Origin of the sequence: Mycobacterium sp. 1465703.0 (assembly GCF_001672975.1) — a bacterium.
GTDB lineage: Bacteria > Actinomycetota > Actinomycetes > Mycobacteriales > Mycobacteriaceae > Mycobacterium.
The window spans coordinates 1-48,117 of the sequence record NZ_LZKU01000227.1; the positions used below are offsets into that span (position 1 = coordinate 1).

44 protein-coding genes and 1 pseudogene are annotated in these 48,117 nt (G+C 65.6%); 29 read left to right on the top strand and 16 right to left on the bottom strand.

The window, feature by feature from the left end; genetic code table 11:
- Positions 1 to 299 (bottom strand): annotated as a pseudogene (locus A5625_RS21285) (hypothetical protein); the annotation flags it as partial.
- A gap of 72 nt (positions 300 to 371) precedes the next feature.
- On the opposite strand from A5625_RS21285, the gene A5625_RS21290 reads away from it, so the two are divergent.
- The 14 genes from A5625_RS21290 to A5625_RS21355 all read left to right on the top strand — a co-directional run bounded on the left by A5625_RS21290 (position 372) and on the right by A5625_RS21355 (position 17,069).
- Positions 372 to 1,208 (top strand): class I SAM-dependent methyltransferase, encoded by an 837-nt coding sequence (locus A5625_RS21290; RefSeq protein ID WP_066998560.1) that lies wholly within the window; start codon positions 372 to 374, stop codon positions 1,206 to 1,208.
- Positions 1,209 to 1,823: 615 nt separating this feature from the next.
- On the top strand, positions 1,824 to 2,615 hold the full coding sequence (locus A5625_RS21295; RefSeq protein ID WP_082984496.1) for a Crp/Fnr family transcriptional regulator: 792 nt from the start codon (positions 1,824 to 1,826) through the stop codon (positions 2,613 to 2,615).
- Positions 2,608 to 3,630, top strand: coding sequence for a nitronate monooxygenase family protein (locus tag A5625_RS21300; RefSeq protein ID WP_255398017.1), 1,023 nt, complete (start codon positions 2,608 to 2,610; stop codon positions 3,628 to 3,630). The genes A5625_RS21295 and A5625_RS21300 overlap by 8 nt, the downstream gene beginning before the upstream one ends.
- Before the next feature lie 31 nt (positions 3,631 to 3,661).
- Complete coding sequence (locus tag A5625_RS21305; RefSeq protein WP_066998566.1) at positions 3,662 to 4,381, top strand: SDR family NAD(P)-dependent oxidoreductase; 720 nt, start codon at positions 3,662 to 3,664, stop codon at positions 4,379 to 4,381.
- A gap of 101 nt (positions 4,382 to 4,482) precedes the next feature.
- Positions 4,483 to 6,045, top strand: a complete 1,563-nt coding sequence (locus tag A5625_RS21310; protein WP_082984497.1) for a GMC family oxidoreductase — start codon at positions 4,483 to 4,485, stop codon at positions 6,043 to 6,045.
- A 92-nt stretch (positions 6,046 to 6,137) separates the two neighbouring features.
- Positions 6,138 to 7,487, top strand: coding sequence for an NAD(P)/FAD-dependent oxidoreductase (locus tag A5625_RS21315; protein ID WP_197516177.1), 1,350 nt, complete (start codon positions 6,138 to 6,140; stop codon positions 7,485 to 7,487).
- Positions 7,488 to 7,755: 268 nt separating this feature from the next.
- Positions 7,756 to 9,072 carry an aromatic ring-hydroxylating dioxygenase subunit alpha gene (locus A5625_RS21320; RefSeq protein ID WP_066998569.1) on the top strand — a complete coding sequence of 439 codons (1,317 nt, stop codon included), beginning with the start codon at positions 7,756 to 7,758 and terminating at the stop codon, positions 9,070 to 9,072.
- Entirely contained in the window at positions 9,069 to 9,566 is a 498-nt protein-coding gene (locus tag A5625_RS21325) for an aromatic-ring-hydroxylating dioxygenase subunit beta (protein WP_066998572.1), read from the top strand. Before A5625_RS21320 ends, A5625_RS21325 begins: the two co-directional genes overlap by 4 nt.
- Before the next feature lie 9 nt (positions 9,567 to 9,575).
- Positions 9,576 to 9,935, top strand: coding sequence for a non-heme iron oxygenase ferredoxin subunit (locus A5625_RS21330; protein ID WP_066998575.1), 360 nt, complete (start codon positions 9,576 to 9,578; stop codon positions 9,933 to 9,935).
- Positions 9,936 to 9,964: 29 nt separating this feature from the next.
- Positions 9,965 to 10,597, top strand: coding sequence for a ComF family protein (locus A5625_RS21335; RefSeq protein ID WP_066998578.1), 633 nt, complete (start codon positions 9,965 to 9,967; stop codon positions 10,595 to 10,597).
- A gap of 333 nt (positions 10,598 to 10,930) precedes the next feature.
- On the top strand, positions 10,931 to 11,596 hold the full coding sequence (gene hpf / locus A5625_RS21340; protein ID WP_066998581.1) for a ribosome hibernation-promoting factor, HPF/YfiA family: 666 nt from the start codon (positions 10,931 to 10,933) through the stop codon (positions 11,594 to 11,596).
- Between the two features lie 93 nt (positions 11,597 to 11,689).
- Positions 11,690 to 14,518 (top strand): preprotein translocase subunit SecA, encoded by a 2,829-nt coding sequence (gene secA / locus A5625_RS21345; RefSeq protein ID WP_066998584.1) that lies wholly within the window; start codon positions 11,690 to 11,692, stop codon positions 14,516 to 14,518.
- A gap of 120 nt (positions 14,519 to 14,638) precedes the next feature.
- A complete protein-coding gene (locus A5625_RS21350; RefSeq protein ID WP_066998587.1) occupies positions 14,639 to 16,189 on the top strand; it encodes an HD domain-containing phosphohydrolase in 1,551 nt (516 codons plus the stop codon).
- A gap of 70 nt (positions 16,190 to 16,259) precedes the next feature.
- Positions 16,260 to 17,069: an adenylate/guanylate cyclase domain-containing protein gene (locus A5625_RS21355; protein ID WP_066998659.1), complete on the top strand. Its 810-nt coding sequence runs from the start codon at positions 16,260 to 16,262 to the stop codon at positions 17,067 to 17,069.
- A 92-nt stretch (positions 17,070 to 17,161) separates the two neighbouring features.
- Here A5625_RS21355 and A5625_RS21360 read toward each other — a convergent pair whose 3' ends face one another.
- The gene (locus tag A5625_RS21360; protein WP_232003778.1) at positions 17,162 to 18,820 is read right to left on the bottom strand and encodes an ATP-binding cassette domain-containing protein; all 1,659 of its coding nucleotides are present in this window, start codon (positions 18,818 to 18,820) and stop codon (positions 17,162 to 17,164) included.
- 217 nt (positions 18,821 to 19,037) lie between these two features.
- Here A5625_RS21360 and mddA point away from each other — a divergent pair, with 217 nt between their 5' ends.
- Positions 19,038 to 19,802 carry a methanethiol S-methyltransferase gene (gene mddA, locus A5625_RS21365; protein ID WP_066998593.1) on the top strand — a complete coding sequence of 255 codons (765 nt, stop codon included), beginning with the start codon at positions 19,038 to 19,040 and terminating at the stop codon, positions 19,800 to 19,802.
- Here mddA and A5625_RS21370 read toward each other — a convergent pair.
- A complete protein-coding gene (locus tag A5625_RS21370) occupies positions 19,799 to 20,029 on the bottom strand; it encodes a hypothetical protein (RefSeq protein ID WP_066998596.1) in 231 nt (76 codons plus the stop codon). The two genes, mddA and A5625_RS21370, sit on opposite strands and share 4 nt — an antisense overlap.
- 40 nt (positions 20,030 to 20,069) lie before the next feature.
- Here A5625_RS21370 and A5625_RS21375 point away from each other — a divergent pair, with 40 nt between their 5' ends.
- Together A5625_RS21375 and A5625_RS21380 are read left to right on the top strand one after the other, a co-directional pair.
- Complete coding sequence (locus A5625_RS21375) at positions 20,070 to 20,552, top strand: cation:proton antiporter regulatory subunit (RefSeq protein WP_066998599.1); 483 nt, start codon at positions 20,070 to 20,072, stop codon at positions 20,550 to 20,552.
- 4 nt (positions 20,553 to 20,556) lie between these two features.
- A complete protein-coding gene (locus tag A5625_RS21380) occupies positions 20,557 to 21,708 on the top strand; it encodes a cation:proton antiporter (protein WP_066998602.1) in 1,152 nt (383 codons plus the stop codon).
- Positions 21,709 to 21,721: 13 nt separating this feature from the next.
- On the opposite strand, the gene A5625_RS21385 is transcribed toward A5625_RS21380, so the two are convergent.
- A complete protein-coding gene (locus A5625_RS21385; RefSeq protein ID WP_066998605.1) occupies positions 21,722 to 22,291 on the bottom strand; it encodes an Rv3235 family protein in 570 nt (189 codons plus the stop codon).
- Between the two features lie 198 nt (positions 22,292 to 22,489).
- On the opposite strand from A5625_RS21385, the gene A5625_RS21390 reads away from it, so the two are divergent.
- The 5 genes from A5625_RS21390 (at position 22,490) to A5625_RS21410 (ending at position 28,068) form a co-directional block, all read left to right on the top strand.
- Positions 22,490 to 23,911: a wax ester/triacylglycerol synthase family O-acyltransferase gene (locus A5625_RS21390; RefSeq protein ID WP_066998608.1), complete on the top strand. Its 1,422-nt coding sequence runs from the start codon at positions 22,490 to 22,492 to the stop codon at positions 23,909 to 23,911.
- Positions 23,912 to 23,952: 41 nt separating this feature from the next.
- Positions 23,953 to 24,813 carry a polyphosphate kinase 2 gene (ppk2, locus tag A5625_RS21395; protein ID WP_066998611.1) on the top strand — a complete coding sequence of 287 codons (861 nt, stop codon included), beginning with the start codon at positions 23,953 to 23,955 and terminating at the stop codon, positions 24,811 to 24,813.
- A 61-nt stretch (positions 24,814 to 24,874) separates the two neighbouring features.
- Positions 24,875 to 25,399 (top strand): hypothetical protein, encoded by a 525-nt coding sequence (locus A5625_RS21400; RefSeq protein ID WP_066998613.1) that lies wholly within the window; start codon positions 24,875 to 24,877, stop codon positions 25,397 to 25,399.
- Positions 25,400 to 25,535: 136 nt separating this feature from the next.
- Positions 25,536 to 26,687: a ferredoxin reductase gene (locus tag A5625_RS21405; RefSeq protein ID WP_066998662.1), complete on the top strand. Its 1,152-nt coding sequence runs from the start codon at positions 25,536 to 25,538 to the stop codon at positions 26,685 to 26,687.
- Positions 26,688 to 26,784: 97 nt separating this feature from the next.
- A complete protein-coding gene (locus A5625_RS21410; RefSeq protein ID WP_066998665.1) occupies positions 26,785 to 28,068 on the top strand; it encodes a fatty acid desaturase in 1,284 nt (427 codons plus the stop codon).
- Here A5625_RS21410 and A5625_RS21415 read toward each other — a convergent pair.
- Positions 28,065 to 28,826 (bottom strand): ANTAR domain-containing protein, encoded by a 762-nt coding sequence (locus A5625_RS21415; protein ID WP_232003775.1) that lies wholly within the window; start codon positions 28,824 to 28,826, stop codon positions 28,065 to 28,067. The two genes, A5625_RS21410 and A5625_RS21415, sit on opposite strands and share 4 nt — an antisense overlap.
- Before the next feature lie 308 nt (positions 28,827 to 29,134).
- Positions 29,135 to 29,680 (bottom strand): TetR/AcrR family transcriptional regulator, encoded by a 546-nt coding sequence (locus tag A5625_RS21420; protein ID WP_066998671.1) that lies wholly within the window; start codon positions 29,678 to 29,680, stop codon positions 29,135 to 29,137.
- A 187-nt stretch (positions 29,681 to 29,867) separates the two neighbouring features.
- On the opposite strand from A5625_RS21420, the gene A5625_RS21425 reads away from it, so the two are divergent.
- A complete protein-coding gene (locus tag A5625_RS21425; protein WP_066998616.1) occupies positions 29,868 to 31,088 on the top strand; it encodes a cytochrome P450 in 1,221 nt (406 codons plus the stop codon).
- Positions 31,089 to 31,097: 9 nt separating this feature from the next.
- On the opposite strand, the gene A5625_RS21430 is transcribed toward A5625_RS21425, so the two are convergent.
- Together A5625_RS21430 and A5625_RS21435 are read right to left on the bottom strand one after the other, a co-directional pair.
- Complete coding sequence (locus A5625_RS21430; protein WP_066998619.1) at positions 31,098 to 31,607, bottom strand: DUF302 domain-containing protein; 510 nt, start codon at positions 31,605 to 31,607, stop codon at positions 31,098 to 31,100.
- A gap of 11 nt (positions 31,608 to 31,618) precedes the next feature.
- Complete coding sequence (locus tag A5625_RS21435; RefSeq protein ID WP_066998622.1) at positions 31,619 to 32,794, bottom strand: thiolase family protein; 1,176 nt, start codon at positions 32,792 to 32,794, stop codon at positions 31,619 to 31,621.
- 88 nt (positions 32,795 to 32,882) lie between these two features.
- Between A5625_RS21435 and A5625_RS21440 the strand changes: the two genes are divergently transcribed.
- Positions 32,883 to 33,359 carry a helix-turn-helix domain-containing protein gene (locus A5625_RS21440; RefSeq protein WP_066998625.1) on the top strand — a complete coding sequence of 159 codons (477 nt, stop codon included), beginning with the start codon at positions 32,883 to 32,885 and terminating at the stop codon, positions 33,357 to 33,359.
- Here A5625_RS21440 and rsgA read toward each other — a convergent pair.
- The gene (gene rsgA / locus A5625_RS21445; protein ID WP_066998628.1) at positions 33,343 to 34,338 is read right to left on the bottom strand and encodes a ribosome small subunit-dependent GTPase A; all 996 of its coding nucleotides are present in this window, start codon (positions 34,336 to 34,338) and stop codon (positions 33,343 to 33,345) included. The two genes, A5625_RS21440 and rsgA, sit on opposite strands and share 17 nt — an antisense overlap.
- Positions 34,335 to 35,630, bottom strand: coding sequence for a 3-phosphoshikimate 1-carboxyvinyltransferase (gene aroA / locus A5625_RS21450; RefSeq protein WP_197516178.1), 1,296 nt, complete (start codon positions 35,628 to 35,630; stop codon positions 34,335 to 34,337). Before aroA ends, rsgA begins: the two co-directional genes overlap by 4 nt.
- Before the next feature lie 44 nt (positions 35,631 to 35,674).
- Between aroA and A5625_RS21455 the strand changes: the two genes are divergently transcribed.
- A complete protein-coding gene (locus tag A5625_RS21455; RefSeq protein ID WP_066998633.1) occupies positions 35,675 to 36,445 on the top strand; it encodes an SOS response-associated peptidase in 771 nt (256 codons plus the stop codon).
- A 337-nt stretch (positions 36,446 to 36,782) separates the two neighbouring features.
- Entirely contained in the window at positions 36,783 to 37,103 is a 321-nt protein-coding gene (locus A5625_RS21460) for a hypothetical protein (RefSeq protein WP_066998635.1), read from the top strand.
- A 172-nt stretch (positions 37,104 to 37,275) separates the two neighbouring features.
- On the opposite strand, the gene A5625_RS21465 is transcribed toward A5625_RS21460, so the two are convergent.
- Both A5625_RS21465 and A5625_RS21470 read right to left on the bottom strand, forming a co-directional pair.
- Complete coding sequence (locus A5625_RS21465; protein ID WP_066998637.1) at positions 37,276 to 37,914, bottom strand: TetR/AcrR family transcriptional regulator; 639 nt, start codon at positions 37,912 to 37,914, stop codon at positions 37,276 to 37,278.
- A 4-nt stretch (positions 37,915 to 37,918) separates the two neighbouring features.
- Complete coding sequence (locus A5625_RS21470; RefSeq protein WP_066998639.1) at positions 37,919 to 38,689, bottom strand: SDR family NAD(P)-dependent oxidoreductase; 771 nt, start codon at positions 38,687 to 38,689, stop codon at positions 37,919 to 37,921.
- Positions 38,690 to 38,798: 109 nt separating this feature from the next.
- Here A5625_RS21470 and A5625_RS21475 point away from each other — a divergent pair, with 109 nt between their 5' ends.
- Together A5625_RS21475 and A5625_RS21480 are read left to right on the top strand one after the other, a co-directional pair.
- Positions 38,799 to 39,548: an SDR family NAD(P)-dependent oxidoreductase gene (locus A5625_RS21475; protein ID WP_066998641.1), complete on the top strand. Its 750-nt coding sequence runs from the start codon at positions 38,799 to 38,801 to the stop codon at positions 39,546 to 39,548.
- Between the two features lie 95 nt (positions 39,549 to 39,643).
- Positions 39,644 to 40,663: a zinc-binding dehydrogenase gene (locus A5625_RS21480; protein WP_066998643.1), complete on the top strand. Its 1,020-nt coding sequence runs from the start codon at positions 39,644 to 39,646 to the stop codon at positions 40,661 to 40,663.
- Positions 40,664 to 40,773: 110 nt separating this feature from the next.
- Here A5625_RS21480 and A5625_RS21485 read toward each other — a convergent pair whose 3' ends face one another.
- The 3 genes from A5625_RS21485 to A5625_RS30575 form a co-directional block, all read right to left on the bottom strand.
- On the bottom strand, positions 40,774 to 42,321 hold the full coding sequence (locus A5625_RS21485; protein ID WP_232003776.1) for an APC family permease: 1,548 nt from the start codon (positions 42,319 to 42,321) through the stop codon (positions 40,774 to 40,776).
- Between the two features lie 123 nt (positions 42,322 to 42,444).
- Positions 42,445 to 43,848 carry a PPE family protein gene (locus A5625_RS30570; RefSeq protein ID WP_066998645.1) on the bottom strand — a complete coding sequence of 468 codons (1,404 nt, stop codon included), beginning with the start codon at positions 43,846 to 43,848 and terminating at the stop codon, positions 42,445 to 42,447.
- Complete coding sequence (locus tag A5625_RS30575) at positions 43,845 to 45,227, bottom strand: PPE family protein (protein ID WP_066998647.1); 1,383 nt, start codon at positions 45,225 to 45,227, stop codon at positions 43,845 to 43,847. The genes A5625_RS30570 and A5625_RS30575 overlap by 4 nt, the downstream gene beginning before the upstream one ends.
- 855 nt (positions 45,228 to 46,082) lie before the next feature.
- Here A5625_RS30575 and A5625_RS21500 point away from each other — a divergent pair.
- Positions 46,083 to 46,805, top strand: coding sequence for a TetR/AcrR family transcriptional regulator (locus A5625_RS21500; RefSeq protein WP_232003777.1), 723 nt, complete (start codon positions 46,083 to 46,085; stop codon positions 46,803 to 46,805).
- On the opposite strand, the gene A5625_RS21505 is transcribed toward A5625_RS21500, so the two are convergent.
- Positions 46,802 to 48,117, bottom strand: a 1,316-nt coding sequence (locus tag A5625_RS21505) for an amidase family protein (RefSeq protein WP_255398018.1), incomplete at its 5' end; no start/stop codon positions are given. The two genes, A5625_RS21500 and A5625_RS21505, sit on opposite strands and share 4 nt — an antisense overlap.

Below are 48,117 nucleotides of genomic sequence, written 5' to 3' on the forward strand. Positions count from 1 at the left end.
GTCATGGGTGTTGTACCGACGTGAACGCGGAAGCCCTGCTGTAGGGAGCGCACGCTCACGTAGGTGCGTGCGGCCAGGGAAGACACCGTCATGGGAAGGTGCGCCTCCTCTTCGATGATGTCGATCGCTGCGCGAATAGTGCGGCCAGGAACCTGAGCGCGATCCGTCCCGACGACGGCGTCGCGGTGTGAATGGTCGGCGGGGACCAGGAACCCACGCACCAGGCTGTCGACGAAGGGCATCCCGACCATCGGGCGATTGAGCAAGCTGTCGGGCCGGAAAAGCTGTTCCTTGAACACCTAGCGCAATCCGGCCAGAGCGGTGCGTACGGCGGCTAGGCGCCGTGCCGGCGCGTCCTTAGCGTCGAACTCATGAGTATCGACCGAATCGCACCGCCGAGTGGCAGCACATATGTCCTTGGTCATTCCAACACTGAGATCGAGCGTCTGTTGCTGCAAGGCCGGCTGCATAACGACTTCACCGAACACGCACTGTGTCTGGCGGGCCTGCGACCGGGGATGCGGGTGCTCGATGTCGGATGCGGTCCCGGGGATGTGTCGTTCCTCGCGGCGCGGCTAGTGGGGCCGACCGGAACGGTGGTCGGCGTGGATTCGGCCGCCGGGATCGTCGAGTTCGCCCGCACAATCGCCGCAGACCGCGGGGTAAATAATGTCCGCTTCCAGACAACCTCTATCGCCGATATCGCGTTGGATGAACCCGTCGACGCCGTGATCGGCCGGCTGATTCTGATGCACCTGCCCGACCCCGTCGAAGCACTGCGCCAGCTTGCCGCAACGATACGTCCCGGTGGCTTCATAGCATTCTGCGAATCGGATAGTACTGCAGTGCGCACCATCCCGGATCTTCCGTTATGGCAGGCCGTGAAAGACGCCGCTGTCAAAGCCTTCGCAGGTGCCGGGCTCGACCCGAACTTCGGAACCACACTGCGCACGCTGTTTTGCCAAGCGGGCCTGAATGCCCCGCGACTTACGCTCGGGGCGCCGATCGGCGCTGCCGTCGACGACGACATCATGGCTCTGGTGGTCGAGACGTGGCGCTCGCTTTTGCCGGTGGCCGAACGGATGGGCGTGCTCTCGCCCGAGTTGGCCGATCTTGACAACCTGGCACGCCGGCTGCGCGAGGAAGCCGCTGCCGCTGACGCGACGGCCGTCATGCCCGCGATGATCTGCGCCTCGTCCCGGGTCTAGTACCCGCCATCACCGGGCTAACGGCCCGGATGCCGAGCCGCTCCCACGCGCGGCATTCGCCGAATGGCCTCGACTCGGTCGGCGATCATTCGGGCGGTGGCATCGGCCGTAGCCAGCCCGCCCATCACATACGCGCTGCGTGCAAGTACACAGCGCGGGCCCCGCGGTCAAACACTCGGCCGGTGCGTAGACGCGCGCCGCCACATTCCGTCGACTCAGGACCGTAATACTACTGACGTTCAACGGGATCCGCGAGTCGCATTCCGGTATGTGGCCGACCATGAGCCGTTCGACTGTGCGCGCCGACGCGAGGTCGGATAGGTCTAATTTGGTAATCCTGCCGTCCTCGCCGCGAGTTCAGGATCAAGAACGTCATCCATGGGTCCGGCTTCAAAGCCGAAGCGGAAGAACCGTTTACGACGCTATCGCCCGCCACGGGGCTAACGTGTTTCTCCATCGCAATCTGGCCACCAAGCTGCGTGCGACGGCTAGTCGGTTCATTGGAACCCCGCCTAGCGTGAACGGTGTTACGCGCCTTGCAGTTGCCCTCCAGGTGCATCCGGGTATATGGCGCCAAAGGGTTGTGCTGCACGACTTGCAAAGGGGGAGTGAGCGATGGAGAAAGCGTTGCAAACCACTACTTTCGACACACGCGATGATGCGAACCCGGAACCGCAAGCCGCGCAGGTCCCGAGCAGCGCCGCTGTTTACCGGGCACTGATCGCATGCGGAATCTTCAGCAGGACGAACCCAGACGCAGTATTCACCTTCTCCAAGCAACTCGCGCCCGAACGGTTTTCGCCCAGCCGCGTCATAGACCTGCATGACAACTCCGATGGTCGTATATACGTCATCGTTTCAGGGAAGGTCAAAATCTCGCTACGGCGTCCCGATGGTTGCGAACTTGTCGTGGCAGTGCGTGGTCCCGCAGAGATATTCGGTGCTGTAAGACTTTTCGACCCGGGCTCGAAACAAGTGCGCGCAACCACGCTCACCGAGGTCGTGGCGGTGCCGATCGAGCGCAATCAACTCCTGGACTGGATGGCCCAGCATCCAGAAATCAGATATCAGGTGTTGCGCCTGTTCGCCCGATGGGCGAAGGCGAGGGCGGACGCTTTGGTTGAGTTTGCTTTCGCCGACGTTGAGGCCCGTCTAGCGAGCCGGCTCCTGTGCTTGATGAAGCGGTTTGGGCGACGGGACGGCGACGGAGTGCGGATCGTGCATGACCTCACACTGAACGACTTTTCTCTCATGGTGGGCGTTGCGCCCGAGGGGATCTGCACGACGTTGCTCAATCTCGAGGCTCGCGGCTTAATTCGCGTGGAACACAACAGCATTCTCATTCCTGATGTCCAAGCTCTTGCGTCCGTGAGGGCGATGGATGCGTGGGAGGTTTGTTGTGCGTAGCCGATTTCGCTTGGCCGATCTCGCCGTTCGGGTGCTGGGCGCTCCTATGGCGGGCGGACCATCGACCCCCTCGTTGGCCGCGGCGGTGACCAACGCCGGAGGCCTCGGCTTTCTCGCCGCGGGCATGTTGTCGGCCGAAGACCTGGCCGAGTCCATCCGTGCCGCGAGAAAGCTGACGTCGGGCGCCATCGGTGTGAACCTTTTTGTGCCCCAACAAGCCGTGGTGACCGCGGCACAGCTCCGCGTCTTCGGGGCGACTCTGGAGGTGGACGCCGAGCGATACGGGGTAGTGGTTGGCGAACCCTGTTATGACGACGACGAGTGGGCCGCCAAGCTCGACGTCGTGTGCGAGCTTCGACCTGAGGTGGTGTCGTTCACTTTTGGCTCACCAACCGCGCAGCAGTGTCACCGCCTCGGCGATGTCGGCATCACGGTCATCGCCACCGTAACCACGATCCGGGAAGCCATGCTCGCGCTCAGCTGCGGGGTGGATGGCCTGGTTGCCCAGGGGCCCGACGCCGGCGGGCATCGGTCGACGTTTGATGCGCTCGCCGCGCCTTCCGACGATCCGCTCGAAGATCTGGTGGCGGGCCTGGTCACCTGTTTTGACTGTCCCGTGGTGGCGGCCGGTGGGCTCGCGCATCCTGCCGATGTGAACCGCCTGCGCGATGTTGGCGCCGCCGCCGTACAGGTCGGTACGGCGTTGTTGTTGGCGGATGAAGCCGGAACCAATCCGGTCCATCGTGCGGCTCTGCGTGACCCCCAGTTCACCCAGACCGTGATCACGCGTGCATTCACCGGGCGCTACGCCCGCGCATTGCGAAACCGATTCATCGACGACCACGACGCCGAGTCGATATCGGGGTTCCCGCAGGTGGCCATGATGACCGCACCTATTCAGGCGGCCGCGGTAAAGCTGGGCGATCCGCACGGCGTCGGTATGTGGGCGGGCACCGGGTTTCCTGCCGTTCAGGCCGCCCCCGCCGGCGACATCGTTCGCGAGCTGGCGGGCTGACCCGCCAACCCATCACGGAAGGCAGCAGGCAATGGATTTCAGCGACTCGAAGGTTGCGATCATCACCGGTGCGTCACGGGGGATCGGCGCGGGTTTGGTCGAGGCGTACCGAAAGCACGGTTACCGGGTTATCGCAAACTCCCGCATGATTACCGAATCGTCACATCCCGAAATCGTGACCGTCGCAGGTGATATCGCCGATCCCGCCATAGCCGAGCGTGTCGTTGTCGAGGCGGTGGCACGGTTTGGCCGCATCGACACCCTGATCAACAATGCCGGTGTCTTCATTTCCAAGCCGTTCAACAAGTACAGTCTCGACGACTACGCGCGGGTGACTTCGGTGAATATCGCTGGCTTCGTGCAGGTTACGCAACGAGTGATCGACATAATGCTCACGCAGAAAATTGCGGGCCACGTCCTTAACATCACCACTGCCCTGGTCGAGCAACCGCACTCAGCCATTCCCTCGGCGTTGACCGCGCTCACCAAGGGGGGCATCGCCGCCGTCACCAGGTCGCTGGCCATCGAATACGCCCGTACGGGTATACGGTTCAACGCGATATCTCCGGGGGTTATCGATACGCCGCTGCACACCGGTGTGGATCCTCACGCGACCTATGCAGCAATGCATCCCCAGAACCGGATAGGGGCCGTCGCCGACATCGTCCACGGCGCGCTCTACCTGGAGACCGCGTCGTTCGTCACCGGCGAAATCTTGCACATCGATGGCGGTCAGAGCGCCGGGCATTGAAAAACAGCGACAAATTAGAGAGGTGACGACCAGTGCCGACTGATCATTCTATTAGCGTCGATCATCGACTGGCCCAACGCATTCGAGAGAACCAGAACCGGTTGGCGGCCGACTTGAAGCAGTCCTACGACTTCATCGTTTGCGGCGCCGGATCGTCCGGCTGCGTGGTCGCCCGGCGGTTGGCCGAGGACCCCGCCGTCAGCGTGTTGCTGCTAGAGGCCGGGGGCACCGATGACATCCCGTCTGTCACCGAATCGACGCTGTGGCATACGAATCTGGGCAGCGCCACGGATTGGGCGTTCCAGGCCGAGCCGAATCCACACATCAACGGCCGTAAGCTGATGCTGTCGATGGGCAAAGTTCTGGGCGGCGGCTCGAGTGTCAACCTGATGGCCTGGGCGCGAGGGCATCGGACGGATTGGGACTTTTTTGCCGCGGAGTCCGGGAACAACGCGTGGAGCTACGAGTCCGTGCTGGGCATCTATCGTCGCATCGAAGACTGGCACGGAGTCCCCGATAGCGAATACCGGGGCACGGGCGGTCCAGTTTTCGTGCAGCCGAAGCAGGATCCTCATCCGGCGGGTCCCGCGGTGCTGGAAGCCGCGAGCTGCCTCGGCATTGCCCGGTTCGACAATCCGAACGGAAAGATGATGGAGGGCAATGGTGGTGCGGCGATCATGGACCTGCGCGCCCGTTGCGGCAAGCGCCAGTCCATTTTCCGGTGTTACACGTATCCCTACATGGACCGGCCCAACCTGACTGTGCTGACGGGCGCGTTGGTGCGACGAGTGATCATCGAACTCGGCCGCGCCGTCGGAGTCGAGGTCGAGTATGGGGACCAAGTCCGGCACTTTAGTGCCGGAGCCGAGGTTGTGCTGTCACTGGGCGCGATCCATACCCCGAAGACGCTGATGGTTTCCGGAGTGGGTGCCCATAGGATGTTGCGGCGCTTGGGGATTCCGGTAGTCCAGGACTCACCAGGCGTCGGACGCAACTTGCACGACCATCTCGGCTTCCCATGCATCTGGGAAGCGCCCGACGACGAGCCGCTGCAGAATTCCGGCGACACCATGCTGCTCTGGCCGAGTCACAGCGGGCGTACAGAGCCCGATTTCTTTGCCTGCCAAGGGTCGATCGTGTTCGCGAGTCCGGAAAACATCGCCCGGTTCGGGCTGCCCAGCAGTGGTTGGATGCTGCTCGGTGCACTGGCACAACCGAAAAGCCGTGGTGTGGTCGAACTGACCAGCGCGGATCCCGACCAACCCGTCAGGGTCGTCCACAACGGTCTGTCGCATCCCGATGACCTGCGGCTGGCCCGCAAATTAGTCGAGGACATGCGTGAAGTCGGCAATTCCCCGCCGCTGCGTCCGTTCGTCAAACGCGAAGTGATGCCCGGGCCGCTGAGGGGCAGCGATCTGGTTTCCTATCTACGCGACGCCGCGGTCACGTTCTGGCATCTGGTCGGCACGGCGAAGATGGGCCGCGATCCGTCGGCCGTCGTCGACGGCAGCCTGAAGGTCTACGGCGTCGAAAACCTGCGGGTAGCCGACGGATCCATCATGCCGAGGATCACCAGTGCAAACACGATGGCGCCCTGCGTCGTCATCGGGGAGCGCGCCGCAGAAGAGATGAAGGCCGAGTACCGTCTGGCGGCCTCGGCGTGACCGCGGTCGAGGGCGGCGGATGTTCTAGTGGTTGGGACATCCATGCCAGAGCCGGTCGGCGCGCCGTAGTCATCGGTGCCAGCATCAGTGGCTTGCTCGCCGCCAGGGTGCTGGCAGATCATTACGAGACCGTCACCGTGGTGGACCGAGATGTGCTCCGGCAGGGCCTCCGCAACCGGCGCGGTGTTCCCCAAGGTTCGCATAGTCACCTGATGCTGTCGCGGTGCTCCCGGATCATGGGGGAGTTGTTCCCCGGATTTCTCAACGACCTTCTCACCGACGGCGTGCCCGCCTGGGCCGATGGAGACCTTTCGAAGCTCGACGTATCGTTTGCCGGTCGAGCAATGGTGCGGACCGGCAAGCTGCGAGACCCGGCCGCGAACGCGCAGTACTACCCCAGCCGGCCGTTTTTGGAATTCTGTGTACGGCAACGGGTATGGGCCCTCCCCAACGTGACCATACTCGACGGTTTCGACGCAGCCGATGTGATTTCACCGGATGGGGGCCACCGGGTTGTCGGCGTCCGTCTGACAAACCGAGACGGAAGAGGGGAGATGACGCTGACGGCAGACCTGGTGGTCGATGCGGCCGGACGGGCCTCGCGGGCGCCGGTCTTTTTGGAGAAGCTCGGTTACGGCCGGCCGCCGGTCGACGAGGTGGTCGTGCGGACGACCTACGCCAGTCAGGTGCTGAGAATCCCACACGGCACGCTCGACAAGAAAGTGATCAGCCGGGCGCCGGGTCCGGGGCAGCCGGTCGGCTTTGTTCTGCTGGGCAATGAGGACAACACGTGGATGCTGACCCTCATCGGGATAGCAGGACACGAGCCGCCGGCCGGGCGCCCTGAAATCCTGCGGTTTCTTGAACAGATCGCGCCGGCCGACGTGGTTGACGCAGTCCGGGCGGCCCAGCCGGTAGGGGAGACAACCCACTACCGGGTGCCGTCCAGCCGGTGGCGGCGGTACGACAAGATGCGGCGACTTCCCGACGGGTTTGTCGTTGTCGGGGATGCAATCTGCAGCTTCAATCCCATATACGGCCAAGGCATGACGGTGGCCGCGCTGGACGCTATCGTGCTGGGCGAGTGTCTGCAGAGGGGACGTCGACGACTGCCACGGCGGTTCTTCCGCGCGTCGGCGAAAAACATTGCACCGGCATGGCGCATGGCGGTCGGTGCCGACCTGGCACTACCAGAGGTAGCGGGATCACGTTCGGCTTTGACGCGAAGCGCCAACGCATATATGGAACGTGTGATGATTGCCGCTCACACAGACCCAGCTGTGGCAGAACAGTTTTTGAGGGTCATCGGGATGATCGACCCACCGGCTCGGCTGCTGCGCCCGGCCATGATGCTCCGGATCGCCAGAGCAACAAGTCGCCACGACCGACATCGAGGGCCGGTGGCCACGCAGACTGTCCAGTCATCTGCGCGAAACGGCTAGACCGACCGGAGTCAGCCGCATAGCGTTACCGGCGAATATCTCAACGGAGGCCGATAGCATATGACACGGACTCTAAACGTCGAGTTGACCGACGACGACTCTCGGCCTGATGCGGCGCCACGCGACACGTACGCCTCCGAAGCGATGGCAGTCGTCGCCCCATCGAATCCAGTTACACGGTAATGCGCGTAGAGATTTATGTAGCCAGATACCTTGTGCGGCTAATCATTACCAGGCGGCCGCACGCTGAACGGTACGGAGTGCATCAATGACAGTACCCGAACAGCTGGTGATCGATGACCGCGAATGGGGCATCTTTCGGGTTCATCGCTGCGCCTTTACGTCTCCGGAAGTCCTTCAGCTCGAGCGGGAGCGGATATTCGACCGCTGTTGGCTCTATGTGGGACATGAGTCAGAAGTGCCGAATCCGAACGACTTTCAAACGCGCCGGGTCGGGGACAGATCGGTGATCTACAGTCGCGACCGCCGGGGTCGGATACAGGTCATGCTCAACACCTGCCGCCACCGCGGCGCGGAAGTGTGTCGCGAAAAGCGGGGCAATCGCAAGGTTTTCACCTGCTTCTACCACGGCTGGGCCTATGACGACACCGGCGCACTGGTCAGCGTGCCCGGTGAAGACGCCTACAGCGGTGGTTTCCGCAGAGCGGAACATGGACTGTGCCGGCCCCGCTGCGAAACCTACCGTGGATTCACTTTCTTGACCTACAGCCCCGATACCCCCGACCTGGAAACCTATCTCGCCGACGCGCGGTACCTGTTCGATCTGGTGGCCGACCAGTCACCGCTCGGCATGCGGATCGTCGCCGGGACCCACGAGTATTCGATGAATGCGAACTGGAAGCTGTTGATGGAAAACAGTTGCGACGGCTACCACGCGTTCAGCGTCCACCAGACGTATTTCGAAATGATGCTCAACCTCGGAGTCACCCCGGGCCTGGCAGCCGAACAGGGCAACGGCAGGGCGGTGTCATTGGGCAATGGCCACGCGGTGGCCGAAAGCCCCGAACTGGGCATGCCGCTGATGTCCGAGGAGATCCTGACGGCCATCTCCCGGCGACGCGAAGATGTCGTGCTGCGGCTGGGCGAAGCGCACACGAGACGCATGCTCAATACCAGCCGCAACCTGATCGCGTTCCCCAACCTGGCTCTCATCGACCTGAACTTCGGCATCCAGGTCCGCACCATGTTTCCCGTTGCCCCCGACCGAACCGAGATCACCGGTTGGCAGCTGATGCCCGCCGATATGCCCGAGGACCTGAAGTCCTATCGACTGGACAACGCGATGAGCTTCTGGGGACCCGCAGGACTGGCCACTCCGGACGACATAGCAGGTCTCGAGCTATGCCAGCGAGGGTATTCGGCGATGAAAGAGGTGCAGTGGTCGGATATTTCGCGCGGCATGAACGCCGCCGAACCCACCGTTCTCGACGAGTTGCAGATGCGGGCTTTTTGGCGGCAGTGGAACACGGCGCTTACCGGCAGACCGGCCCTTCCCGAAGGGCCTCGCTATGACATCTCCTACCTCGGCCCCAAGGAGCACACAGCGTCCGGCGGCGTGGGATGACCGCCGCGGCCGTTGCTCCGGTCACCCGCGCGGACGTCGAAGAATTCCTGTACCTCGAAGCTGCGCTGCTCGACGAGTGGCGCTTGGAGGACTGGCTGGATCTGTTCACCCCGGGTTGCGTCTATGAGGTACCCGCGTGCGACCGGCCAGACGAGGCGATCGAGGGAAGCTTCGCGCTGATACGCGACCGGCGCCCGCTGCTCGAAGAAAGGGTGCGGCGACTGAACAAGCCGACCGCCCACGCGGAGTATCCCCATTCCAGGACGCGACGGCTGATCAGCAACGTGCGCATCCTGGCCCGCACCGACCGTCGGCTGAACGTCGCGGCCAACTTCGCGGTCTTTCGGATACACCACGGCGTGGAGGTCACTTACGTGGGGCGCTATGACTACGTGCTGGCCGTTACCGCCAAAGGCCTTCGGATCCACCGGCGAAAGGCCACGCTGGATCACGATGTCCTCGATCCCCACGGCAAGATCAGCATCATCCTGTAAGCGCGACCGATGCTCGTATTCGCCTGCAACGCCGACGAACTCGAAGACGGCGATTCCCGGCCGGTGGCCACCGCGCCGCACGTCGCGGTATTTCGCGTCGACGGTGAGTACTACGCGACCCAAGATGCCTGCAGCCACGAGCATTGGTCCTTGGGTGAGAATGGCGAACTGGAAGGTTACGAAGTGGTGTGCCCGCTGCACATGGCACGCTTTGACGTCCGCGACGGCCGCCCACTGTGTCTGCCCGCTCGGGCACCGCTGACGACCTACCCCGTGGTCGTGCGCGACGGCCAGGTGATGATCGAGATCCCGGACGACGCGGAAAGCGCCACGGACGAGCACTCCGCCGAACTGTCGGCGGCCGAGTAGCTGTCACACCCGAGCGCCACACTAGCGCCGTGCTCGACCTGTTCCTCCCGGCCGAATGCGGCGGCTGCGGGGCGCCGTCGACCCGCTGGTGCGACGCGTGCGCCGGCGAGTTGTCGGTGCCCGCCGATCAGCCGCACGTGGTGAACCCGCGCATCGACACTGGAGTCCCGGTGTTCGCGCTCGGCCGCTACGCCAACGCGCGCCGGCAGACGATCCTGGCGCTCAAGGAGCAGGGCCGCACCGATCTCGTCGAACCCCTGGCGCGTGCCCTGGCCATCGGCGTGCACCGGCTGCTGTCGTGGGGGATCGTGCCGACCCCGCTGACCATCGTGCCCGCACCAACCCGGCGTTCGGCCGCCCGCCGGCGCGGCGGCGACCCCGTGGCCCGGCTGGCGCGCGCCGCGGTGGCACACCATCCGGAGATCACCGTCGCGCCGGCATTGCGGCTCAAGGCGCTGACGCGTGACTCGGTGGGGTTGGGCATCGCCGCGCGCGAGAGCAACATCACCGGCCGCGTGGTGCTGTGCGGCCAACTGCCGCGCACCGAAGTCATGGTCGTCGACGACATTGTCACCACCGGTGCGACGGCGCGAGAGTCGGTGCGGACCCTGCACGCCGCCGGGCTTCGGGTCGCCGCGGTGCTGGCGATCGCCGCGGTGTGAATCGGCCCGGCTGGGCAGAACCCATGAACGTGCCAAGAGCATGTGAAGAACTCGCAACAGCTCGACCAAATTAGTGGCATCTGCAGGCGAACACGAGCTAACGTCGAGAACAACGAAGAACGACTCATCGGACTGACTCACTGGTCGCCATTTCTTCCAGGTGAGACCCATTTGCGGGAAGGGGTGAGTAATCGACACCTTGCACCGGCGGGCAGCCTGCGGCGGTAGCCAGTCTCGAACCGCTCCCACCTCGTCGGCGCATCAAACAGCCGGGCACGCAGGGCGCGTGCGACGTGAAAGAGAAACGAGTTGTCACGTATGTCAAGGCTATCCGTGGATTCAGGTCAGATCCTGGACCAACCGCCCGTCACCAATGGGCAAGACCAACCGACAACCACCGCCGATGTCGTGTTCAAAGGCCGCAACGTAGAAATCCCCGATCACTACCGTCTATACGTCTCGCAAAAACTCGCCCGCCTCGAGCGGTTCGATCGCTCCATCTACCTTTTTGATGTCGAGCTCAAGCACGCGCCCAACCGGCGTCAGCGCAAATTCTGTCAGCGTGTCGAGATCACCGCGCGCGGCCGCGGCCCGGTGACCCGCGCGGAGGCCTGTGCCAACAGTTTCTACGCCGCCTTTGAGTCCGCGGTCGACAAGCTGGAGAACCGGCTGCGCCGGGTCAAGGATCGCCGCAAGGTTCACTACGGGGACAAGACGCCGGTGTCATTGGCCGCCGCCACCGCGGTGCCGCCGCCCGCCCCGGACACCGCGGCGCAGCCCCCGGCCGCCGAACGCGACGGCGTGGAAAACGACCACGAGCCCGGGCGGATCGTGCGGACCAAGGAGCACCCGGCCACGCCGATGACGGTTGACGACGCGCTCTACGAAATGGAGCTGGTCGGGCACGACTTCTTCTTGTTTCACGACAAGCAGACCGAACGGCCCTGTGTCGTCTACCGACGGCACGCCTACGACTACGGGTTGATTCGACTGGGCTGATCAGGCTCGCCTGAGGTTCGGCGGCCGTTGGGGCCTCGTCGCCTACCATGGGAGTCGCTCAAGAGAAGACTCCTACCAACAGGGGACATAGCTGTGCTGTCGAAGTTGCTGCGCCTTGGCGAAGGTCGCATGCTCAAGCGTCTGAAGCGGGTGGCTGACTACGTCAACACCTTGTCCGACGAGACCGAGAAGCTCACCGACGCCGAGTTGCGGGCCAAGACCGACGAGTTCAAGAAGCGGCACGCCGACGGCGAAAGCCTCGATGACCTGCTGCCCGAGGCGTTCGCGGTGGCCCGCGAGGCGGCCTGGCGGGTGCTCGACCAGCGTCCGTTCGACGTTCAGGTGATGGGCGCGGCGGCGCTGCACTTCGGGAACGTCGCCGAGATGAAGACCGGTGAGGGCAAGACCCTGACCTCGGTGTTGCCGGCCTACCTCAACGGCATCGGCGGCAAGGGCGTGCACGTCGTCACCGTCAACGACTACCTGGCCAAACGTGACAGCGAGTGGATGGGCCGCGTGCACCGCTTCCTCGGCCTGGACGTCGGCGTGATCCTGGCCCAGATGACACCCGACGAGCGCCGGGTGGCCTACAACGCCGACATCACCTACGGCACCAACAACGAGTTCGGGTTCGACTATCTGCGCGACAACATGGCGCATTCGCTCGACGACCTGGTCCAGCGCGGCCACAACTTCGCCATCGTCGACGAGGTCGACTCCATCCTGATCGACGAGGCCCGCACCCCGCTGATCATCTCCGGGCCCGCCGACGGCGCCTCCAACTGGTACCTCGAGTTCGCCCGGCTGGCGCCGCTGATGCAGAAGGACACCCACTACGAGGTCGACCTGCGCAAACGCACCGTCGGCGTGCACGAGCTGGGCGTGGAGTTCGTCGAGGACCAGCTGGGCATCGACAACCTCTACGAGGCCGCCAACTCGCCGCTGGTCAGCTACCTGAACAACGCGCTGAAGGCCAAGGAGCTGTTCAACCGCGACAAGGACTACATCGTCCGCGACGGCGAGGTCCTCATCGTCGACGAGTTCACCGGCCGCGTGCTCTACGGCCGCCGCTACAACGAGGGCATGCACCAGGCCATCGAGGCCAAGGAGCACGTCGAGATCAAGGCCGAGAATCAGACGCTGGCCACCATCACGCTGCAGAACTACTTTCGGCTCTACGACAAGCTGGCCGGCATGACCGGTACGGCCCAGACCGAGGCGGCCGAGCTGCACGAGATCTACAAGCTCGGTGTGGTGCCCATCCCGACCAACAAGCCGATGATCCGCGCCGACCAGTCCGACTTGATCTACAAGACCGAGGAAGCCAAGTACATCGCCGTGGTCGACGACGTCGTCGAGCGCTACGAAAAGGGCCAGCCGGTGCTGATCGGTACCACCAGCGTCGAGCGCTCGGAGTACCTGTCGCGGCAGTTCCAGAAGCGCCGCGTGCCGCACAACGTGCTCAACGCGAAGTTCCACGAGCAGGAGGCGACCATCGTCGCGGTCGCAGGCCGTCGCGGCGGTATCACGGTGGCCACCAACATGGCCGGCCGCGGCACCGACATCGTGCTGGGCGGCAACCCCGACTTCCTCGCTGACCAGCGACTGCGCGAGCGCGGACTGGACCCGGTGGAGACGCCCGACGAATACGAGGCGGCCTGGCACGAGGAACTGCCCAAGGTCAAGGAGGAGGCCGCCAAAGAGGCCGAAGAGGTGATCGAAGCCGGCGGCCTGTACGTGCTCGGCACCGAGCGCCACGAGTCGCGCCGCATCGACAACCAGTTGCGTGGCCGCTCCGGCCGCCAGGGTGACCCGGGCGAATCGCGGTTCTACTTGTCGCTGGGTGACGAACTCATGCGCCGGTTCAACGGCGCCGCGCTCGAGGCGATGCTCAATCGGCTGAATCTGCCCGACGACGTGCCCATCGAGGCCAAGATGGTCACCCGGGCGATCAAGAGCGCCCAGACCCAGGTCGAGCAGCAGAACTTCGAGGTCCGCAAGAACGTCCTGAAGTACGACGAGGTGATGAACCAGCAGCGCAAGGTGATCTACGCCGAGCGCCGCCGCATCCTGGAGGGCGAGAACCTCAAGGAGCAGGCGCTGGACATGGTCCGCGACGTGGTCACCGCCTATGTCAACGGCGCGACCGTCGAGGGCTACGCCGAGGACTGGGATCTGGAAGCCCTGTGGACGGCGCTGAAGACGCTGTACCCGGTGGGCATCGAGCACGAGACGCTCACTCACCACGACGCGGACTCCGACCGCGACGACCTCACCCGCGAGGAGCTGCTCGAGGCGCTGCTCAAAGACGCCGAAAATGCTTATGCCACAAGGGAAGCCGAGCTCGAGAAGATAGCGGGCGAGGGCGCCATGCGTCAGCTGGAGCGCAACGTGCTGCTCAACGTCATCGACCGCAAGTGGCGGGAGCACCTCTACGAGATGGACTACCTCAAGGAGGGCATCGGGTTACGTGCGATGGCGCAGCGCGATCCGCTGGTCGAATACCAGCGCGAGGGCTACGACATGTTCATGGCGATGCTCGACGGCATGAAGGAAGAGTCGGTCGGATTCCTGTTCAATGTCACCGTCGAGGCGGTGCCCAGCCCGCAGGTCGCGCCGGTGGAAGCGCCCGAAGGGCTGGCGGAATTCGCCACCGCCGCAGCCGGCCCGCAGAGCGGTGCCGCAACGGCGGTGCGCGAAGAGGCTCCAACGCAGCTGCGCGCCAAGGGGATTGAAAACGAGGCACCGGCCATGACCTACTCCGGACCCTCGGAGGATGGCTCGGCGGCGGTGCAGCGCAACGGCGGCGATGGCCGGGCACCGGCCGGGGTCCCCGGCGGCGCCAGCCGGCGCGAGCGGCGCGCCGCGGCGCGGCAACAAGGCCGCGGGGCCAAGCCGCCCAAGTCGGTCAAGCGGCGCTAGCCACCGGCCAACGTTTCTCGACCCGGCAGCAACCCCCATGCCCTACGCTTAACAGGCATCGGCTTGTGTGTGGCTACGGTGATGCCGCGCTGGTGAGGAGTCGAGAAAGGGGCGAGTTCCATGCCCTTCGACGGAGCCGTGTCCCGGACTGACGTCCTGGCCGCGCTATCGCTGGCGATCGACCTCGGGCTGGGGCAGCCGATGGATCACATGCTGCGGTCCGCGGCGATCGGCTCGCGATTGGCGATGCGGCTCGGACTCGACGAGCGTGAGCGCGGGACGGTTTTCTACACGGCGCTGGTGATGTGGATCGGCTGTCACGCCGACTCGCACGAGTATGCGCAGTGGTTCGGCGACGACATCGCGGTGCGACATGACAGCCACTACATTGACTGGTCCGGCGCGCCATACCGCCGTTTTCTGATAAGCAATCTGGGCCGTGGGGCGACGTTGCCGAAACGAGCCCAGTTGGCGGCCAAAGTTCTCTGGGACGGGCGCGGGAATCTCGGCGCGCTGGTGCACTCCCATTGCCTGTCGGCTGCGCTGCTCGCCGAAGAGATCGGCCTGGGCGCCGATGTGTGTCAAGCCCTGCCGTATGCATACGAACGATGGGACGGCAGCGGGCTTCCCGCCGGGGCCGCCGGAAACCAGATACCGGTGGCCATGCGGGTGGCGCAGATCTCCGACATCGCCGAAGTGCACCACCGCGCTTACGGCGCGAGTGCGGCGATCGCAGAGATTCGCCGTCGCAGCGGCAAGCAGTTCGACCCGGATATCGTCGCGGTGTTCACCGCAGCCGCCGACGACTTGCTGCGCGAGCACGAAGACGTCTGGTCGACCGCTGCCGGCCTGGCTCCAGATCCGGGCGAAGCGCTGAGCGGTCCCGGGCTGGACCGACTGCTGTGCGCGATGGGCGACTTCGCGGATCTGAAATGCCCGTTCACCCTGGGCCATTCGCGTGCCGTCGCGCAGCTGGCGGAGAGCGCCGGAAAGTGCGCCGGGCTGCCGCAGGACGAAATCGATGTCCTGCGCCGCGCAGGCTACGTGCACGATCTCGGTCGCATCGGTGTGTCGAACCGGGTGTGGGAAAAGCCGGACGCATTGACCGATGTCGAACGCGAGCGCGTGCATTTGCATCCCTATCTGACCGGCAGGATTTTGGCCCGGGTCGGTGGGCTGAAGGCCGTCCGGGAGGTCGCGGTGAACCATCACGAGCGACTGGACGGCTCGGGCTACCCGAACGGCCTGCGCGGTGAGGACCTGTCGGTTCGCGACCGGCTGCTCGCTGCCGCCGAAAGCTATTGCTCCTCAATGGAACCGCGACCCTACCGGGATGCGCGGGACGGGGCCGCCGCGGCCGGGAAACTGCGCGACGAAGCGGTCCGCGGCCGCCTGGACGGCGATGCGGTCGAAGCCGTGTTGCAGGCCGCGGGCCACCGGCCGTCGCGCAGAGCCGCCAGGCCGGCGGGGTTGACGCGGCGCGAGGCCGAGGTGTTGCTCCACGTCGCACAGGGGCACTCCAACAAAGAGATCGCCTCGGCGCTATGGATTTCCGAGAAGACGGTACGTAACCACGTCGAACACATCTACGCCAAGATCGGGGTGTCGAACCGGATCGGGGCCAGCCTGTACGCGACCCGGCACGGCCTGGCCGGCGGCACACCCAACTGACCCGCTGAAGCCCGATGAATGGGGTGGATGCCCCATGCGCCGGTGGGCGAATCGGGGCGAACATTTCCCCATGACCAGCAATGCCAGAGGCCCCACGGCCGCGGCCGTCGCGTTGGAACGGCAACCGGCGCCCTCGACGGCGCTTTGGGGACGGGTGCTCACCGACGGCCACGCGTCCCTGGTCCGGGCAAGGCACGCGTTTCGCTACCTGCCCTCGGCACCGCGATGCAAGCTGTGCAACAACCCATTCGGTGGACCCGTGGGCCGGCTCTTCGCCGTGGCCGGCTTCCGCCGATCGCGCAAGAACCCCAACCTGTGCATGCGGTGCTGCGATGCGCTGCCGCAGGGGGGAGCGGAGGTCGACATCGCGGTGCTGTTCGCCGATGTTCGCGGTTCCACGGCGCTGGGGCACTGTCGGGCCGCCGCGGACTTCGCTGCGCTGCTCAACCGGTTCTACTGTGCCGCAACACAAACCCTGCTGCGCCATGACGCGGTGATCGACAAACTCATCGGTGACGAAGTGATGGCGTTCTTCGTCCAAGGCATCAGCGGGCCGAATTATCGGCAACGGGCCGTCCAGGCGGGCATCGACCTGCTCGAAGCGGTGGGATACGGCACTGCGGGCGGACCCTGGCTGGACGTCGGCGTCGGTGTGCACGCGGGTATCGCGTACGTGGGCAACGTCGGCGGGGCCGTCGTCGACTTCACCGCCCTCGGCCGTCCGGTGAACGCAGCGGCCCGGATGCAACAGCACGCCGCCGGTGGTGAGTTGTTGATCGCCAGCGGGGTCACCGACGAAATGACGGCCGACATGGCGCGGCGCACGCTAAACCTGCGCGGGCAAGACGAGCCGGTCGACGTCTTCGTCCACAAAGCCTGAGCCCGCGCCGAATTCAACTTCGTTGTGCCCCGTGGGATTACAGACGGCCGAGCCCGCGGTCCCGGTAGAGGACCGCGGGATCGGCATTGCCGTCATCGGGTGGCCGCACCGGGCCGGGATCGCCGGTCCAGCAGCCACGCGGTCGCCAGGGTGAGGACGACGGCGAATGAGGCGAGCGCGATGAGGCTCACCGCATTGCCGCCTTCAAAGGTCTGCCGGTAGGCGGACATGGCGGGCAGTGTGGTGGTGTAGCGGTCGAGTTGCAGGTCGCGGCCCAACGCATCGAAGGCGTGCCGGTTGGACAGCACCAGGCTCATCAGGCGCCCGGGCGTGGCCATCTGGTCGACGGGCACGATGGCGCCACCGAACAGCACCTGCGGGAAGCACAGCATCGGCAGGGCCAGGGCCGCTTGCGCGGCGTTGGAGACGGCGGCCGAGGCGAAAAGGCCGAGCGCCAGTGCTGAAATCGCTTCGATCACAATCGTTGTGAACAGCAAGGCGTACACGTGCCAGCCGAGCGCGGGGAGCCGACCAAGCGCGCGCAGCACTATCAGCAACACCGCGCTCACTCCCGCCAGAACCGGAAGCAGCGCCGTCACCTTCGACGCGACATAGGCACTCACGCTGAGCCCGGCCAGGCGCTCACGCCGGAATACGGCCATCTCGCCGACGATCTGAAGCAGACCGTACGTCAGCCCAAAGAAGAAGCCGTCGAACGCAATCCAGAACACCATCTGGGCGGGGCCGACGCCGGCGGCGTCACCGGGATCGAACGCACCCCGTTTGAACAACGTCGCCATCATCACCGTCACCAGCACCGGCGAGCCGAGCAGGATAGCGAGGGTGAGCCGATTACGGACGAGAACATCGACATTGCGCCGGGTCAGCAGCCACCATTGCCGGACCATGCCCGTGCGATCGACGTCAGTCGGCGCGGCAGCGACCTGGCGAGTGAAGCCGGACCGGGCGGCTGATGCCTTGCGGCTCTGCGCGAATCGCTCCGCCCAGGTCCGCGGAGTGCGCTCCGCCGCCAGTCGCTCGTACACCTCGGTGAGGTTTTGCACGCGGAAATAACGGCGGGCCGCGTCCGGACTGCCGGTGAAGGCCAGGTGGCCGTCGCGGGCCAGGAAGACCACGCGGTCGCACTGCTCGATGGCGGCCGGCTCGTGGGTGGTGAGGACGACGGTGACACCGCATTGGCTGAGCCGGCGCAGCAGTCGCATCACCTCAGCGGCGGTTGCGGGATCGAGCCCGGAGGTGGGTTCGTCGAGAAAGAAGAGGCGTGGCCGAGTCAGCAACTCCACCGCGATGCTGGCCCGCTTGCGCTGACCGCCGGACAGCTGACGCACCGGCACATCGGCTCGATCAGCCAGATCGAGGCTGTGCAGCGTCTCGTCGACGATTCGTTCCGCCTCACGTGCACCGGTGTGGCCGGGGAGCCGCAGCAGCGCCGCGTAGCGCAGGGTGCGGCGTAACGGCATCTCGAGATGGATGATGTCGTCTTGGGGCACGTAGCCGACTTTCGCGCCAGCGCCGGCGCGGCGGGCGACGCCGTCGTGCCGAAGTTCTCCGGTACACGGAGGCTGCAATCCCGCGAGGACCTCCAACAACGTGGTTTTGCCCGCTCCGCTGCCGCCCGCGATGGCGACCAGTTCGCCCGGCTCCACCGACAGCGACATGGTGTGCAGGAGTTGCCGGCCACGCACGCGCCGGCTGACGTCGACGGCGTCGATCCGTGCGCCGTCCGGCATTTGCTCCGGGTGATCACCCAGCAGTTCGATGGCTGGGCATGTCGATTCGCTCATGATCTGGTCTCCGAACTTTCTCGAGGTTGGCCTGTCACGGGCGATCATCGGTCCGCCGCGGGTGCCGCTACATGAGGCGTTTGCCTCAAATGGAGGGCACTTTGGCTGAAATTGAGGCAAATGACCTATATGTGCGGGCGCCGATGAGGCGCACAATCAGCTAATGAAGCGTTACCTGACGGTCGGCTACGGCGCCGCCGCTTATCTGCTGTTTCTTGCCTCGTTCTTGTATCTCATCGCCTTCTTGGGCAACTTCTGGGTTCCGCGGACGGTCGATCACGGGCTATCCGCGCCCATCGGCCAGGCGGTGGTGGTCAACATGGTGTTGCTCGGACTGTTCGGCCTGCAGCACAGCGTCATGGCGCGCCCGGCGTTCAAGATCCGGTGGACCCGACTCGTGCCGTCGTCGATAGAGCGCAGCACCTATGTGCTGCTGTCCAGCGTCGTGCTGGGGTTGCTGTACTGGCAGTGGCGCACCATGGGGGCCGTCATCTGGAAGGTAGAACTACCGCTCGGGCGCTTGGCGCTGTGGACGTTGTTCTGGCTCGGCTGGGCGATCGCGCTGGCCTCGACCTTCATGATCAACCATTTCGACCTGTTCGGGCTACGGCAGGTGTATTTGGCTTCGCGCGCAAAGCCTTACACCAACCTTGATTTCCGCGTCCGGTTCTTTTACCGGCTGGTGCGCCATCCGCTCATGCTCGGTATGCTCATCGCCTTCTGGGCGGCGCCCACCATGACGGCCGGACGCCTGCTGTTCTCCATCGTGATGACGGGTTACATCCTGGTCGCCACGCGGATTGAGGAGCACGACCTGGTGGAGGCGCTGGGCGATGACTACCTCAACTACCGCCGCGAGGTACCCAGGCTGCTGCCGCTGGGACGCCGGCCACGCCGGAACCCTGGCCAACCCGCGCCGCTGGCTTAGCATTCCAGCAGCGCGGCGATCCGCTCCAGCGTTGCGGCCATTCCCCGCTCGGTCTGTCGCGGCATCGAACCGCTGGTGATCATCCGCTTCCGCTTGTCCCGCGACACGTCCCAGGTCTCACGCAGCAGCGTGCCGGCGGTGCTTTCCGGGGCGGAGGCCAATAGCGAGAAGATCGCGCCCGGCGGCGCCTTGATGACACGCTCGACGCTGAGCGTGTTTCCGTCCATCCGCTTACCGTAGCGGCAAGCGACCTGTCAGGATTGACATATGGATGTCAAGGAGGTGCTGCTCCCCGGGGTCGGTCTTCGCTACGAATTCATCGACCAGAAGGGCGACCGCATCGGCATCGTCGCTCGGCGCAGCGGCGACTTCGACGTCGTCGTCTATGCCCGCGAGGATCCGGACGAGGCCCGGCCGCTGCTGCACCTCAGCGACCAAGAGGCGGAGGCCGTTGCCCAGATCCTGGGAGCGCCGCGGATCGCCGAGCGGTTCACCGAGCTGGCCCGAGAAATACCGGGGCTCGAGACCAGGCAGGTGCACATTCCGGTCGGCAGCCCGTTCGTGGATCACCCGCTGGGAGACACTCGGGCCCGCACCCGCACCGGGGCGTCAATCGTGGCCATCGTGCGTAACGAGGAAGTGCTCGCCTCACCCGGGCCCGCCGAAATGCTGCGCGCTCAAGACGTTTTGATCGTGATCGGCACCGAAGACGGCATCGCGGGCGTCGAGAAGATTATCGACAAAGGTTGAGCCGGTGCAGATTTCGGGGACGCTGCTATTGCAACTCGGCGCCCTCCTGGCCACTCTTGCCGTATTGGGCGCCGCCGCACGCCGATTCGCTCTCTCGCCGATACCCGTGTACCTGCTGGCGGGCCTGTCCCTGGGCAAGGGTGGCATCCTCCCGTTAGCCACCGGCGGACAGTTCATCACGACCAGTGCACCCATCGGCGTGGTGTTGCTGCTGCTGACCCTGGGCTGCGAGTTCTCCGCGGCCGAATTCTCCAGCAGCATGCGTCACCACCTGCCGTCTGCGGCCGTCGATGTCGTCCTCAATGCGACTCCCGGCGCGATCGCCGGCTGGCTGCTGGGACTGGACGGCGTAGCCATCCTGTGCCTGGCCGGCGTCACCTACATCTCCTCGTCGGGCGTCATCGCGCGGCTGCTGGAAGATCTGCACCGGCTCGGTAACCGCGAGACGCCGGCCGTGCTGTCGGTGCTGGTCCTCGAAGATTTCGCGATGGCGGCCTATCTGCCGCTGTTCGCGGTCCTGGCCTCGGGCGGCGGGTGGTTGCATGCCGTCGGCGGCATGGTGGTCGCGGTGGGCGCCCTGGTGGCGGCGTTCGCGGCGTCCTACCGCTGGGGCCACCACGTGGAACGGCTGGTGCAACACCCCGACTCCGAACAACTCATGCTGCGGGTGCTGGGCATCACCCTGATCGTGGCGGCGATGGCCGAGTCGCTGCATGCCTCGGCGGCCGTCGGCGCGTTCCTGGTAGGCCTCACCCTGACAGGCGAGACGGCCGAACGGGCCCGCCAGGTGCTGGGCCCGCTGCGCGATCTGTTCGCCGCCATCTTCTTTCTGGCGATCGGCTACTCGGTCGACCCGCACGAGTTGGTTCCGATGCTCCCCGCGGCGCTGATCCTGGCCGCGGTGACGACCGCGACCAAGGTCGCCACCGGGATCTTCGCCGCGCGGCATGACGGAGTGGCGCGGCGCGGGCAACTGCGCGCGGGCACCGCACTGATTGCGCGCGGTGAATTCTCGTTGATCATCATCGGATTGGCCGGCAAGTCGCTGCCCGCCGTCGCGGCGCTGGCGACGTCCTACGTGTTCGTCATGGCGATCTTGGGGCCCGTGCTCACCCGCTACACCGGCGGTCCGCGGGCGGCCGGCGCGGCGAACTGACCGGTGGCCGCGGTCAACCGATGTGCAGGGCCACCACCATCCACCGAGATCCGACTGCCGTGGTGATCTGCTCCACCCGGCAGGCGATCGCGTGAATCCGGTTCCCGCGGCTGTAGGAACCGAAAACCTCGGCCGCCGACTCCGGATCACGGTGACCGGCCGGCTGCAGCCGCATGCGGCGCAGCACCGCGGCACCCCGATGACCGGACACGTGGCTCGCCGCCGAACAGCCAACCGCGGCAACCGAATCCACCAGGCTCGGGGCCAGCAGCGGATTCAACTGGGCGGCGGGACGGCGACGGTCGATGACTTCCAGCACCCGCCGCAGCGCGGCGTCGGCGAAGACCGCTGCCTGACGCAGCCGCGCGGACATGACCACGCAGGACTCCGGTGCCGGCGCGCGACTGGGTTGCCCGGTATAGGGCCGGGGCGGCGCGTGGCTGCTGCCGCGACGCAACGGGGGCCGGGTGGACTGGTGGCACGCCGGGACGGTGCGCGGTACGTCCTGTGGCGGCGGCTCGTAGTCGACGACTGGTACGACGGTGAAGGTGTCAGACGGATTCGCTGCAGGACCAGTGTTCAACGCGCACTCTCCATCTCGTCGGACGGACCCGGGAGCCTGCTGGAGAGGCGCAGACAGCGGTTAGTCAGTGGTCATCATGGCACAACTCGACCGCACGCGTACCCGCGCTGACACAGGCCCGGTCGGACGATTACCGTGGGCGGGAAATCGGTCCCCCCCGGCGCACGGGCGACGAACTGACCAGGAGGACAGCGCCGCATGGTGAGTCGCTTGTCCCCGGCGGACGCGTCGTTCTACCGACGGGAAAACACCGCCACCCCCATGTATGTCGGGTCGCTGTCGATCCTGCGCCGGCCGCGTGCCGGGCTGAGCTACGAGACGCTGCTGGCGACCGTTGAACAGCGGCTGCCCCAGATACCGCGCTACCGGCAGAAGGTGCGCGAAGTGCCGGTCGGCACCACCCGGCCGGTGTGGATCGATGACAACGACTTCGACATCACCTACCACGTGCGGCGATCGGCGCTGCCCTCCCCGGGCAGCGACGAGCAGTTGCACGAGCTGATCGCGCGGCTGGCCGCGCGGCCGCTGGACAAGTCGCGGCCGCTGTGGGAGATGTACCTGGTCGAAGGGTTGTCCAAAAACCGTGTCGCCCTGTACACCAAATCGCATCAAGCACTGATCAACGGCATGACGGCGCTGGAGGTCAACCACGTCATCGCCGATCGCACGAAACGCCCGCCGCCGTTTCCCGAAGACATCTGGATACCGGAGCGCGACCCCGGGAAGACCCGGCTGATTTTGGGCGCGTTAGGCGACTGGTTCGTCGGCCCGGGCGCCCAGCTCCAGGCCCTCGGGTCGGTGGTCGGCGGGATGGTGACCAACCACGGCGAGCTGCTCGGCGCGGGCCGCCGGGTCGTCGATTTCGTGCGCACCGTGGCGCGGGGGACCGCGCCCAGCAGTCCACTGAACGCGACCGTTTCGCGGCATCGGCGATTCACCGTCGCCCGCGGCAGCCTGGAGGATTACCGCACCGTGCGCGCGCGCTACGACTGCGACGTCAACGACGTGGTGCTCGCGGTGATCGCTGGCGCACTGGGTAACTGGTTGATGTCACGCGGAGTGGCGGTCTCACCGACCGCAACGGTACGGGCGATGGCGCCGCTGTCGGTGTACGCCGACGACAATTTCGACACGAGTGGTCCCGGGCAGGCGATGAGCCAGGTGGTGCCGTTTCTGGTCGACCTGCCGGTGGGGGAGCCGAATGCGGTGGTGCGGCTCTCGCAGATCGCGCACGCCACCGAGTCCGACCCGACGGCTGCCCAGCTGGTGGACGCCCGGACCATAGTCACACTCTCGGGCTTCGCCCCTCCGACGCTGCACGCCATGGGCATCCGGGTGGCGAGCAGTTTCCCGAGTTTCTCCAAGCGCACATTCAACCTGTTGATCACCAACGCCCCCGGCGCCCAGTCGCAGATGTACATCGCCGGCACCAAATTGCTGGAGACCTACGCGGTGCCACCGCTGCTGCACAATCAGGCGCTGGCCATCGGTGTCACGTCCTATAACGGCGATCTCTATTACGGAATCAACGCCGACCGCGAAGCCATGAGCGATGTCGATTTGCTGCCTGGGCTGCTGAACCAGGCGCTCGAGGAATTGCTGGAGGCTTCCCGGTCTTAGTCGGCGGTGAAAACCCCTGCGTAGGGCTATTATTCGTTGTTGTGAGCACCACAAAAAACGACGCCTCGTCGGCAAAGGCGCACAAAAAGAAGTCGGCCCCGCCGGCAGCGGCCAGGATTTCCGACGAGGTCTATGAGGCCGAATTGTTCCGGCTGCAAACGGAATTGGTGAAGCTACAAGAGTGGGTCCGGTATTCCGGGGCGCGACTGGTGGTGATCTTCGAAGGCCGTGACGCCGCGGGCAAGGGCGGTGCTATCAAACGGATTACCGAATACCTCAGCCCACGGACCGCTCGCATCGCCGCGCTGCCCGTCCCCACCGATCGTGAACGCGGCCAGTGGTATTACCAGCGCTACATCGCCCACTTGCCCACCAAAGGCGAGATCGTGCTGTTCGACCGGTCCTGGTACAACCGGGCGGGCATCGAGAAAGTCATGGGACTCTGTACGCCGCAGGAATATGCACTGTTCTTGCGGCAGACGCCGATCTTCGAGCAGATGCTCATCGATGACGGGATATTGCTGCGCAAATACTGGTTCTCGGTCTCCGAGGCCGAACAGCTGCGCCGGTTCAAAGCGCGCCTCAACGATCCCGTCCGGCGATGGAAGCTGTCCCCGATCGACTTGGAATCGGTATACCGGTGGGAGGATTACTCACGCGCCAAGGACGAGATGATGGTGCACACCGATACCCGGGAAAGTCCGTGGTACGTAGTGGAATCCGATATCAAGAAACATGCCCGACTGAACATGATGGCTCATTTATTGTCTACGATCGCCTATCACGATGTCCCGATGCCCAAGGTCAAGCTGCCGGGGCGTCCGGTTGTGACCGGTAACTACCAGCGCCCGCCGCGTGAGCTGTCGACCTACGTCGACGACTACGCCGCCACGCTGATCTAGCCGTGGCGACCGCAACAGCGGCGCAGCCGATGGCGCCGGGTCGCCACAATCGGAGCACACCATGACTGTCGTTTACATCCCCGCCACCCTGGCGATGCTGCAGCAGCTGGTCGCCGACGGCTCGTTGTGGCCGGTCAATGGCACGGCGTTCGCGCTGACACCGATGTTGCGCGAGGCCTATGCCGAGGGCGACGACGACGAACTCGCCGAGGTGGCGCTGCGCGAGGCGGCGCTGGCGTCGCTGCGTCTGCTGGCCGCTGCGGAGACCGAAGCAGCGCAAGAAGCCGGCGCGGGAGCCCTGCCGCCCCGACGCGCGGTGCTGGCCGCCGAGGTCGAGGGCATCACCTACCGCCCCGACCTGGACGACGCCGTGGTCCGGCTGTCGGGCCCGGTCTCGATCGACGACGTGATCGCCGTCTACGTCGACAACGCCGGAGCCGAACCGGCGGTGGCGAAGGCCATCGAAGCGGTGGACGCCGCCGATCTGGGGGATGAGGATGCCGACCTGATCGTCGGCGATGCGCAAGACCACGATTTGGCCTGGTACGCGAGCCAGGAGCTGCCATTCCTGCTGGAGCTGCTCTGACGCCGATGTGAGGCAGCACGCTCCGCAGCGCTAGCTACGACACCGTAAGTTACGGTACCGTAGGTTTCGTGAAGCGCACAGAATCGATCACAATGTGAGTGTTAGACAAACGCCGCGTAGTGAGCAGGAGCTTCCCCTGGGCAGACGTAACCCATCGATTACGGGCAACGTCGTCGACACCACGCGACCTGTTGTCGCCGGCGCGGACCGGCATCCCGGCTGGCACGCGCTGCGCAAGCTCGCCGCGCGTATCACGACGCCGCTGTTGCCCGACGACTATCTGCATCTCGCCAATCCGCTCTGGTCGGCACGCGAACTGCGTGGGCGAATCCTGGCGGTGCGCCGCGAGACTGAGGACTCCGCGACCCTGGTCATCAAACCGGGTTGGGGCTTCAACTTCGACTACCAGCCCGGCCAGTACATCGGCATCGGACTGCTGATGGACGGGCGCTGGCGCTGGCGGTCGTATTCGCTGACCTCCAGCCCGGCCGAGACGTCCGGGTCCGCTTCGGCACGCACCGTGACCATCACCGTCAAGGCGATGCCGGAGGGGTTCTTGTCGTCGCATCTGGTGGCCGGCGTCGAGCGGGGGACCATCGTCCGGCTTGCCGCACCGCAGGGCAACTTCGTGCTGCCAGATCCGGCGCCCCGGTCAATCCTGTTCCTCACCGCGGGCTCGGGGATCACACCGGTGATGTCGATGTTGCGAACGCTGGTGCGCCGCAACCAAATTGGTGACATCACCCATCTCCACTCGGCGCCCACTGAATCCGACGTGATGTTTCGCGAGGAGTTGGCCGCGCTGGCCAGCGAGCACCCCGGCTACCGGATGCGACTGCGCGAGACACGCACCCAGGGCCGCCTCGACCTTTCCGTGCTGGACGCCGAGGTGCCGGACTGGCGCGAGCGTCAGACCTGGGCGTGCGGTCCGGAAGGCATGCTCACCGAGGCCGAGCGGGTCTGGTCGGCGGCCGGCATCGGCGAGCGCTTACATCTGGAACGGTTCGCGGTGTCCAAGGCCGCACCCACCGGTGCCGGCGGGACAGTGAGCTTCGCCCGAAGCGGACGCACCGTCGCTGCCGATGCGGCGACGTCGTTGATGGATGCCGGCGAGAGCGCCGGCGTGCAGATGCCCTTCGGCTGCCGGATGGGAATCTGCCAGTCGTGCGTGGTGAGCCTGGTGGAAGGTCACGTCCGTGATCTGCGCACCGGCCAGGAGCATGACGCCGGGACCCGGGTGCAGACCTGTGTGTCCGCCGCATCCGGCGATTGCGTGCTCGACATTTAAAGGCTACTCATAGGTAACCTACGGCTTCGTAGGTTACGATAGCGTAGGTCTGGAACACGTTGAGGACCGAAAAACCAACCGCAGGGAGATGACGACGATGGCGATCACAGACGTCGACGTATTCGCCCATCTAACGGACGCCGATATCGAAAATCTGGCCGTTGAGCTCGATGCCATCCGCCAGGACGTGGAAGACTCGCGCGGCGAGCGGGACGCCCGCTACATCCGCCGCACCATCGCGGCCCAGCGCGCCCTCGAGGTGACCGGCCGGCTGCTGCTGACCGCCAGTTCGCGGCGCTCGGCCTGGTGGGCGGGGACGGTGACGCTGGGCGTGGCCAAGATCGTCGAGAACATGGAGATCGGCCACAACGTCATGCACGGCCAGTGGGACTGGATGAACGACCCCGAGATCCACTCCTCGACGTGGGAGTGGGACATGAGCGGGTCGTCCAAGCACTGGCGCTATACCCACAACTTCGTGCACCACAAGTACACCAACATCCTCGGGATGGACGACGACGTCGGCTACGGCCTGTTGCGCGTCACCCGCGACCAGCGCTGGAAGCGCTTCAACATCTTCAACCTGGTGTACAACACCCTGCTCGCGCTGCTGTTCGAGTGGGGCGTCGGCCTGCAGCACGTGGAACTCGGCAAGATCGTCAAGCGCCGCATGGATGGCGACGACGCCCGGCAGCGGGTCGACGAGTTCCTGGCCAAGGCCGGGCGGCAGGTGCTGAAGGACTACGTCGCGTTCCCGGCGTTGACCTCGTTGTCACCCGGCGCCAGCTACACGTCGACGTTGAAGGCCAACGCGCTCGCCAACGTGATCCGCAATGTGTGGGCCAACGCGGTGATCTTCTGCGGTCATTTCCCCGATGGCGCAGAAAAGTTCACCAAGACCGACATGATCGGTGAGACCAAGGGTCAGTGGTATCTGCGGCAGATGCTGGGTAGCGCCAACTTCGAGGCCGGCCCGGCGCTGCGCTTCATGAGCGGCAACCTGTGCCATCAGATAGAGCACCACCTGTATCCGGACCTGCCGAGCAACCGGCTGCACGAGATATCGGTGCGGGTGCGCGAGGTGTGCGACAAGTACGACTTGCCTTACACCACAGGGTCTTTCCTGTTCCAGTACGCCAAGACGTGGCGCACACTGGCCAAGCTCTCGCTGCCGAACAAGTACTTGCATGACGACGCCGACAACGCGCCGGAGACCCGCAGCGAGCGGATGTTCGCCGAACTCGAGCCAGGTTTCCTGGGTATCGATCCGGCCACCGGCCGCCGCCGTGGGCTCAAGTCAGCGATCGCCGCGGTGCGGGGTTGGCGGCGCGAAAAGCGTGCGGCAGCCACGCGGCGCGCCAGCGACGATCTGGCCGCCTAACTGGCGGGATGGTCGATCTCTACCAGCCTTCGGGCAAGGTCGGCCAGCGAAGTGTTCGACGTCTGGGACAGCCTCACCAACAGATCGAAGGCGGAAGCCGCGTCGACCTCGAACCGCTCCATCACCATGCCCTTGGCCTGGCCGATGATGTCGCGGGTATCCAGAGCTCGGTGCAGTTGCGCGATCTCTATCGCCATCGCCCGGGAATTCTGTTGATCAGCACGCGCTCTGGCGGCCAAGGCGGCCAATACATGTTGCTGATCGGCAGGGTCACCGGCCCGGCCATCCGCGATGTTGCGGGTCAACGCTGACAATCCCGCGTCGACCGAGGTGATTTCGGCTACCTGGTGAAGTGCGCCGATCACTTCGGCTCCGTCATCGACCGCCGTGTTGGTGCACGTCCACAACTTCGTCAGGAAGGTATCCGGAGTCGCCGGATCGACGATGTCATAGCGCACGATCGGCATAGTGTCCATTCCGTTGCTGCGCAGCGCGGATTCAACGGACACGGCGAGCTGAGACGAGCCGCTGGCCCGCGGTTCATCGGGGTCGTCCGGAAACACGTCGAACACGTACTCGCCGAGCATGTCCTTGCGGTCCCGCAACGAGATCGCCTCATAAGTCGCATTCAGCCCGCGAATACGAAGATCACGGTCCAGCAGCATCGACGCGGCATGGGATTCGGGCGCTGACGAGGCTAAAAGCTCATCAAAGCGGTGCTCATCCAGCACTCGCGACATCCGCCGCTCCACGGGCATTTCTGGTGCGTACCCAATCCGGCCGTCGGTCACTCCGTCATCGGAACTGCGGTCAAAACTGGTACAAGTCCGCCGCACTTATCGGGGCGACACCGAGGTGGACCACGTCCACGTCGATCGCGTGCTGCGCGAAGCGCGATTCACCTGGTAGTCGGGGGTGAAATAGGGGCCGACGTGACGCTCATAGTGTCACCGAGCATCAGGTGGCGTGAGCCGGTCGAGGAAACCAGTTTGATGTGATCGGCTGCATGGCTCGGTTGTTCGGCGAGAGGTCGCGGTCAGGGTCGCGTCGGGGTCGGGCCGATTCATCAAGCGAATGCGGGTGCTACAAAGCGCCTGATTGTTTGCTGTTCGATTCGGCTGTTCGCCATTGGCCAGTAGGCGAACGACACGACCAGGCGCACGATCCACTGAGCCGCTTGGGGGTCGTCGTCCGTAATTCCGGTGAGCTCGGCGGCAAGGTGGCCAAGAACAGGCGAAGAATGCAACTTCTCCAAATCTTGAGACTGACCGGCGCTCAGCATAAGTCGTCGTAGCGGGTCCGACCTGATCTGTTCGAGTGCCACGGTGATTGCGGTAACGACCCGCTCCGGGCCGCTCAATCGATCGACGGCATGTCGCACGGTGTCGATGATGCCCGCCGCTAGCCGCAGGAGAATGGCATCGCGTATCTGGGCTTTGCCGCCGGCGTAGCGATAGATGGTGGCTCGCGAGCAGTGCAGCCGTGCCGCGAGGGTGTCGATGTCGAAGGAATCTAGGCCCTCGCGGATTGCCAGGTCGGTCGCGGCTTCGTAGATGCGATCAGCCGCCACCGTTCGCCGGTCACCGCTAACAACCCAATCGTTGCGAGCCATTGTGTTCACCCCCGCGTGTCGTAGGCGTCATATCTTCTCAAATCTGAGACGAAATGAGCAGATGTCTCACGGTTTGCCGAGGTACGGGGGAGTTGGTGAGACGCCGGAGTCGCTCGGTGCGGAAGGGAGGTTCCAACTTCTCGGAGCATTGTTGACGTCACAGGTATCCGCCGATCAGCGTGGAGAAATGACCTCGGTGGACGGCGAGCTCGGCATCGCGCTGTTTGACGATCAGTACATCCAGAACCCGCATCCGCTGTACGAGCGGATGCATCGGACTGCACACGTCCATCGCATCGGCGGGTCGGACTTCTACGCCGTCAGCAGCTGGCAGGCGGTCAACGAGGCGGTCGCGCGATGCGATGACTTCTCGTCGAACCTGACTGCGACGATGATGTATCAGCCCGGCGGCACCGTAACTCCGTTCGTGGTCGGAGAACTCGGCGGAGCCACCCAGGCACTGGCGACCGCCGACGAACCGGCGCATTCGGTCCATAGAAGGGCGCTGCTGCCGCAATTGGCCGCGAAGCGCATTCGCGCCTTCGAATCATTCATCACCGACACCACCGGTCGCCTGTGGAACGCCGAAGCCCAAAGCGGGCGCATCGAATGGATGAGTGCGATGGCCAACCGCCTCCCGATGATGATTGTCGGAAGAATCATCGGGGTTCCTGATACCGACGTCGACAAGCTCATCCGATGGGGTTATTCCGCCACCCAAGTCGTCGAAGGACTGGTTACTGCGGAACAGATGGACGCCGCAGGCGTCGCGGTGTTGGAACTCGGCGCCTACATCACCGAACAGTTCCAACAGGCGGCGGCCGACCCGCACGACAATCTTCTGGGCGACCTCTCCATGGCGGTTGCCGCCGGCGAACTCTCCGAACTGGTCGCGCTCGCCATGATGATCACGCTATTCAGCGCTGGCGGTGAGTCCACCGCTTCGCTAATCGGTTCGGCTGCTTGGGTTCTCACCACACATCCGGAGGTCCAGCAGCAACTCCGCGATCAACCAGATCTAATCGGTGCGTTCCTCGAAGAGGTGCTGCGCTACGAGCCACCCTTCCGGGGACACTATCGGCACGTCGTCAACGACACCGAATTGTGTGGTGTCGAACTGCATGCGGGCTCACGCCTGCTCCTGCTGTGGGGAGCCGCCAATCGTGACCCGTCGCACTTCGAGGATCCCGGGCAATTCAAGCTCGATCGCCCTGCGGGTAAGGGTCACATCACCTTTGGCAAGGGAATTCACTTCTGCGTTGGAGCTGCGCTGGCCCGATTAGAAGCCAAGGTCGTGATAAGTCAACTCCTGGAACGCACTTCAGGAATTGCAGCGGCCGAGACGGGTCGATGGCTCTCGAGCCTTCTTGTCCGCCGCCTCGAATCCCTGCAACTTGTCTGCGATTGAAAGTCGGCGTCATTCAGCCGAGCCGCTGGTCACCTTGGTGGCTAGCGCCGCCAGCTTGGCATCCAATCCTTGTGCGGCGCTGAGCAATTCGGGGTTGGGCTCGACAACCATCAGAGACGAGGGCTTGACGTAGGTCAGGCTGCTGTGACCGTCGTCTTCCTCGAGCAACAACAGCTCGACCGGGGCGAATAATCCGGCCTCGACGTCATGGCGCAGCATCGTGATGGCGAGTAACGGATTGCCGAGAATGACCCGCAACGCCTTGCGGTCGATGCCCGCCTTGTTGATCCAGGCGCCGTGGTCGACCGTACCGAACAACATGAAATCACTTGGCCCGACGTGGGATTCGACCCGCTCCTGATACGACTTCCAGTCGGCGGTGGACGTCGCGATGTCGTTGATCGGCACCGGTTGCTCGCCGATGTCGGCGAGCAACGCGGCGCGCAGTTCGTCGTAGCTCTTGGCGCTGTCGTAGCGCACCCGAACCCCGTCGAACTTGGTTTCTTGCGGACTGTTCATGGCGTCGCCTCCTAGGCCAGTCGCTCGATGATGGTGGCGTTCGCCATGCCGCCGCCCTCACACATCGTCTGCAGCCCATACCGGCCACCGCGTTGCTCCAAGGCGTTGACCAGTGTGGTCATCAGGCGAGCGCCGCTGGCGCCCAACGGGTGACCGATCGCGATCGCGCCGCCATTGACATTCGTCTTGGCCAGATCGGCCCCGGTGTCCTGCGCCCACGCCAGCACGACGGGAGCGAACGCCTCGTTCACCTCGAACAGGTCGATGTCGGCCAGCGTCAGCCCGGCCCGCGCCAGCACCTTCTCGGTGGCCGGAATAACGCCGGTCAGCATGTAGAGCGGGTCAGAGCCCACCACGGTGGTGGTGTGGATCCGGGCCAGCGGCCGCAGGCCCAGTTTCTTGGCGACCTCGCTGCTGGTGATCAACACCGCGGCGCTGCCGTCGGACAACGGCGACGAGTTGCCCGGGGTGATCTCCCAATTGATCTGCGGGAAGCGGGCTTTGGCCGCATCGCTGTAGAACGCCGGCTGCAATCCCGCCAGCGTCTCGACCGTGGTGCCGGGGCGGATGATCTCGTCGGTGGCGAGCCCCGCGATCGGAATGAGCTCGTTGTCGAACAGGCCTTCCTTGGTGGCCCGGGCGGCCTTCTCGTGGCTGGCTGCCGAGAATTCATCGAGCTGGGTGCGGGAAAAGCCCCACTTCGCGGCGATCAGTTCGGCGCTGATGCCCTGCGGCACCAGGCCGTCGGGGTAGCGCCGGGTCATGTCCTCGCCCATCGGGTTGCTGCCCGGCGGCACCTGGCTGCCCATCGGCACGCGGCTCATCGACTCCACGCCACTGGCGATGACGAGGTCGTACGCGCCTGCGATCACACCCTGCGCGGCGAAACTGATGGCCTGCTGGCTGCTGCCGCATTGGCGATCGATCGTGACACCGGGGACCGACTCGGGGAACCCGGCGCCCAGCAGGGCGTTGCGGGCGATGTTGGCCGCCTGATCGCCGACCTGGGTCACGGCGCCGGCAATGACATCGTCGACCTGTGCCGGAACCACGCCGGTGCGTGCCACCAGTTCGCGCAGGCTGTGTGCCAGGAGATCAGCGGGCAGCACATCATGCAGCGCGCCACTGGCCTTGCCCTTGCCGATGGGTGTGCGGACGGCTCCGACGATGACGGCGTCGCGATTCATAACTCCTCCTCGAGTCTAGGTATAGAACGCTGTACTCAGATAAACACCTCGGTATGCTTAAAGCAACCCAGGTGCGGAGGTGATTTAGATGACACTGCTGCAAGGACCGCTGGCCGACCGCGACGCCTGGTCGGCGGTGGGCGAGTGCGCGATCGAGAAGACGATGGCGGTCGTCGGCACCAAATCCGCGATGCTCATCATGCGCGAGGCGTATTACGGCACCACCCGATTCGACGACTTCGCCCGTCGGGTGGGCATCACCAAGGCCGCCACCTCGGCGCGGCTGAGCGAGCTGGTCGAGCTGGGGTTGTTACGACGCCAGCCCTATCGGGAGCCCGGGCAGCGCAGCCGCGACGAATACGTGCTCACCCAGGCCGGAATCGAATTCATGCCGGTGGTGTGGGCGATGTTCGAGTGGGGGAGGCGTCACCTACCCGGCCGCAACCGGCTCCGGCTGACCCACCTGGGCTGCGGCGCCGAGGCGGGCGTCGAAATCCGCTGCGCACAAGGGCATCTGGTTCTCCCCGACGAGCTCGGCATGCGGCTGGCTAAGAAGCCTGGTTGAGCGCGGCCAGCAGCCGCCGGGCCGCGGCGACCCGGCGGACGGCGGGTCCGGTCAGGGTGTCCAGCGCGCACTCGGGGTCGGCCGGTGGGCCCATGTGGCCGCAGCCGCGCGGGCAATCCGCGATGGCCTCGGCCAGATCGGAAAACGCCATCATCACGTCGTCGGGCTGAATGTGAGCCAGGCCGAAGGACCGGATGCCCGGTGTGTCGACCACCCAGCCGGTGGTGCCCAGCGGCTCGGTCAACGGCAGCGCCACCGACTGGGTCGAGGTGTGTCGTCCCCTGCCAATGTCGGTCACGTCGCCGACGGCGCGGTCCGCGTCGGGAACCAGACGGTTCACCAAAGTCGACTTGCCGACGCCGGAATGCCCGAGCAGCACGGTGATCTTGCCGGCGAGCATGTCCGCCACGGCGAGCAGGGGATCGTCGCGGCCCGCGGCAACCACCGTCAGGTCCAGGTCGACGAACTGCTCGGCGAACGGCTCCGGCGGGGCGAGATCGGTCTTGGTCAGGCACAGGATCGGGGTGAGGCCACCGGCGTAGGCGGCGATCAGGGCCCGATCCACCAGCCCGGTACGTGGCGGCGGGTCGGCCAGCGCCACCACGATCAGTAACTGGTCGGCGTTGGCGACTACCACCCGTTCGGTGGGATCGGTGTCATCGGCGGTGCGGCGCAACACCGTTCGGCGCTCACCGCGACGCACGATGCGGGCCAGCGTGTCCGGCCGCCCGGACAGATCGCCGACCACGTCGACGTCATCACCGACCACAATCGGGGTGCGGCCCAGTTCGCGGGCCCGCATGGCGGTGACCCGCCGATCGACGTCTCCACCCAGCACGCACCCCCAGCGACCGCGATCGACACTGACCACCATGGCAGCCTGTGCGTCGGCGTGCTCGGGACGGGTCTTGGTCCGCGGACGGGAGCCCCGGCCGGAGCGGATCTTGACGTCGGATTCGTCGTAGTCACCGGGCCTCACATGCTGTGCTCTTCCCCGGGCTCCAGCATGCGCGCCCACAGCTGCGGAAAGTCCGGCAGCGTCTTGCTGGTGGCGCCGATGTCGTCGACCTCGACCCCGTCCACCCGCAGCCCGACGATTGCGCCCGCCATCGCCATCCGGTGATCGGCATAGGCGTGCCAGACGCCGGATCGCAGCGGTGTCGCGGTGATCTCCAGGCCGTCAGGGGTTTCGGTGCAATCGCCGCCGAGGCGGTTGATCTCGGTGCTCAGCGCGGCCAGCCGGTCGGTCTCGTGGCCGCGCAGATGCGCAACGCCGGTGAGCCGGGACACCGATCCTGGTGTGGCCAGCGCAGCCAGGGCCGCCACCGACGGCGTCAGCTCGCCGACCGCGCGCAGGTCGACATCAAAACCTTGGTAGTCCCCGGAACCGCGCGCCTCGAGAAACGAATCAGTATGCCTGACAACGGCATTCATCTTGGCCAACACATCAAGGATGTTGTCGGCGGGCTGCACGCTGTTAGCCGGCCAGCCGGTGATGCGCACCGCGCCGCCGGTGACCACCGCCGCGGCCAGGAAGGGGACGGCGTTGGTCAGGTCCGGCTCGACCTCCCAGTGCCGGGCCGCGACCGGCCCGGCTTGCACCGTCCAGCGGTTGCGGACGGAGTCGTCGACGTCGACTCCGGCCTGGCGCAGCATCGCCACCGTCATGGCGATGTGCGGCGCCGACGGCAGCGACGAACCGGTGTGTTGCACCGTCAGCCCCTCGACGAACGAGGCCGCGCACAACAGCAGCCCCGACACGAACTGCGACGAGGCCGAGGCGTCGATCTCCACGGTCCCGCCGATGACCGAGCCGGTGCCGAGCACCCGGAACGGAAGACCGGAGCCGTCGATCCGCACGCCGAGTCCGCGCAGCGCGTCGAGCAGTGGGACGATCGGCCGCGCCCGTGCCTGCTCGTCGCCGTCGAACTCGACCATCGATTCGGCGAGGGCGGCCAACGGCGGGACGAACCGCAGCACCGTGCCGGCCAGCCCGCAATCGACCTGGGCCATCGGTTCCGGCGACACGTTGCCGCTGACCGTCAAGTCGCTCTCGTCGCCGTCGACATCGAAGCCCAGGGTGCGCAGCGCGCCGATCATCAGATCGGTGTCGCGGCTGCGCAGCGCCCCGCTGATGGTCGGGGTGCCTTGCTCCAGGGCGGCGGCCAGTGCCGCCAGCACCAGGGCCCGATTGGTCTGCGACTTCGAACCCGGAACGGTCACGGTCGCCTGTAACGGTTGCGATGCCAGCGGGGCCTTCCATGTCGTCACCGGTCCATCATCGCCTGTCATCGGTTTCTGCCACCATGGGATGTATGTGTGGACGGTTCGCGGTCACCACCGATCCGGCGTTGCTGGCCGAGAAGATCAAGGCGATTGACGAGACCACCGGCGCGCAGGGCGAGGCTGGTTCGACCGGCCCCAATTACAACGTGGCCCCGACTTCGACCATCGCGACCGTGGTCAGCCGGCATTCCGAGCCCGACGACGAGGCGACGCGACGGGTGCGGCTGATGCGCTGGGGGTTGGTGCCGCCATGGGCGAAAGCCGGATCCGACGGCGCGCCTGACACCAAGGGTCCGATGTTGATCAACGCCCGCGCCGACAAGGTCACCACCTCGCCCGCCTTCCGGACCAGCGCCAAGTCCAAGCGCTGCCTGATCCCGATGGACGGCTACTACGAATGGCGGGTCAACTCGGACGACGCCGCCGGCAAGAAGACCCGCAAGACACCGTTTTTCATGTACCGCGAAGACGGGGAGCCGCTGTTCATGGCGGGCCTGTGGTCGGTCTGGAAACCGGCCAAGGACGCTGCGCCGCTGCTGAGCTGCACGATCATCACGACCGATGCGCCGGGGGAGCTCGCCCGGATCCACGATCGGATGCCGCTGGTGATGCCCGAACGCGACTGGGACCGCTGGCTCGACCCGGACGCCCCCATCGACGAAAAGTTGCTGACTCGAACGCCGGATGTGCACGCCATCCGGATGCGCGAGGTGTCGACGCTGGTCAACAACGTCCGTAATAACGGCCCGCAGCTGCTCGAGCCGGCCGAGCCGCAGCCCGAACAGATGAAAATCCTGTAGCGAGGCTCCGGCCGCTACGCCGCCTCGTCGTCGTAGTGGCCACCGTGTTGCACTAACGCTTGCAGTACGGAGACCGTCAAGCCGCCAAAGTTTCGGTTCTGTTCCCGCGGGGTAGACCCCCCGAGGAAATAGTTGATTGTAAAGACGTTGCTATCAACACCACTCCGGACGGTCCAGATTTTCATCACACCGTTGAGCGTCAGCTCCTAAGCGGATTTCCACCCAGCCAATCAACAGCGGCGGTCGATGCCTAAGCGATCGCCGGCACCTCTTTTCAGGTTGCGCATCCCAAACACGCCGTCGACACATACTTCGACCGCATCAGAAGGAGAACCAAATGACTACAACCAATTCCGCTGCAGCCCGTAGGGTCGACGCACCGAACACCCACGGCCTGCCTGCAGACGCACCGGCGGCCCGGGTTACCGCCCGACGCGGCAGCGAGACAAAAGCTTTCTACAAGACAACGGAATTCATCGTCTTTGTCGGCGCCACCATCGCAGTGTTACTCGCGTCTTACTTCGTCAAGGCGACCGACGGGCATGGCGACTATTTCCAGGCCGACAAGGCATGGCTGTACGTCGTGATCCTGAGCGTCGGCTATATGGTGAGCCGCGGGCTCGCGAAGTCGGGTAGCCGCCATCGCGACGACGCCTAGTCAGTTCCCGAGACTAGCTCCGGGCCCTTCATCACGGTGGAGGGCCCGGAGTCTGCTCTTCGCAAGACATTTCGAGACGATGGTCCACATTGATTGTGCGGTGAGGTCTCGGGAGGCAGCGAGCTACGCGGAGTCCAGGGGCCAGCGTCTGTCGATATGCGGAATCCGCAGGCTACGGAGTGCTTTTCGCCGCGAAGCCTGGTTGTTGCAACGCCACCGCGGTGGCCACCGCTTCCAGCAGTCGGGTGAGTTGCCCGACGTCGCCGACGGTTCGATCGCCGGCGGCCAGCCTGGTGAAGACGCCGGCGATGAACGTCGTCACGGCGGTGGCCTGCGCGGCTAGCAGGGCCGGGTCGCGGGTGGCCGGCTGCAGGTGGGCGATGGCGTCGTGAGCCATGGCGTTGATCCGGGCGACGAAGACCTGCGACGTTTCGGCCAGACCGGGATCGCGGGCGGCGCGCAGCAGCAGCTCGTGGCGCGCTCTGTTGAGCATCAAGCCAGATCCGTTGGCCTGCATCATGATCAGTCGGGCCAGGTGCGCGAACGGGGAGCGCGGATCGACCGGTTCGTCGATCACCGACTGCAGATTGGTCACGTCGATCTCCGCGACGCGTTTGCCCACGCCGCGCAGCAGGGCCGCGCGGGTCCGGTAGTAGTACGACGTGGTGCCGTCGGGAACGCCGGCGACGCGGTCGACCTGACCGTGTGTCAGTCCGCGCGAGCCGTGCTCGGCCAGCACCCGGATCGCGGCATCACACAGATCGCGGCGGCGTTCGTCGCCGTTGCGTTTCCGGGATCTGCTGGCGGCCATGTTCTCAGCGCAGGACGGTGCCGCCGTCGATGTTGACGACCTGACCGTTGATCCATTCGCCCTCGGCGGAGAGCAGGAAGGCGACCAGCGCGGCGACATCGGCGGGATCGCCGACGCGGGGCCCCCGAATGCGTTTGAGCGCGGCCGCCTGTAGGTCCGGCCATTGCGGCACCGCGCGGATAGTCTCGGTCGCGGTGAACCCGGGCGCGACCGCGTTGCACCGGATGTTGTCTTTTCCCCACCGCGATGCGACGTGGCGGGTGAGCGCGCCGATGCCGGCCTTGGCGGTGGCATAGGCCGGACGTGCGGGCTCGCCCTGGAACGCCGCCGCCGAGGACATGTTGACAATGGCGCCGCCACCGCGCTGCAGCATCTTCGGTATGGCGTATTTCATGGCGGCCAGATAACCGCGCAGGCTCACCGCCATCACGCGATCCCACACGTCGAAGTCGATGTCGACCACGTCGCTGTCGGAGCGGATGGTGCTCATGTCGGCGCCGACATTGAACAGCAGGTCCACGCCACCGTAAGTTGTTGCGGCGGTGTCGATTAGGGTGGCGACGGATGTCGTTTCGGACAGATCGAAGGCCACGTGGGTGGCCGTTCCGCCGGCCTCGGCGATGCGTGCGGCGCTCTGCTGCGCGGCGTCGACGGCAACGTCACCGATGACCACCCGGCAGCCTTCCTCGCCAAGCCGGGCGGCCGTCGCCGCACCGAGGCCGGTAGCACCGCCGACGATCACCGCAACCTTGTCGCTCAGACCGCGCAGTCCCATCAGCGCCCCTTTTCGCATAGCAGATATTGACATTACCTCTAGAACTGTAGAGGATCGCCTGGCTCACCAAATCCATTGGCGAAGTCCATCGACGAATCGGGGCGACCGAATGAACACCGTCAACTTCGACTTCAGCGGCGCCCAGGTGCTGGTGACCGGCGGCACCAACGGCATCGGCAACGCGATCGCCACCGCTTTCGCCGCTGCCGGCGCAGCCGTCACGGTGACCGGTACCCGCGGGTCCGCAGCGGACTATCCGGACACCGAACTGGGTGGGTTCACCTACCGTCAGTGCCAGATTCAGCACCCCGAATCCGTTGATGCGCTGGCAGATTCACTAGGTGGACTGGATATCTTGGTCAACAACGCTGGCGGCACCTACCCCGCGGGCGACGAATACGATCCGGATGGCTACATCGCGTCGGTGACGCAGAACTTGTTCGGCCCGATGCGGCTGACCATGCGTTGCTATGACCGCCTCAAATCCAGTCAAGCTCCCGGCGGCGCGAGCGTCGTCAACGTCGTCTCGATGTCGGCGTTCCGCTCGGCGGTCTTCGTCCCCGGTTACGCCTCGTCGAAGATGGGGCTTCTCGCCTTGACAATGAACCTCTCCCGCCGGTGGGCCGGCGACGGAATCCGGGTCAACGCCATCGCGCCCGGGTTCATCGATACCCGAATAACCGCCCCGGCCATGGGGATTCCCGAGGTGATGGATGTCGAGATCGGCTTCCACACGCCACTGGGCAGACCCGGGACACCTCAGGACTGCACCGGTGCGGCGCTGTTTTTGTGTACCGATGCCGCGTCGTACATCACCGGCAGCACCATCGCCGTAGACGGCGGATACCTGACGGTCTGACCCTGGGGACCCGATGAATAATCGACCGTCGAACGACCCGCGCCGATCTTCGCCGAATATCTCGATACCTTCGACATCGAACTGGAAGGCACGCCGTGAGAGCATCCGTGGTCACCGCCCCGGGCAGGGCAGAGGTGATCGACACCCAAGTCCCCGACGTCGGCCCACGCGACGTGCTGGTGCGGATGCGCGCCTGCGGCATCTGCGGTTCGGACGCTTTCTACATCAGCATCGGGGGCATCCCCCCACGTCAGGGGCACACGCCACTCGGACACGAGCCGGCCGGAGAAGTCGTCGAACTCGGCGCTCAGGTGACCGGGCTGTCGGTGGGTGACCACGTCGTCATCAACCCGATGGCCGCACCCGGCGGCATCATCGGCAACGGCGGAGCCGCCGGGGCGCTCGCCGACTACCTGCGCATCGAAAATGCGGTCCGCGGAACAAGTCTCGAAGTAATCCCGGACCACATCCCGTGGGAAGTAGCCGCGCTCAACGAACCGATGGCCGTCGCGCGCCACGGCGCCAACCGCTGCCGGCCCAAGCCCACCGACAAAGTCGTCGTGTTCGGTGCCGGGCCGATCGGGCTGGGCGCCACGCTGGCATTCAAATCCCTTGGCGTCAGCCACATCGTGGTCGCCGACCTCATTCCCGGGCGGCTGGAGAAGGCGCTACAGATCGGCGCCGACGCCGTCATCAACTCCGCCGAAGAGGATGTGCTGGCCCGGCTGATCGAATTGCACGGCGAAGGTGAAGCCGGAATACCCGGGTTACTCCGGCGCTCCGGCACCGATATCTACCTCGACGCCGCCGGGGTGCCCGCCGTGGTCGACACCGCACTGGCCGCCGCCAAGAAAGGTGCCACCCTGGGAATCGTTGGCGTGCACAAAGAACCGGTACCCGTCGAATTCATCAATGTGATGAGCAACGAAATCACCATCCTCGGATCCATGGGCTATCCCGACGAAATCTTCGAGGTGACCCGGGATCTCGTGGCGAACTGGGAGAAATACGCGCTGATCGTCAGCCACACCATTCCGTTCGACAACGTCGGCGAAGCGCTCGAGTTGGCGCACACTCCGGGGGCCGCCGACAAGGTCGTTGTCACGTTTTGCTAACCAGCGTGCGAGCCAGGCAGGAAAGCGCGAGTCCGGCCTGCGGCCAACGTCTATGGCTGTTTGGCCCAGTATGAGACGTCGACGAGTTGTGGGCCCCGGGGCGGGCGGGATCAGCTTGACTCCGACGGGACGGCGTCGGCGTATGGAGCGTCGCTGTTGGCGTAAGCCCGGCTGCACACCATGTACAAGACGCCGAGCCCGACGACAGCCACGGACATCAGCAAAATGATGTAGTCGTCGTACCAGGGTTGGTAGGGCTCGCGCGGCCAGGACAGATTGACGATGGCCGCGACGCCGTAGACCAGCGAGCCGATGTTGACGGGCATACCCCACCGGCCAAGCCTGTACTTGCCCTTCGGCACCCAGCCTTTGATACGCGCGCGCAGCGCCGCCAGCACCACCATCTGGAACGCGATGTAGACCCCCACCGAACCAAAGCTGACGAGTTTGGTGAGCGCGTCACTCGAGATCAGCGATCCGATAATGAGCATCGCCGGGATAATGACCGCGATCAGCAGCGAGTAGGGCGGCACGTGGCGCTTGTGATCAAAGCGCGCCAACAGCTTTGAGCCGATGATCATGTCGTCCCGGCCGTAGGAGTAGACGAGCCGGCTGGCCGCGGCCTGCAGGCTCAGCGCGCACGACACGAACGAGATCAGCACAATGCACAGCACGACCTTTGCGCCGAGCCCGCCGAACGCGGTCTTCAGGATGGTGTCGATCGGATCGGCGTCCTTGCCGCTGATCACCGCGCCGAAGTCGGTGACCGACAAGATCAGGCTCAGGCAGACGAAGGTAGCTGCAGAGCCGCCGATGTAGATGGTGCGGCGCATCGCCTTCGGGATTTGCACGCCCGGGTTGCGGACCTCTTCGGCCACGTCGCCGCAGGCTTCGAAACCGAAGAACTGGTACAGCGCAATCAAACTGGCGGCCAGGAAGGCGTACATGTAGCTGTGGCTGCCTTGGGCGCCGAAGCTGTGGAACAGCACGCCGAGGTTGTGGTGGCGCTGGGTGCACAGCAGCCAGATGCCGACCACGATGGCACCGATCAGCTCGGCGCTGAAGCCGAAGATGGCGAAGTAGCCCAGCATCTTGGTGCCGGTGAGGTTGATGGCCGTGGCGAGCCCCAACATGATGAGGGCACACAGCACCGTGGCGTGCGGGGACGGCGTGAAACCGAACACGTCGGCCACGTACGGGCCGGCACCATAGGCCGCGTCGGCCAGCAGGGCCAGCAGCGTGAACATGTAGACCCACCCGGTCATCCACGCCCATTTGCGGCCCCACAACCGTCGCGCCCAGGGGTAGACGCCACCGGCCACCGGGAACTGCGCGACGACTTCGCTGAACACCAGCGCGACCAACATCTGCCCGGCGCCGGCGATGAGCAGGCTCCATATCATCGGCGGCCCGGCGGCGGCCAGCGCGAAAGCGAACACCGTGTAGATGCCGACCACCGGTGAGAGATATGTGAACCCGAGCGAGAAGTTCGCCCACGGGCTCATGTCCCGCTTGAATTCGGAGTGGAAGCCGAGGGCCTCGAGCTGAGCCTGGTCCTCGTCCTCGAGCGTGGGGATACCGCCGACGCCGGGGTGGGTCTGGGGCTGGGCGTTTTCCTTGAGTGTTCGTGCGGTTCCAGACGTCGTGTTAATGGCCAAAGCCCTTTCCTCACTTCCCAAGTCGAGTGAACGGCCATCTGCCGTTCATCGACATGTCACAACTCACAACCAGGGGCTAGTGCGGTTCCTGAGGCTCGATGAGAGCGATCCGCGACAGGGCTGCTATTTGTTCGTCGCCTCCTTGATCAAGCTCGCGGCCGTGCGCTTCAGAACGTCTCGTTGTCGGCGTACGTCGGCGATCGCCTTGCGCAGTTGGTTGAGCTCGTCGCGTTCGCTCACGGCGGCGTCGTCGTCCGCATCGGCGGTCGGCTTGGCCCATCGGCCGGCGGGGTCGTCGTGCATGCCGGTCTCGCCGGCCAGTCCGGGAACCACCTTGTGGCGTGCGCCCGCGCGGATCCGGCCTTGGTCGCCGCGCGGCGCGTTGACGACGCTGGCCACCGGACCCATCGAGGGCATGCCGCCGTAAAAGCCCGGTGCGGCCGCCCCGGCCTGCGGCAGGCCCTCGAGCCCCGCGCTCGGCAACGCGGTTGCCGTGGCGGCCAGCCGAATCGCTGGGGACGTGCCCCAGGACTGCGGCACCGACAGGTTGCCGACCGCCGCCGCCTCGCCCACTCCTACCGACACCCCGGAAACGCCAGGGCCCGCACTCGAGCCGGAATTCACCAGAGCCGACCCAGAGCTGCCCGCGCCGGCAAGACCCGCCGCCGCGGCCGGTGGCGCGGAAAGCGAATTGACCAACGGGTTCCAGGCCGCGGCGACCGGCGGCGCCATGGTCAATAGGGCACCGGAGGCATCGAAATTGAGGCCCTCGGAGAGGATCTGATATCCGATGGTGTTCTCGCTGAAGTTGTTGAACAGATCCAGCAGCCAACCCAACCCGGAAGAGCCACCGGACGTCCCGGAGGCCGGGCCCGTCGTCGCGTTCTGCAGTATGTTGGGCACGCTGGACAGCGTCGATTGGGTGCTTTGGCCGGTTGCCGACGCGGCAGCCCTGTTGACCGCCATGGCCTGATTGGTGTTGGCCGTCGAGTTGGTGGTCTGCGGCGGTGAGCTGAACGGCGTCAACTTGGTGGCCGCCGCCGAGGCGCCCGCGTAGCCGTACATGGCTGCGGCGTCTTGCGCCCACATCTCCGAGTAGTGCGCCTCGGTGGCCGCGATCGCCGGGGTGTTCTGCCCAAAAGCATTGGTGGACACCAGCGAAGACAACAGCGCACGGTTCACCTCGATCTGCGCCGGGGGCACCGTGGCGGCAAAGGCCGCCTCGTAGGCGGTGACCGCCGACGTGAGCTGGCTGGCGGCCTGCTGGGCCTGCGCGGCGGTGGTGTTCATCCACGCCACATACGGGGCCACCGCCGCCACCATCGCCCTCGACGACGGGCCCACCCACGGCCCACCCGCAAGTTGCGACGTCACCGTTCGATACGACGTTGCCGCCGAACTCAATTCGGTCGCCAATTTCTCCCAGGCCACCGCGGCCGCAACCCACGGCTCCGATCCCGCACCCGCATACATCCGTGCGGAATTGACCTCGGGTGGCAGGCCTCCGAAATCCAACGGCGCGGTCATAGCATGGCCTCCTTGATCAGGCGGGCCGCCGCGTCACGCTCGGTCGCCACTTCGGCGATCTCCTTGCGCAGCTTTTCGAGCTCGTCGCGCTCGCGTTCGCTCAATCCGCTGGCGACGTACTTGCGGGTCTTTGGTGGCGCCGGAGCGGGCCGGGTTGCGGCGCGCTCGTCAGCGCCCTGCTCGCCAGGCATTAGCGGGACGACTCGCTGGCTCGATCCCGAGCCGGTGCGCGACTGCTCACCCCTGGGAGCGTTGACGACGCTGCCCACCGGAGGAAGGCCACCGAAAAATCGGGGACTTGCCGCCTCAGCCGTTGGCACACCGCCGAATCCGGCGGCCGGTAAGGGCGATGCGCTCGCGGCCAGCCGAACGGCCGGGGCCTCCGCCCACGACTGCGGCACCGACAGCTTGCCGACCGCGGACGACCCGCCCAGGCTCGCCGAAACGCCGGCATTGCCCGGGACTCCCGTCCCGCCCGGCGAACTCACCAGGGTCCCCAGCCCGGCGGTTGCCGGCGACACGTCGCCGGCAACCGCCGCCGCCGTCGGCAATGCCAGCCCGTAGAGCCCGCCCAGCAGGGGAGTGATACCGGAAGCCGTGAACAACGGGCCACTGATGACCAACGCCCAGTTACCGATGTTCTGCGTGAGTTCGTTGAGTCCTGTGGGGCTCCCGGACGGTGGGTCGAACACGCTTCCTAGCACCGGACCCAGATTCGATGAAGTGGCGCTTGGCGTCGACGAAAGGTTCTGCAGCGTGTTCGGCACGACCGAGAGTGCGGATTGCGCGCTCGGCCCTGCCGAGGAAGCGGCGGCCTGGTTGACGGAGGCGGCCTGCATCGCCTTGCCCGACGGGTTGGTGGTCTGTGGCGGCGACGTGAATGCGGTCAATCTGGTGGCCGCCGCCGAGGCGCTGGCGTAGCCGTACATGGCCGCGGCGTCTTGCGCCCACATCTCGGCGTACTGCGCCTCGGTGGTCGCGATCGCCGGGGTGTTCTGCCCGAGGACGTTGGTGGCCACGAGTGAGGCCAGCAGCGCGCGGTTGACCTCGATCTGCGGTGGGGGCACTGTGGCGGCGAAGGCCGCCTCGTAGGCGGCCACCGCCGACGTGAGCTGGCCGGCTGCCTGTTGGGCCTGCGCGGCGGTGGTGTTCATCCACGCCACGTACGGCGCCACCGCCGCGACCATCGCCCCTGACGACGGGCCCACCCACGAGCCACTCGTCAGCTCCGACAACACCGCCCGATAAGAGGCCGCCGCCGAACTCAACTCGGCAGCCAACGCATCCCAGGCGGAGGTGGCGGCGACCATGGAGCCGACCCCCGCACCGGCATACATCCGCGCGGAATTGACCTCGGGCGACAACGCCGCAAAATCCATTTCGTTAACCCCTGTCGAACCAGTCGTCCCAGGCATCCCCGAGTCCACCCACATGCCCTCGTAGAGGACTTGACGCACGTTTGAAACACCACCAACAGCTCACGGAGCGTGCCGCGGCAGAGGCCGACATCGGCGAACCGACTACCAGGATGGAATAGTTCTCTGCGATGGCACTGATTAATTACTGGAATTTATCTGGCAAATCTTTGTTACTCGCAGCATGCCAGGCGCGTATTTCCCGAGCGTTACGCTAAATCAAGGAGAGGTTAATTCGCCGCCGCTGCTGGCGATCCGGGACGCATGGCACATAGTGGCGTCCTCGCGAGTGCGGATGTGCAGCCCGGGTCTGAGCTGAGCGTTCAGCGTGCGCAGCCACGAAAATGCTTCGCATATAACAGTTTACGACGATGGCGGAAGTGACCGATGGCTTGGTGTCGCAGCCGCTCAACCGTTTACGGCGGGAAAAGTGGGAGAATCCATTGTCCACGGTGGGATGCTGGCCGAGTTCGCGAATCTCAACCATACCCACTGGTAGGCAAGACGCCATTTCGGTATATATGTGTATGCGCTACAGCAAACACGCAGGTAACATTGAAAGAGCATTTTCAACACGATGCAGAATCTGGCCTAGGGCGTACCTCGCGCATAGATTGCACCGCCAGCGCGGTGATTGTGATTCCGGCCAAACGGAATCGGTCGACAAACGCGCGCGCCCCGCCTCAAAGCGGAAGCGTCGTCACCCACTGCGTCAGATTCCCGGCTCGATCGGCCGGCGGCGACGCACCGATCGGCGATGTCGGCAATCGGCGATGGGATATTCTTTAGCTCTGCCGTTAGACAGGAACACAAGGTGCGATGGTTCCCGCCATCATGGGCCATGACGGGTTTGCGACTGTGACTCGGACCGGGCGTCCCCGGCTCAACGACAAACGGCGTCACGGGATCACGGCGCGCGATGAAATCCTCGACGCTGCTGGCGAATTGTTCACGACCACGGGCTACGCGGGTACCTCGACGCGCGCCATCGCGGACGCGGTCGGAATACGGCAGGCTTCGCTGTATCACTATTTCAACACCAAGGAAGAAATCCTGCGCGCGCTGTTGAGCCAGACGGTCAACCCGACGCTGTCGTTCATCGCGCATCTGCTCAGCGCCGAGCCTGCCCTGACCGCCGGTGAGCACTTGCATGCTCTGGCGATGTTCGACGGCAGACAACTGCTGTCGAGTCGGTGGAATCTCGGCGCCCTGTACCTCATGCCAGAGTCCCGCGGTGCCGGCGTCGAGCCGTTTTGGTCCGACCGGGAGCGGCTGCGGCAGCAATACCTGGCAGATGGCCGGGCCATCGTTGCCGAGACCGGTATCCACCCGGCCGCGGCCGACCTGCCGTTTCGGCTAGTGGAGTCGCTGGTGAGCGTGTGGTCGTCGCCCCCTGGCCCCGAGCGGTCCGACCTACCGGCCCACGTCGCCGACGCCTGCCTGCGAATGGTCGGTTTTCCCGACAGCGCCATCCCGACGCTACGCATGCGCAGCCACGCTGAGCTGCAGCGTTACGAAGCTGACCATCTGGTGAGTCCTTAGCATGGCACACCGTCGGCAAATGGTGTGGTGTCCGTAGCCGGCTGTTCCAGCGACCGCAAATAGCTCGGCCAGTCTCCGTGACCGGAGATGTCCTCTCCTGCCTGCCAGGCATCGAGGGCGCAGCCGAATCCGACCACGTCGGTCCCATCGGACAGGGTGACCGCGCCCAATGTCATGGGCGAGGGCAGGCTCGCCAGAAAGCCGCCCAGCATCGCCGTGCCCACCAGCCACAGTTCACCTCGGATTGCTACGCCGGTGTCGGCACCTACCTTGGCCAGTCCGGGCTTGGGCGGCGAAGTGTTCAGGCGCGCGAGCCGGTACAACGGTGCGGTCATAGCGTGTCCCGTCCATCGGGCGCCACGGTCGGTGAGCTGATGCGCGAGCGGCTGGCCCCGCAGGTGTGCGCCCACGACGAAAAGCGGGGTCGCTGCCAGCCCAGTCCGAGTCGGCCATGGTGCGGGCGAAACGTCGTCCGGCGAAATCCCGAGAGAAACCGCGCCCGGCCTGGCCACCCCCGGTGTCGGCACGGTGACCGCGCGGGCCAGGTCCAGCGCGACAGCGTCGGCTCCCATTCCCGCGACGACGGTGACGCCGAACTGCGAGCCATCTGCGGTCCCGGAGGGCACTGCGACCGCGCACAGGTCCATGAGGTTGCAGAAATTGGTGTAGGTGCCCAGCGCCGAGTTCGCGCCGACGGGGTCGGCTGCGACGTCCGCGATCGTGGGGTGCCCGGTGGTAGTCGGGATCAGCAGCGCATCGCAATCTCCCAGCGCCTCAAGTGCGATCGCGGTAAGCTCGGCCACCCGCACACGGTCGGCGAGCAGACGGGTTGCCGACACCTGACCCGCGGCTGACACGATTCGTCCGACCGTCGGGTCGACCTCGGCGGGGTGGGCGTCGACGAACGTCCCGACGGCCTCGTGCCGTTCGGCGACCAGGCCGCCGTCGTAGAGCAGACGCGCGGCGTCGAGGAACGGGCCGAGGTCGATCTCTTGTAGTCGGACGCCGGTCGCGGCAAGACGATCACACGCGTCGCGGAACGCGAACCGCCATGGCTTGGACAGCCCGGGCAGTTCCCGGGGGATCGCCACAGTCGGGTTCGGGGGCGCGGCCAGCGGCGCGTCCGGTGGGAACGGGCGCGCCCCTCCGGCCATCACCCCCATCGCGGCGTCGGCCGTGTCGATGTCGCGCGCGAACACCGTGACGCAGTCGTAGGAGCGGCATGCCGGGACGACGCCGTTCGTCGGAACCACGCCGACAGTCGGCTTGATGCCCACGACGCCCTGGAGCGCGGCCGGCACGCGGCCCGACC

Coding starts and splice junctions, on each gene's coding strand:
- A5625_RS21305 (WP_066998566.1), top strand. CDS start 3,662: ATGGATTTCAGCGACTCGAAGGTTGCGATCATCACCGGTGCGTCACGG.
- A5625_RS21500 (WP_232003777.1), top strand. CDS start 46,083: ATGGTTCCCGCCATCATGGGCCATGACGGGTTTGCGACTGTGACTCGG.
- A5625_RS21465 (WP_066998637.1), bottom strand. CDS start 37,914: ATGGCCGCCAGCAGATCCCGGAAACGCAACGGCGACGAACGCCGCCGC.
- A5625_RS21410 (WP_066998665.1), top strand. CDS start 26,785: ATGGCGATCACAGACGTCGACGTATTCGCCCATCTAACGGACGCCGAT.
- A5625_RS30575 (WP_066998647.1), bottom strand. CDS start 45,227: ATGGATTTTGCGGCGTTGTCGCCCGAGGTCAATTCCGCGCGGATGTAT.
- A5625_RS21425 (WP_066998616.1), top strand. CDS start 29,868: ATGACCTCGGTGGACGGCGAGCTCGGCATCGCGCTGTTTGACGATCAG.
- A5625_RS21415 (WP_232003775.1), bottom strand. CDS start 28,826: ATGCCCGTGGAGCGGCGGATGTCGCGAGTGCTGGATGAGCACCGCTTT.
- A5625_RS21455 (WP_066998633.1), top strand. CDS start 35,675: ATGTGTGGACGGTTCGCGGTCACCACCGATCCGGCGTTGCTGGCCGAG.
- A5625_RS21460 (WP_066998635.1), top strand. CDS start 36,783: ATGACTACAACCAATTCCGCTGCAGCCCGTAGGGTCGACGCACCGAAC.
- A5625_RS21420 (WP_066998671.1), bottom strand. CDS start 29,680: ATGGCTCGCAACGATTGGGTTGTTAGCGGTGACCGGCGAACGGTGGCG.
- A5625_RS21375 (WP_066998599.1), top strand. CDS start 20,070: ATGGATGTCAAGGAGGTGCTGCTCCCCGGGGTCGGTCTTCGCTACGAA.
- A5625_RS21430 (WP_066998619.1), bottom strand. CDS start 31,607: ATGAACAGTCCGCAAGAAACCAAGTTCGACGGGGTTCGGGTGCGCTAC.
- A5625_RS21360 (WP_232003778.1), bottom strand. CDS start 18,820: ATGCCGGACGGCGCACGGATCGACGCCGTCGACGTCAGCCGGCGCGTG.
- A5625_RS21330 (WP_066998575.1), top strand. CDS start 9,576: ATGCTCGTATTCGCCTGCAACGCCGACGAACTCGAAGACGGCGATTCC.
- A5625_RS30570 (WP_066998645.1), bottom strand. CDS start 43,848: ATGACCGCGCCGTTGGATTTCGGAGGCCTGCCACCCGAGGTCAATTCC.
- A5625_RS21320 (WP_066998569.1), top strand. CDS start 7,756: ATGACAGTACCCGAACAGCTGGTGATCGATGACCGCGAATGGGGCATC.
- A5625_RS21435 (WP_066998622.1), bottom strand. CDS start 32,794: ATGAATCGCGACGCCGTCATCGTCGGAGCCGTCCGCACACCCATCGGC.
- A5625_RS21475 (WP_066998641.1), top strand. CDS start 38,799: ATGAACACCGTCAACTTCGACTTCAGCGGCGCCCAGGTGCTGGTGACC.
- A5625_RS21400 (WP_066998613.1), top strand. CDS start 24,875: ATGACTGTCGTTTACATCCCCGCCACCCTGGCGATGCTGCAGCAGCTG.
- A5625_RS21355 (WP_066998659.1), top strand. CDS start 16,260: ATGACCAGCAATGCCAGAGGCCCCACGGCCGCGGCCGTCGCGTTGGAA.
- mddA (WP_066998593.1), top strand. CDS start 19,038: ATGAAGCGTTACCTGACGGTCGGCTACGGCGCCGCCGCTTATCTGCTG.
- A5625_RS21440 (WP_066998625.1), top strand. CDS start 32,883: ATGACACTGCTGCAAGGACCGCTGGCCGACCGCGACGCCTGGTCGGCG.
- A5625_RS21370 (WP_066998596.1), bottom strand. CDS start 20,029: ATGGACGGAAACACGCTCAGCGTCGAGCGTGTCATCAAGGCGCCGCCG.
- A5625_RS21470 (WP_066998639.1), bottom strand. CDS start 38,689: ATGGGACTGCGCGGTCTGAGCGACAAGGTTGCGGTGATCGTCGGCGGT.
- A5625_RS21295 (WP_082984496.1), top strand. CDS start 1,824: ATGGAGAAAGCGTTGCAAACCACTACTTTCGACACACGCGATGATGCG.
- A5625_RS21290 (WP_066998560.1), top strand. CDS start 372: ATGAGTATCGACCGAATCGCACCGCCGAGTGGCAGCACATATGTCCTT.
- A5625_RS21350 (WP_066998587.1), top strand. CDS start 14,639: ATGCCCTTCGACGGAGCCGTGTCCCGGACTGACGTCCTGGCCGCGCTA.
- A5625_RS21390 (WP_066998608.1), top strand. CDS start 22,490: ATGGTGAGTCGCTTGTCCCCGGCGGACGCGTCGTTCTACCGACGGGAA.
- A5625_RS21325 (WP_066998572.1), top strand. CDS start 9,069: ATGACCGCCGCGGCCGTTGCTCCGGTCACCCGCGCGGACGTCGAAGAA.